Origin of the sequence: Azospirillum sp. TSH64, from assembly GCF_003116035.1 — a bacterium.
Classification (GTDB): domain Bacteria; phylum Pseudomonadota; class Alphaproteobacteria; order Azospirillales; family Azospirillaceae; genus Azospirillum.
Genome location: NZ_LGQW01000015.1, coordinates 3,191,302 through 3,247,440 on the forward strand (window position 1 = coordinate 3,191,302; position 56,139 = coordinate 3,247,440).

The following is a 56,139-nucleotide window of genomic DNA, read 5'->3' on the forward strand; positions in this document are numbered from 1 at the left end:
ACCCTTGCGGATCAGCGCCAGTTCGTCCTCACCACCTTCCGCAGCGATGAGCGGACGCTGCACCTTCAGCACGATGTCGGCATCGGCCAGCGCCGAAGCCTGGTCGGCGGCGATGGCGGCCCCCGCCGCCTCAAAGGCTGCGTCGGTGATGCTGGAACCGAGACCGGCCCCGCTCTCCACCACCACGTCCAGTCCCAACCCCTTCAGTTTCTTCACCGTTTCCGGTGAGGCGGCCACGCGAAGTTCGCCCGCACGTCGCTCCTTTGGAATGGCGACTTTCATTAGATAAAACTCCCCTGCCTCAAATACGCCGATCCCGGCATCCCCCATGGGTTATCGGCACAGACGACGCGCATACATGCCGGATCCATGTGACTTTGTGAAGCCGAACCCACCGATGGTAATACCAGCCTATTGGGTGCGCCGCAACAAAGGGAATGGCTGCGTAGGCCTATCGTACGATTGTTTCATCGGAACAGACAAATCAGCCACGGGCTGTTCAAATTCCGGCGACGCTTTCGCTTGTACGAAGGAGTTGCCGCGACGCGATGACGCAGCCGTGCCCCTGCCGTGCACCGGCGCGGCACATCGCCGGCTTGCCATTCCCCCCGCCCGCCGATATTGTCCCGCCCCGTTCACGAACACCCCCATCGTTTGAGGTTTTGCCATGTCCGACGTCGGCGGCATCGCGGCGGATCGCCTGAAGTCCTTTGTCGAGCGCATCGAGCGTCTCGAAGAGGAAAAGCGCGGTCTGCAGGAAGACATCAAGGAAGTCTACGCCGAGGCGAAGGGCACCGGTTTCGACACCAAGATCATCCGGCAGATCATTCGCTTGCGGAAGATGGACAAGGCCGACCGCCAGGAGCAGGAAGCCATCCTCGAACTCTACAAGGAAGCGCTGGGCATGGTGGAGTGACGGGTTTCCGCCACTCGCCCAAGCCACAGGATTTACCGAAGCGGCGGCCCCATCAGGCCGCCGCTTCGCGTTCAAGCGCCTCGCCGGCACGCCCCGCCAACGTCCCCATGACGTTGGCGATCAACGCCAGACCGGCCCCGCCGCCAGCACCATCCAAAGTCAGGATCGATTCGGGGTGGAACTGCACGGCAGCCAGCGGCAGCGATCGGTGCTCGATCGCCATCACCGTCCCGTCCTCCGTCTCCGCCGTCACGCGCAGGTCCGGCGGCAGGCTGTCGCGCCGCGCCACCAGCGAATGGTACCGGCCGGCCCGCATTCCCTGCGGCAGCCCGTCGAAAAGCCCGTTCCCCTGGTGGCGCAAGCCTGAAGCCTTGCCGTGCATCGGCTCCGGCAGGCGGTCCAGCGTCGCACCGAAATGCTCGGCCATTCCCTGCAGTCCCAGGCAGACGCCGAACACCGGCACGCCGAGATCGAGCGCCGCCTGCACGCTGCCGCCGACATCGAAGTCGGCCGGCCGCCCCGGTCCCGGCGACAGCACCAGCAGGTCGGGCGGGTCGTCGCGCAGGGCGGCACGCGCATGGGTGTGGCGCAGGGTCGTGACGCTGGCGCCGGTCTGGCGGAAATAGTCGGCCAGCGTGTGGACGAAGCTGTCGTCATGATCGACCAGCAGCACCCGCCTGCCTTCCCCACTCCCTTGCCCGCTCCGCCGGGCGCCGCTCTCAACCACCGACAGCCGCGGGCAGGCACCGCGCACCGCGTCGAGGAAGGCCGACGCCTTCAGCCGGCACTCGGCGTCCTCGGCATCCGGATCGCTGTCGGACAACAGGGTGGCGCCGGCGCGAACGAAGGCAACCCCGTCCTTCATGCGGATGGTGCGCAGGGTCAGCCCGGTGTCCATCCCGCCATCGAAGCCGATGCGTCCGAACGCCCCGCCGTACCAGCGGCGCGGCGAATGTTCGGTATCCTCCAGGAACTGCATGGCCCAGCGCTTGGGCGCACCGGTCACCGTCACCGCCCAGGTGTGGGTGAGGAAGGCATCCAGCGCATCGAAACCCTCGCGCAGCCGCCCTTCCACATGATCGACGGTGTGGATCAGGCGGGAATACAGCTCGATCATCCGCCGGCCGATCACGCGGACGGAGCCGGGTTCGCACACCCGCGCCTTGTCGTTGCGGTCGACGTCGGTGCACATGGTCAGCTCCGCCGCATCCTTGGCCGAGTTCAGCAGCGTCAGGATCTGCGTCGCGTCGGTCAGCGCATTGCTTCCACGTGCCACAGTGCCGGAGATCGGACAGGTCTCCACCCGCCCCTGGCCGACACGCACATACATTTCCGGGCTGGCGGCGACCAGGAACTCGCCGTCGCCGAGGTTGATCAACGCCTCGTAGGGGGCGGGGTTGGCAGTGCGCAGACGGCGGAAGATCGTGGCGGGGCTGTCGGCGCAGGGTTCGGCGAAGGTCTGACCGGGGACCACCTCGAACAGGTCGCCGCGGTTGAAGGCCTCCTTGGCCGCCCGCACCAACTGCTGGTACTCGCCGGGGGCATGGTCGCACTCCGCGGCGGCGTTGGTGTCGGGTCGGTAGCCATGGGCCCTCCCGCCACCCGCAACACCCTCGGTCGAGACGCCGTCCACCACGAATTCGTAGGCGAAGCGACGCGCCACCCCGGCGGCATGGTCGACCACCAGCAGCCGGTCGGGCAGATACAGCACGAGGTCGCGCTGGTCGTCTGGCCGCGCCAGCCGGCGGCGGATCGGCTCGAACTGGAAGGCGAGATCGTAGCCGAAGGCGCCATGAAGCCCCAGAAACGGCTCGTCCGGGCAGGCGAACAACGCCATCAGCGCCCGCAGCACGCTGAAGACGGAGGGCTGGCGGCTGCGCTCCTCCTCGGCAAAGACCCCGGCCGGACGGCGCACCAGGGCGGTGACCCGGCCGGCAGTGATCTCCAGCCCGACGAGCGCCTCATGCCCGTCCAGCGCCCCGGCCACGGCCGGCAGCAGCAGGCGCCCACGCGGATTCAACGCATCGATGCGCACGGTCCGGCCGCGGGCGGTCACCGACAGCGGCGGATCGACGAAGCCCAGCGCCTGGCGCCGGTAGCGGCCGGGCGCCTCCACCCCGCCGGACAGCAGCAGCCCGCGCCGCTCGTCGAGCGCAGTGACCAGCGCATCGACCGCCTCGGCCGGCACCACCGGCTCGGCGGTGCGGTGCAGGCCGAGGCCACCACCGGTCGTGGCCGCGAACGGATCGAGGAAGGCAGGATCGGCAAGGAACAGGTGGGACGGGATCATGACGGCGGTGCTCCGGTTCGTGCGTCTTTTCGGTGACGCCACCCGGTGCTTCCGCCTGCCTGTCCGTTCTTCCGCTGGGCGACCCGCTGTGACGGGTCAGGAAAAAAGGCCGCTCCGGATGCACCGGGCGGCCTTTTGTTTTCAATCCACGCTCACGCGCGTCGCCAGGCCAGCCCGTTGGAGACGGGCCACCACCAATGCTGCGACAGGAGGGGCGAGGACATGTTCATGACCGCAACCGCAACACAGGGCGGGCTGCCTGTCAAGTGCTCCCTTTCAAGCGTTCCCTGTCACACCCGATCCTGCGGCGGGGCGACGGCGTAGCTGCTGAGGTCCTCCTTGCGGCGCTCGTCCGACGGCAGACGGCCCTTTACCAGGAAGCTGATGTTCTCCGCCACGTTGGTGGCATGGTCGCCGATGCGCTCGATCGACTTGGCGGCGAACAGCAGGTGGGTGCAGCCGGTGATCTGCGCCGGCGTCTCCATCATGTAGGTCAGGAACTCGCGGAACAGCGCGGTGTAGGCGGCGTCCACCTCCCCGTCGCGGTCACGGACGGAGGTGGCAAGCTCCGGATTCTGTTCGGTATAGGCGCGGCGCATGTCGCCGATCATCGCCTGCACCATCCGCCCCATGCGGACCAGCGAGGCAACCGGCGGAGCCACCGGCAGGGTCGACAGCGTGACCGCGCGCTTGGCGACCGAGCCGGCGAAATCGCCCATGCGCTCAAGGTTGGAGGCGATCTTCAAAGCGGCGACGATCTCGCGCAGATCCTTCGCCATCGGCTGGCGGAGGGCCAGCAGACGGACGGTCATCGCCTCCACCTCCGCCTCCAGCCGGTCGATCTCGGCGTCGCCTTTCAGCACTTCGCCGGCGATATCGGCATCGGGGCCGGCCAGCGAATCGAGCGCCAGCCCGACCTGCCGCTCCACCAGTATGCCCATGCGGTCGATGGCGCTGCGCAGCGCCGCTAGTTCGGTATCGAAAGCAGCAAGCGTGTGTCCACCCGACATGATCCCCAACTCCTTGTTCTCACTTGGCTGCGACCGGCGTTTCCGCGCCCGGCGCCCCGCAGATGGGGCCTGACGCCGTCGACGCCAAGCCACCGCGGCACTGGAAGCGGCATTAACCTTTGGCATAGATTATTTCGGAACACTGGTCTATCGATGGACCACGCAACCATGCAGACCGGACAGGATCGATGACACCGCACGAGTTGGTTGCCGTGCTGGAAAAGCACGAGCGCTGGCTGAAGAGCAAGTCGGGCGGTTCGCGCGCCAACCTGAGCATGGCGAACATGGAAGGGTCGAACCTGTCCGGGGTCAATCTGGCCCAGGGCAAGCTGTCCGGCGCCAACCTGTCCCATTGCGACCTGTCGAACGCCAATCTCAGCACCGCCGACCTGTTCGCCGCGCACCTGACGAAGGCCGACCTGTCGGGCTGCAACCTCTATCGCGCCGACCTGCGCGGCGCCCATATGCGTGGCGCCAAGCTGAAGCGCGCGATCCTCAAGGAGGCCGACCTGCGCGGCGGCGCCCTGCTGTATGGCGGACATGGCGGCAAGAATGGCAAGGGGCTCGATTTCGTCCGCTCCGACCTGTCGGGCACGGATTTCGACGATGCGTCGCTGAACAACGCCAACCTGTCGGGCGCCGACCTGACCGACGTGTCGATGAATGGAGCCGATTGCGAGGGTGCGCTGCTGACCGGCGCCACGCTGATGCGCGCCAGCATGAAAAGCTGCAATCTCGCCCGCGCCGACCTGCGCGGCAGCAACCTGTCGGGCGTGAATTTGCAGGGAGCGGTGCTGCGCGACGCCAACCTGACCGGCGCCATGCTGGCCGGAGCCAACCTGCGCAACGCCGACCTCCAGGGGGCGAAGCTGGAGGGTGCCGATCTGGCCGGAGCCGACACCACCGGCGCCAATCTCGCGCGGTCGGCCGATAATTTCTCGGTCCAGATCCAGCAAGCGCTGCACAGCCATTACACCTGGATCAACACCAACGGGACAATGGGCGCCAGGGCCGACCTGACCGCTGCCGACCTCAGCCACATCGACCTGACGGGGGTCAACCTGTCGGGCGCCAATCTGAAGCGGGCCAATCTCAGCGGCGCCAAGATGCGCGAGGCGCTGCTGATCATGTGCGACATCTCCGAAGCGGTGCTGGACGGCGCCGATTTCAGCGGAGCGATCCTGGACGGCGCCAATCTGCGCGGCGCCAACATGACCGGGATCCGGCTGGACGGGGCAGGAGTCGGCTGGGTCGATATAAAGGGACCGGACGGCCAGCCGACCGGTCGCCTGTGGGCGGCGAACCTGACCGGTGCAAAGCTGACCGGCAGTTCCTGCGTCCGTACCAATCTGCGCGGGGCCAATCTGTCCGACTGCGATTTCAGCAACGCCAACCTGACCGGGGCGATCCTGAGCGACGCCAACATCCGCGACGCGAAATTCACCGGTGCCAACCTGACGGGTGCCAGCCTGCCGCCGCCACCGGACCCGGACGACGATTGACCCGCGAGGCGCGCCGATCGAAAGGACGGCCGCTCCGGGCAGGTGTTCCGAGATCGACTGAAACGGGACGGAGGGAGCGGAGGTCCGAAGCGGCCGAGCGCTACCTCTCGTCCCGTCCGCCGCCGTCTTCGCCGTCACGGGCGGCCGCACAGGCGGCGTTGAGGTTGGCGCCGACACGGCGCAGAACCTCCAGAGTCAGGTCCAGATCTGCCGGCGCAATGCCGTCGATGGCGATCTGGGCGATCTCCGACGCGCTGGGCATCATGGTCTGACGCAGGGCCCGGCCCTTGTCGGTCAGAAAGACGTTCATCTTGCGGCGGTCATGGCTGTTGCGCACGCGCTGAACCAGCCCCTGGCTCTCCATCACGTTGACCGCGGTGACCGTGGTCGGCTCCATCATGCCCACGCGGTGACTCAGCTCCCGCTGGGTCAATCCGTCCTCTTCCCACAGGGCACGCAGAAAGAACCATTGCCCCATGCTGACCCCCGACCGCGCGATGCGTGTCTGGAGGGCGCGGGCGAAGGCGCGATTCACGTCCCGGACGACGAACGATAAAGCACCGTCGGCCGAACCGGCCGCGTCTTCCGACTCGCCGGGGCGTTCCGACTCCCACCCCTTGACAGACGCCTCCATACCGACAATCTCTCTGCCGTCGTTCCCGTGCCCACAGCCACCCCAGCCCGCCGGCTGCATTGGACGGACAGCCGCCTGTCGAGGCGACGCCGCCGCAGTGCATCCACCGGGTCCATGCCTGTCTGGTAACACCACCTTGACACGAGTGGGCATGGCTGCGTCATCCAATCATAACGTGTTGTGTGCAAAGCGCAAATCAATTGCGCAGCCACCTGTCACCGGCATGCAATGATATGTCGGTTTTGGTCATCCAAATCACCGGCGGAGTAAGCAGAACACATTCACCGACTCTTCGCATGGCCGACTTGTGTCACGTCCATCTTTTTGGTGCCGTCGGTAGACACCATATCCGCATATGATGATCGATATGATCATTGCCAATTGGATCGTTTTTATTTGGCAATTCGTACAGCACCAGAGCGTTAAATGAATATTTCGCTAAATTGCTGATAATTTCCTTCCGACCACTTGCAACTGCCGCGACCTTTGGTCACACAAGCCCCGAACCGCCCGTTACAGGAGCCGTGAGCCCGCAATGACCGCTTCGCCAACCGCCCCTTCGTCCCGTACCGTCACCGTTGCCGCCACCCAGATGGCCTGCAGCTGGGACCGTGCCGCCAACGTCGATGGCGTCGAATCGCTGATTCGCGAGGCTGCCGCCAAGGGCGCGCAGATCATCCTGCCGCAGGAGCTGTTCGAGACCCCCTATTTCTGCAAGGACCAGAAGCAGTCGTTGTTCGAACTGGCTGCGCCGGCCGACGGTCACCCGGTGATCGAACGGATGCAAGCCCTTGCGCGGGAGCTGTCGGTGGTCATCCCCGTCAGCTTCTTCGAGAGGGCCCGCAACGCCTATTACAACTCGATGGCCATGGTCGATGCAGACGGCAGCCTGCTGGGCATCTATCGCAAGTCCCACATTCCCGACGGTCCCGGCTATCAGGAAAAGTTCTATTTCAGCCCCGGCGACAGCGGCATCCAGGTGTTCAAGACCCGCTACGCCACGGTCGGCTGCGCCATCTGCTGGGACCAATGGTTCCCGGAGACGGCGCGTGTCATGGCGCTGAAAGGGGCGGAGATCCTGCTCTACCCCACCGCCATCGGATCGGAACCGCAGGACTCCTCCATCGACAGCCAGGGCCATTGGACCAGGGTGATGCAGGGCCATGCCGGCGCCAACCTGATGCCGCTCGTGGCCTCCAACCGAGTCGGGGTTGAGCAGGGGGAAAGCTGCGCGCTGACCTTCTATGGCTCGTCCTTCATCGCTGGCCCGCAGGGGGAGATCGTGGCGCAGGCCGACCGCGAGAGCCGGACGGTCCTGACCGCCAGCTTCGACCTCGACCGCATCGCGGCGCAGCGTGCCTCCTGGGGCGTCTTCCGCGACCGCCGGCCGGAGCTGTATGGCGCCCTGCTGACGCTGGACGGCGAAACAACCCCGCGTCGCTGACCGGTCGAGAGGGGAGCTGACACTGGCGACCGGCACCGGCCGCAGCGGTGTCAGACCGTCAGCCCCCTCGCCGTTCCCGAATTGCGTCCGGCATTGCCGAGCCCCTGTGCCGCGCCATAGGCGGCGGCAGCGCGTGCGGATGCCGTATCGCCACCTTGCCGGCGCTGTTCCGATTGGGCTTGCAGCTTCGCCGCATCGGCCTGCGCGGCGACCCGCAAATCCTGAGGCGAGGGATCGGCCGGAGCGAGCGCCGCGGCCTTGACCTGCTCCATCTTGGCGACGGTGGCCGCCGGTTCCGATTCGGCGCTGACATCGATCGGCACCTCGCCCGCGGTGGCGTAGTTCTTGCCGTCCGGACCGCGGGTGAAGGTGAAGGAGGCGCCGCCGGCATGGGCACCGCCGGCCGCCTGATGCGCCGCCTCATGCTGGCGGACGCTGGTGTCGGCCTGCTTGAGTTTCTGGACCTGCTGCCGGGCTGCGTCGGACAGGGTGACGCTGTCGGCGGAGCCGCTCTCGCCATCCTGAGTGCCGGATGCCTGAGCACCGGATGCGCCCTTCCCATCCCGCCGCAGCGGTACGGTGCGCGGGGTGGAATAGGGTCCGATCGACGGGCTGGAGATGGAAAGGTCGGCAGCCACCGCCCGCATCCTCACTCAGATGCCGAACTTCCCATCAATTTAGGACGATTCGTCCGCACCGGCAACGGTATGACCATCCCCGCAGCCGTCCCGCTGCCTCAGATCTGCTCGAAGCCGGTCAGGACATTGGCGACATTGACGCCCAGATCGTCGACGGCATAGCCGCCTTCCAGCACGAACAGGGTCGGCAGGCCGATTCCGGCGATGGCGGCGCCCATGCGCAGGAAATCCTCCGACAACAGGCGGAAGCGGGAAATCGGGTCGCCGCCATAGGTGTCCGCACCCAGCGACAGCACCAGCGCGTCGGCGCCGAACTCGCGGACGCGTGCCGCCGCGACGGCCAGCGCCTGGGCGTAGCCGTTCCAGTCGGTCCCCCAGGGCAGCGTCAGGTTCAGGTTGGCACCTTCCCCGGCGCCTGCCCCGCTCTCATCGGCATGACCGCAGAAATAGGGGAACTCGTCGGCCGGATCGGCATGGATCGACACGAACAGCACGTCGCCGCGCTCCCAGAAGATCTCCTGGGTGCCGTTGCCATGGTGATAATCGACGTCCAGCACCGCCACGCGCGCAACCCCGCCGTCACGCAGGGATTGCGCCGCGATGGCCGCGTTGTTCAGGAAGCAATAGCCGCCGTAGAAGGCGTGGCCGGCATGGTGGCCGGGCGGACGGCACAGCGCAAAGGCGCTGCGGTCGCCGGCCCGCAGCCGGTCGGCGCCTGTCAGTGCGCTGTCGGCTGCGGATGTCGCGGCCCGCCACGTGCCCGCGGTGATCGGTGTCCCCGCATCGAAGGAGTAGAAGCCGAGCCGCCCGTCGATGGACCGGGGCACCCGCCGCCGCGACATTCCCGGCGCCACCCAGTTCAGCGGCAGCGCGTCGATGTCGGCACCATGCTCCGCCACCCAATCGTCCCAGGCGGTCCGGAGAAAGCCGAGGTAGCCGGCGTCATGCACCCGTTCCAGCGGGTCGATGCCGTGACGGGTGGGCTCCACGACCGGCCCCAGCCCGACCGCCTCGATCCGCGCCCGGACGATGTCGGCACGCGCGGGCTTCTCGTAACAGGGAACGAGTTGGCCGTCGTTGAGTTCGGACCGGCCGGCCTGCAGCCGGTGCTCTTCGCTGTGGATGACGATCACGCCGTTGACTTTCTTGACTGTTTCGCCGCCCCGGAAAGGTTCGGACCGGCGGAAGGCGGCCTCATCATAGCGCCGCCCCGCCATCCATGGATGCCACCCTTTTGCATGGCGCCCCGGACGCAGGCCATTGCCATTCGGCCTATTGCACGCGATAGTGTTCAGCGTCGATCACTCGCGCTGTGCGGGTGATTGCTGGGGTTGTTGGACATCCATGTTGGCTGCTGCGTGCAGGATATTCGCCCGAATTGCGCCCGGGGCGGCGTTGATTCTGTGGGCGTGCGCCGTGTCGGCCGCCGGGCCTGCGCGGAGCGATCCACTATTGCCGCGTCCTCAGCCGGCATCGACGGACTCCCCCCTGGAGGCGGCCTTCTCCACACGTGCGGGAGAACCGTTGCGCCAATTCGGCTATGACCTGTTTGCTTCTGCAACCGATGCGGCTTCGACGGCCGAGGCCGCGCCCGGCGCCATCCAGGGCGACTATGTCCTGAACACAGGCGACACAATCCTGGTCACCCTGCGCGGGCAGAAATCCTTCAGCAAACGCTTCACCGTCGACCGAAACGGCCAGCTGGTGGTGGACGACCTGCGGCCGCTGACGGCTGCCGGCCTGACGCTGGACGCCCTGCGACGCGACCTGTCCGCCACCGTCGCCGCCACCTGGCCCAGCACCGATGCCTTCGCGTCGCTGGCGGAGGTGCGGCGGATCGGCGTGCTGGTCACCGGCGCCGTCCGCCGCCCCGGCCGGCAGGAGATCAGCGCCTTCGCCACCGTGCTCGATGCGCTGTCGGCCGCCGGCGGCGTGGATCGCGGCGGCAGCCTGCGCGCGGTCAGGCTGATGCGGTCCGGCGGTGCGGTCATGGTCGACCTCTATGCCCTGCAAATCGCCGGTGCCACTGGCAATGCGGATATGCCGGTGCGTGACGGCGACCGCCTGTTCGTCCCGCCGCTCGGCGCCACCGTCGCAATTGCCGGACCGGTGAAGCGGCCGGGCATTTATGAATTGCCGCCGGGTGGCGGCCCCTTGTCGGCGTCGGAGATGCGCGACCTTGCCGGTGGTGCGCTGCGGCCCGGCCGCGGCCGGCTTGTGCGATTCGGCATCGGGCCGTCGGGCGAGGAAACGGCGGAGGAGATCGCCGACGCCGACGCCAAGCGGTTCGGTGACGGCGACCTGCTGTTGATCGTGCCGGAACGGGAAGACCGCCGCGGCGAGGTTCGGCTCGACGGACATGTCCTGCGTCCCGGCCCCCGTGCGCTCACCCGAGTTAAATCCTTGCCCGGACTGCTTTCCCGTGCGGACCTGGGCCCATCGGCCTATTTTCCCTTCGCCGCCTTGGAGAGCACTGCCCCAACGAAGGCGGCGCGCAACCTGCGGCCGGTCGACCTGTCGGCCGTTCTGAACGGACGCGACCGCCGACAGCTTTCGGACGGCGACACGCTCTATGTCCTGGGGACTGCCGACGTCGATTTCCTGACGTCGGAGGCGGTGCTGGCCCTGCTGCGCGGCGAACGCCAGCCGCCGCCGGATGCCTGTCCCGGTCTGGTGGCGCTGGCCCGCATCCTGGCGGCGGAGCCGGCCGGTCCCCTCGCCACCGGTCCGCAGGCGCGCGCCGCCGCCACGCTGACCGGTTCCCGCACCCCCTGCCCGCCCCTGTTCGCAACGGTGCCGGACCTGCTGCCGCTGGCCCTGCGCCATTCCGTTCTGCGGCTTACCGGTGCGCCGCGGCCCGGTTTCTATCCCGTGGCCGATGGGCCGGAGAGCGCCGGCGCGCGCGAGACCATCGTCGAATCGGAAGCGCCTCACTATGAGCTGCTCGGCCATGTCCGCCGGCCCGGCACCCGCCGGTTGCCGGCCGGGGCCACGCTGCGTCAGGCGCTGGCGGAGGGCAAGGCGCTGAAGCGGGACGTGTATCCGCTGCTCGGCATCGTCGAACGCTATGACCGGCGGACCTTGACCCGCACCTATCTGCCCTTCTCCCCACAGGAGGTGGCTGCCGGACGCGCCGACCGTGCCATGAGCGACGGAGACCGCATTCACCTGTTCGCCGCCGACGACATCCGCGGCTTGGTGAAGCCCGCCGAATCGAGGACGGACAGCAAGGCGGACGACGAGTCCGAACCGTCGATGCTGGCGGCCGTGCTCGATCCGGCCATCGTCGCGGTGATTGGGGAGCGGACCGTCCAGCTGCGTGGCGCCGTGCGCGATCCCGGCGGCTATCCGGTCGCCGACCTCACGCCGCTGGCGGCCTTGGTCGCGGCGGCAGGCGGGCTCTCCACCGACGCCGACCCCACGGTGGCGGAACTGACGGCCGCCAACGGCACGCGCAGCGCCATCGACCTGACCCGCGACGGCGCCCGCAGGATCGGCCCTGGAGATGCGCTGCGGATCAACCCGCGCCCGCAGGCGCTGGAGGCCCGCGCGGTCGCCATCGAAGGGGCAGTGCGCCGTCCCGGCCGCTACGACATCGGCCGCGGTGAGACGCTGTCCTCCCTGATCGCGCGGGCCGGCGGCCTGATCGACGATGCCTATCCGGCTGGGGCCGTGCTGACCCGCGAGAGCGAACGCCGCCGCGAGAGGGAGCAGTTCCAGCTGCAAGCGCGTGAACTGGAGCGCGCGCTGGCGCTGGAGGTGGAGAAGGGCGAGCCGGTGAAGGCGGAGAATGTCGCACTGGCCCGCCAGCTCGCGGCCCAGCTCCGTGCAGCCGAACCGCTCGGCCGCGTGGTGGTGGAAGCGGACCCGGCTGTCCTGCGCAGCCGCCCGGCTCTCGACCCGCTGCTGGAACCCGATGACCGGATCGTGATCCCGAAACGACCGCTGACCGTGGCGGTGTCGGGCGAGGTTCTTCACCCGACCGCGGCACAGTTCGTCAGCGGCAAGGGTGCCGAGGATTACCTGAACGAGGCGGGCGGCCCGACCCGCGATGCCGACACCGGCCGCAGCTTCCTGGTTCTGCCGGACGGACGGGCACGGCCGCTGGCGCTGTCCTCCTGGAACCATCGGGTGGACGTTATCCCGCCCGGGTCGATCCTGGTGGTGCCGCGCGACCCCCGCCCCTTCGACGGACTGGACGCCACCAAGGCCATCGGCAACATCCTGAGCCAACTGGCGATCACGGCGGCCTCGATTTCGGTGATCACGCGATGACGGCGCCCGCCCCGCTCCGACTCGCCATGCTGACCGTGGTCCGCAACGACCGCGCCGGACTGGCCGACACCTATGACAGCCTGCGCGGGCAGCTCGGTCCCGGCATCGTCTGGCTGGTCGCCGATGGCGCCTCCACCGATGGAACGGCGGAGTGGCTGGCGGACCATGCCGATGTCCCGCTTTGGTGGCGCTCAGCCCGCGACTCGGGGCTGTACGATGCGATGAACGATGCGCTCGCCGCCGCGGGCCGGCTGGGGTGCAGCCATGTGCTGTTCCTGAATGCCGGCGACCGGCTGGCGGAGCCGGACAGCGGCATCCGGCTTTTGCAAGCGATTGCCCGGCATCCCGACTGCGCCCTTCTCTATGGCGATGCGCTGGAGCGGCTGGGTGACGGACGTATCCTGCTGAAGCGTGCCCGCTCCCACCGTTGGGCATCGCTGGGCATGTTCACCCACCATCAGGCGATGATCTACTCCGTGTCGGCACTGGCAGGACTGCGCTTCGACTCCGGGTACCGGATCGCGGCCGATTATGACTTCACCTTGTCGGTGCTGAAGCGCGGACGGGCCGAACGGCTGCACTGGCCGGTCTGCCTGTTCGCGGCCGGCGGCCTGTCGCAGCGCGACGCAACCGCTGGCAGGCATGAGCAGACAGCGATTCGACAACGGCATTTCGGCCATGGGGCCGCACACGCGGCAATGATCGTCCTGGCTCAACGAGTCGCACTGGCATTGCGCCACCATCTTCCCGCTCTATACGCGAAATTACGTTTCCGATGCCCTGAAACTTAATGTCTTTCGCACTCTTCCTCCCCCTTCCACCCAAACGGACCGTTGATACGCACAAATGGTTGCATAGAATTTACTTTCTGAACTAAGCATTCCCGCGGCGCCTTCCCTCTGGCTTTCCTTTTGAGGTACGACTTATGAGCGCGACCAAGACCAAACTCGCCCCCGCCCACACCCTGTCGCGCCGCGGCGAAGGTCCCAACCCCATCGACATCCATGTCGGAGCCCGCCTGCGGCTTCGCCGGACCCTGCTTGGCCTGAGCCAGGAAAAGCTGGGCGAAGCGGTTGGGATCACCTTCCAGCAGCTCCAGAAATACGAGCGTGGGTCGAACCGCATCAGCGCCAGCCGCCTTTACAACCTCTCCCAGGTTCTCGGTGTGCCGGTCAGCTACTTCTTCGACGACATGCCGTCGCCCGACCAGATTGCCGCGGAAGTTCCGTCCGAAGCGATGAGCGAGACGGACGAGTTCGAATCGATGGCCCGCCGCGAGACGCTGGAACTGGTGCGCGCCTATTACCGGATCGAGGATCCGGGTGTGCGCAAGCGGACCTTCGACCTGCTGAAGGCGCTGGGTGGCGACCGGATCGCGCTGCTCGAAGAATAAGGGTCGCCCGCCGGACGGACAGTCCGGACAGGCTCGGAAGCGGCGCGGATGGACGGGAAACGGTCGAACGCTCCCGGTCCCATTGCCGCCGACCGCATCTTGAGCCCGACCTGCCAATAGTAGAACGCGCGCGCCAGCGCGTGGTCGAGCCCGGCTGCGCCATCGAGGACGCCAAGGCGCAGCACATAGGCATGCAGAAATGCCAAGAGCGGCCGGCCCGGCAGGCGCTGGAAAAGCCGCTTCTGCATACGCCGGCCAAGAAGGGCGCGGAGGCTATGAGGGGCACTGGAGCCGCCATCCGGTTCACCCGTTATCAGCCGCTCCATCCGGCCGTCGGCACGAATCGCCGCCTCCCAGTCGGAATACCGGTTGTGGCGGTCGAACCAGGCCGAGAGCGGCTTGGCATCCTCATGGTCCATCGGGTGGCGAAGCCGGCCGGTCGTTCCGGACACCTGCGGCTGGTAATGCCCCTCGACCTCCCACATCGCGGCGATATCCAGGTCGGGTTGATCGGGAAAGCGCGCGCGCCGACGGTCCAGCAGAGCAAGCTTGCGATTCCAGCAGCCGAAACGCAGCCGCCGGCCGCGGACGACCGGCCTGCCGTCGATCCAGTACGCGGCGCAGGCAGGGCCAGCCGCCATCAGCCGGGCGATCTCCTCAACCAGCTCCGCCGTCAGCCGCTCGTCGGCGTCGACGAACAGAACCCAGTCATGGGCGAATGGCAGAGTATCCAGGCACCACTGCTTCTTCTTGGGATAGCGGCCATTCCAGCGGAAGGCGATCAGGCGGGCGCCATGTGACCGTGCGATGTCCGGCGTGCCGTCATCACTACCGCTGTCGACCACGAAACACTCGGCGAATCGGGTGAGCGACGGCAGGCACTGCGGCAGGTTCGCAGCCTCGTTGCGCGTCATCACCACCACGGAGACCGGGATGGCGGTCATGGCGGGCGCAGGCATGGTGGAAATCCTCATGGTGCCGCCTCCACCCCCGTCGTCCGTTCCCGCAGGGCGTGGGAGACGGACAGGGCGAATCCGGCGGCGACAAGCCCGACCAGTCCGGCCAGCGGAATCACCACGGCCGGGTTCGGCCAGTCCGGCAGGGTGGCGGCGGCCGGCGGCTGGATCATGTCGGCGGCAAAGGGCAGATCGACGCCGATCATCATCGCCACCCGCTCCTGGTCCAGCAGCAGGTCGCTCAGCGCCTGCCGGTGTTCCGCCACGGTGACGGCACCGAGACGAAGCTTGATGTGGGCGATCTGGGCGGCACTGCGCCGCGCCGCCTCCGCCCGCAGATGGGCGTCGGTGGCCGCGGCAATCCGCCCGAGCAGTTCCACTGCAATCGCCCGGTCGGGATGGCGGAAGGTGATCCGCCGCATCGGACCCGACCGCAGCATGTCGACAACCAGCCGATCACGCAGGGCGCGCGCCACGCGGTCGCCGTCCGGCTCAACCCAATCCTCGCGGCCGACCACCGCCAGCAATGCCCGCTTCAGCGTCGGGAACAGTCCGGGTGGCGGACGCCAACGCCCGGCCTCCGCATCCCAGCGCTCGGCAAACAGGGCGCGCAGGATGGCGGGGTCCGCAGCCAGACGGTCGGCCACCGGTCCCGAACCGAACAGCTCAAGATAGCGGGCGAAGTCGGACAGCGATTCGTCCCCCGCCCCCGGCTCGGCAACACCGGCAGAGTCACGGCCGTTGAGCGTCGGCACCCGTGCCCCCATCGCGGCGGAGCCGACCCGGGCCGTCGGCCCGATCACCATCGCCGCGGTATAGGCCGGCGTCACCAGCCATAGAGCCGCCACCGCAAGCGCCAGACCGCCCAACCAGCCGCCGAGCAACCAGCGCCAGCCGGTCCGCAGGGTGCGAACGAAGCCGCGAAAATCACCCTCCCCTCCGGCCATCGGCAGAGCGAGCGTCATCGCATGCGGCCGAGGCTGGGTGTGACGCGGGGCGATGACGCCGTCAGGCATGGGGCAACGGCCTCCCCAACAGGGGCCGGACGGCGCGGCGTGCCTCGACCAGACGTTGGGCCAACCCGACGAAGGCCGCGGCGGCACGGTCGGCGCTCCAGGCTTCGGCCATTCTGGCAGCGCGTGCGCCCTCCGCTGTGCAGCGGTCGGGGGCGGCGGCATAGGCGCGCACGGCTTCGGCAATGGCGACCCCATCGAACGGGTCGATCACCATGCCGCATCCATCCATATGGGCCGCTGCCTCGCTTCCCTCCGGTCCCAGGAACAGGCAAGGCCGGCCGGCCGCCTGCACCCCGGCCAGCTTGCTCGGCACCAGAAGCCCCTGCGCCGCCGGGTCCATCGCCACCAGATGCAGGTCGGCGGCGGACAGGCACTCCGCCAGCCGGTCGGCGGGCTGCCAGGGAAGCCGGTGCAGGTTGCGCAAACCCGTGAGGCGTGCGGCCTCTTCCACCGCGGCGAATCCCCTGCCCTCGCCGACCAGCAGGAAAATCACGGATGGATCGCTGTGCTGCAGCCGGGCCGCCGCCTCCAGCACGCCGTCCATCGGATGGGCAAGGCCCAACGTTCCGGAATAGGCCACCAGAAAGCGTCCGTCCCCCTCCGTCAAACCCAGTGAGCGGCGGAGGCTGTTGCCGGCCTTCTCCAGGGGACGGATTGCCGGATCGGGCCAGTTCGGCAACAGGGTCACGCGATCCGCAGCCACGCCGGATGCGACGATGCGTTCGCGCATGCAGCGGCCGATCGCGATCACCCCATCCTGCCGCCGCAATGCCCGCGCCATGCCATCCCCAGCGACGCGGAGGAGCAGTTCCGGCATCCGCACGCCCAGCACCGGAAGAAGGTCCGGGTAAAGATCCTGGCACCAGTGCAGCGACGCCGCACCATGGCGCGCAGCCAGAACCGGACCGGCCAGCGCCAGCATCGGCGGATCGGTCATCGTGACGACGAGGTCGTGGCGCGGCAGGCGCAGGGCCCGAGCCGTGAGTCGGCAAAGCGAATCGAGATAGGCGCGCGTGTCGGGCCGCTCACCCTTCCTTACCCCGCGGCCGGTGCGGACAAGCGTGACCCCGTCCGGAACGGCGCGGTTCGGCACCTCATCGCTGCCCTGCTCGCCATCCGTCACCACCGTCACCCGCCAGCCGGCAGCCGCGATCCGCGCGGACAAATCCGACAGGCAACGGCCGGTCGCCCCGCGGTCAGGCGGGAACACACGGTTGACGAAAATGATGGACGGTCGATCGAGCGGCACGGCGCACCGAAGCATGAATTACACGCGAAAGTATGAAGATCCTCTAGGGATCAGACAACCCCTTCCTGCACTCGGCCGCCAAAAGCATCAGCGTCAGGATGACGCCGGTGTCGAGGTACTTGAAGCTGGTGTGGAGGCAGAGCGCCATCGCCAGCGGAGGCACCACCGCCAGGGCCAGCGGCGGATCGGCAGCCAGCAGACCGCACCAGGGCCTGACCAGCGCGCCGAGATAGGCCGCCAGCGCCACCATGCCGCACAGTCCGGTCTTCAGCAGGCTGTAGCTCGCCAGCGTGTGGGTATAGCTGACCCGCCAGCCGCCGACCGCCGGGTTGGCGATCCGCGCGCCCCAGCCGTCGCCGAACAGCAGCACCCAGGGAGAGGCGACGGCATGCTCGATCACCGCCGCCGCCTCTTCCCACCGGGCATTGATCCCGGTCAGCCGCGTCTTCTCCGCCGCCTGCTGCCACGCACCGAACAATGCATCCCCACCGACGGCGACCGCCAACCCCAGACCGATCAGCAGAGGCAGGGCCAGCCACGCCTGCCGCCGTGCCCACCACAGGGCGATCAGCGCCAGCGACAGCAGCGCCAGTCCCAGCGCGGTGCGGTGGACCGCTCCGGCCAGCGCGGCAATACAGAGAGCCCCGCCGACGGCACAGGGGATCGCGGCAAGCCACCAGCGGAACCGGCCGCCGATGCCGACCAGCGACAAGGCCGTAGCCGGCAGCACCACGGCGGCGAACAGCACCGCAGGCGCATTGAGCAGATAGGCGCCACCATCGGCCATTGCCCGCTGTCCGATGGCGCCGAACCCCCAATCCGCCTGCCGCCACCAGCGCAAGGCCAGCAGCAGGCCGGCAATGGCAAGCCCACCGATCAAGGCCCGCACGGCGGTCCGCCCCGCGGCGCGCAACGCCGGCACCAGAAGCACGGGAAGAAACAGGTACAAGAGGGGCACGACGTCGCGAAGGATATCGACCGGGTCCGACCCCAGCGCCGCCCCGCGCAGCAGCGGCACCCACAGCAGCCAGGCGAATGCCGCAACTGCCACCGGCATCCATTCCATGCCGGACGACATCCATCCAGCGCCGGGGGGCGTCCGCAGCGCATGGCCGCTCGCCACCGCCAGCGGCCATTTCCAACCGATCGACAGCAGGATCAGAAGGCCGATGGACAGTTCCGCCCCTCGCAGGGCCGGCGGCGCCGGCACGCTGAGGCCGCCATACAGAAGCAGGGCTGCCGCCATCGACAGCGCGCCCATCCGTGCGGCGGCCACCGTCATGGCCGCCCCTCGCGGAAATCGGCCGCCTGGGTCAGGCCCAGCGCTGCTCGGCACGGTCCAGACGATAGAACAATCCCTCCTGCGGGCGCAGCCGCAATGTTCCGGTCAGGGTCAGCGGTTCCCGCGTCGCCGGCAGGGCGATGGATGTGTGGACATGCATCATGGTCGCCGGTCCGGGGCTTTCGCAGGCGGGACAGCCCATCGGATTGGCGGACAGGATGAAGCGGTTGTGGCTGGCTCCGTCGGTCAGCGGCACCATGAAACCGCGCACGGTGACCGGACGGCCGTCCAACGCCGACACCTTCACCGGAAATTGCGGATCGCCGGCCAGACCGCCCATCCGCACGGCGCCCAGGTCGCGCCAAATCGCGGTTGACTCGTCCAGCGGCAGATGGAAGGGACTGGCGGGATGGCTCGGCGCCTCCGGCGTCCCGGCAGCCCAAACGGCCCAGCCGGCAATGGGGGCAAGCGCAAGCGGCAACAAAAACTGGCGCCGGCCGGGCATGGCCGTGCCAAGACGGGTGGCGGTGGTCATGGTCGCTTCTCCCCTGCTGCGTTGCTTCGTCACCGGGGCTGCGAAATCGGGGCGCCGTATGTTGTCGAAGTCTTTTGTCCGGTCGCCTGGGAACTATCCGAGGAACAGCTTTGTCCGGTGCGGGGCGACGCCTTCTGCCGGGCGGTCGCCGATTGCGCGAAAGTCTCCGGCAAGCGCAGCTCAAGGTCAACCGGCAATTCTGCCGGTCGCAGCAGGAAATGGAACGCGTAAGGATAGGTTTCCACCGCACCGGCATCCCGACTCTTTCAAAAAAACGCAATCTGTTTGACGGGGCGCGGCACCGCCCGTCATAGTCCCACCGCTGGCCCTGCCGCACTGCACACAGTGCGGCGCAAGCCGTTCCGATGACGAGACGAGCCATGGAAACCTTCCGCTTCCAGCCGGGCGAAACCCCGGTCCTGCTCAGCATTCCGCATGTCGGGACCATGATTCCGCCGGACATCGCCGCAACGATGACGCCGGAGGGGCTGGCACAGCCCGACGTCGACCGTCATCTGGACCGGTTGTACCACTTCGCACCCGCACTCGGAATCGGTTTCCTGACGGCGCTCTGCTCGCGCTATGTGGTGGACCTCAACCGCGATCCCGACGGCGTCGTGCCGCATCCGGGCCAGGATCCCACCGAAATCTGTCCCCTGACGACGTTCGACCGAGCACCGATCTATCGACCGGGACTGGAACCCGGCCGTGCGGAGATCGACCGGCGGGTCGGCGCCTATTGGCGTCCGTATCATGAGCAGATGCGCAGCGAGCTGCGCGCCTTGCGCGACCGCTATGGCGTGGCGATCCTGTTCGACGCCCATTCGGTGCGCAGCGCGGTTCCACGCTTCTTCGACGGCACCCTGCCCGACTTCAACCTCGGCACCGGCGAGGGCAGCAGCGCCGCCCAGCCGCTGGTCGTCCGGCTGATGAACGTGCTTTCGGCATCGGAGCGCTATTCAGCCGCGCTGAACGGCCGCCTGCGCGGCGGTTTCATCATCCGCAGCTATGGCCAGCCGGAAGAGAACATCCACGCCATCCAGCTCGAACTGACCCAGTCGACCTATATGGACGAGGCCTCTCCTTATCACTTCCGCCCGACACTGGCGGCAGAGGTGAAGCCGTCGCTTGAGCGTCTGCTGAGCGTCGTGGTCGAGTGGGCGTGGCAGAAGGCCAGCGGCCAGCGGCGGGCGGCGTTCCTGTAACGCCCCACCGCCTGCCAAAAGACCCGCCGTGCAAAAGGGTCCATCATGAAAGAGTGGCCCTTCCCCGTCGCCGGGGAAGGGCCGAAGGACGGCCTGATCGGGGATGGATCAGATCTGGCCGCGCTCGCTGGCCTGACGCATCAGGACATATTGGCGCATCATCTGGTTGCGGAAGCGGTAGCGCTCCAGTCCCGGCTCGACCACCGGGGCCAGGACGCCGCCATGGTCCTCGCGCGTCAGGCGCTTCAGCAGGTCGAGCGTCGAGGCGCTCGGCAATTCTCCGCTGTCACCAGCCAAGTCCTTGGGATCGAACACGCCATAGGCATCGGCCGGACACAGCGCCGCAGCCAGCAATGCATCCTCCAACTCGGCCCGGCGGTCGGCAGCCAGCGCACGGGCATAGCTTTCGACAATGCCGCGCTCGGCTTCCTGCAGGCAGCGGGCGACGGCATAGGCCAGATCCGGCCGCTCCACCAGCTTGCTTCCGCGGCTGACGGCGCTGCGCGCCGCATGCAGGCCGAGAAGCTGGGCGTAGTACGGCAGGCCGCGCACGAACTCGGCGATCCGCCGCACGACGTCGGGGGCGAACTCGATGCCGGCATTCTGCGCACCGGCCTGGATCAGGCGGCCGATCTCCTGATCGGTCATCAGCGGCAGATGAACCGGAACCAGCGAGCGCTGGATCGACGGATGCTTACCCAGCAGCTGGTCGAGATTCTCGGCGACGCCGACCACCAGCAGGGTGACCGGGATCGAGCTGTCGGTCAGGTTCTTGAACAGCTCCGCCAGCTTGTTGCGGAAATCCTCGTCCTGGACGCGGTCGTACTCGTCCAGGATCAGCAGCACATGGGTGGCGTGGATGCCCGACAGAACCTCGTTCAGCTCGGTGACGCTGAAGGTGCCGTCCGGCAGCAACTCGTTCAGGCTGGCGAAGTTGCGCCGCGCCGCGAACGGATTGTCGAGCGCGGAACGGTAGTAGGTCGACGGGATTTTCTTCAGGAAATGCCTGAAGATATCCTCGAAACTCAGCTCTCCGCTGCAGGTCAGCTTCAGCGACAGATAGCCCGCCTGCCCCGCGATCTTTTCGATCGCGTTGGCGACGGAGGTCTTTCCGCGGCCGCGGTCGCCATAGAGGATGACGTGCGCCCGCTCCTCTTCGATGGCCGAGATGATGCGGCGCAGCGTGTCGTTGCGGCCGATGAACAGACCGTTCAGTTGTTGCTTCGGCCGGGTCGGCGTGAAGGCTTCGCGCAGAAGGCCGTTCAGCTCCGGCGTCAGGCCCTTCAGCATGGCCGGCGCATTGGCGCCCATGCCGCCGCGATAGCCGCCGTTGACGGACATCGTAAAGCGCGGCAGGTCGTGCTCGCCCTCGGCATCCCGGCCGCCCGGCTGCGGGAACATGTGGCCGCGGCGGTCGCCGGTGGCCTCGTTGTCGATGATGTCGGGCAGCCGCGGCGCGGCCGGACCGCGCATCGTGTCGAATCCGGCACGGGCACCGATGCCGGTGCCGATGCCACCACCCATGTTTCCGTCCACCGGACGCAGGTGAGCCCCACCGGGCCGGGCAAATCCCGGTCCGTTGGAGAGGCCACCGGCCCCGGCATTGCCCATCCCAGGCCCCGCAACGCCGGGACCGCCCATGCCCGGTCCGCCGGTCAGCGGGTTAGATCCAAGGCCGCCACCGGCGGCCGGCATGCGCTCGTCGGCCACAGCGGCCGAACGACGCTTTCGAAAGAAATTCCGCATCCGTCCCAATCCCCACGCGTTGTCGGCGTTCGCGGAACCGCCCCCCTTTCGGCTTCTCGAATGGGCCAGGGACGGGTCCGCGTGTTCCCGATGTAAGCGCTGCGCCGGCCGGGGTGGGCTGGGATTTCGGATATAATACCGACGCGGCATTCCCCCTTTGGGGACCTCTTCCGAAGGGATGCGCCCCCGAAACCCACGGGCGCATCCCGGCCAACCTCAGCCAATCAGAATCGGCCCGACCGTGGCCCAGCCGTAGAGCACCGCCAGGAAAAATGCGAGGGTCATGCATTCGCGCAGGAAAGCCAGAACCGACATGCCAACCTCCGTTGTTCGCGTCTTGTTCCAACAGAGCTATCAGAACGGACGAAGAACGGCAACCGGCTAGTTCTGCCTATGTTCCTGTTACGGACTCCAGTGTTCCATTCCGGACACAGATCGAACGGACAGGTGGTTAGAAAGTTACGTGTCGAATGCAGGAATCTGTCAGCCCGGATCGGCATCGTCGTAGCGGATCAGATCGGTCCAGGCGCGCTCCAGCCGGCGCAGCGTGCGATAGGTGGTTTCGAAGTCGGCACCGTCGCTGTCGGTGCGCAGCAGCGTATCTGCGCGCGTCGCTTCCAGCTTCTTCAGCGCTTCGCAGGCGGCCAGCCCCTGGGAGGAGAGCTTGAGCCGGGCGGCCCGCCGGTCGCGCTGGGACGGGCTGCGGTCGACATAGCCCGCCTCCACCAGATGCTTCAGATTGTAAGACGCGTTGGAGCCCAGATAGTAGCCGCGCTCCAGCAGGTCGCGGACCGACAGCTCCTCGGTGCCTATGTGCAGCAGCATCAGCGCCTGTGTCGGGCTGAGGTCGGTCACACCGATGCGGGCCAGTTCCATCCGAAGCACGTCGAGGAAGCGCCGGGTGATGCTTTCCATGACGCGGCCAAGGTCGGTGTAGACCGCGGGGGCCGCCACACTCTGCTGCATGCTCATCGTTCCTGTGCCAGTGGCTCGCAAAAGCCGTTGTCCGGTCGCCGCGGCACTGCCGCGTTTTGCCGACCGGCGGACCGGGGAAGCGGCGCCCGAGCCGATGCTCGAGCCCCCCTTCCCGTCGCCGTTTCTTAATGGCCTGTGACGATGGGCGGATTTTATTGCGAATTGGAGAGACAAACTTGAGACGCGGCGGCGTCCCGTCTTCCGATACCGCAGGTTACATCGTGCCGGGGAAGGCTCCACCATCCAGAAGGATGTTCTGTCCGGTCATGAAACCGGAGCTTGCGGCACAAAGAAAGGCGCAGGCAGCCCCGAATTCCTCTGGATCGCCGAATCGGCCGGAGGGATTCGACTTGCGGCGCAGTTCCATCTCTTCGTCGATGCTGCGTCCGCCGGCCTTGGCACCGCCTTCCATCGTCTTGCGCAGGCGGTCGGTTTCAAAGGGACCGGGCAGCAAGTTGTTGATGGTGACGTTGTGCTTCACCGTCTGGCGCGACAGGCCGGCGACGAAGCCGGTCAGGCCGGTGCGGGCACCGTTCGACAGGCCCAGAATCGGGATCGGTGCCTTGACGGCGGCCGAGGTGATGTTGACGATCCGGCCGAACCCCCGGGACATCATGCCGTCCACCGTCGCCTTGATCAGGAAGATCGGCGTCAGCATGTTGGCGTCCAGCGCGCGGATCCAGTCCTCCCGGTCCCAGTCATGAAAGTCGCCGGGCGGCGGACCGCCGGCATTGTTGATCAGGATGTCCGGCTCCGGGCAGGCGGCGAGCGCCGCGGCCCGCCCCTCCTCCGTCGAGATGTCTCCGGCGGCGGTGGTGACCGTAACGCCGGTCGCCTTGCGGATCTCCTCGGCGGTCGCCTCCAGCGCATCGGCACTGCGGGCGGTCAGGGTGACATGCACGCCCTCGCGGGCCAGCGCGAAGGCGCAGGCGCGGCCCAGCCCCTTGCTGGCGGCGCAGACGATGGCGCGGCGGCCGGCGATACCCAAATCCATGATCGTCTCTTCCCTTGTCGGTGTCAGAGGGTCGTTTTGGAACCGGATCGTTGCGGTTCCATCCGTTGCAGTTCCGAAAGGACTTCCCGCGCCAAAGGCACGGTCACGCCACGATGGGCGGCCAGCGACGCATGGTCCAGCGCCGCCACCAGACGGCGGGCAAAATCGAGCGACCGCTCCATCCGTGCCAGCAGATAAGTGACGACTTCCATCCCCGGCCGCAACTGGCGGTCGGCGAACAGCTTGACCAACACCGCGGCGAGCAGAGCGTCGTCGGGCGCCCGGACCTCGACCGCCGGCGCGCCCTTGATGCGCGACCGCAGGTCGGGAAGCGTCGTCCGCCAACGCGACGGCGCCTTGCGCGACAGAAGCAGAAGATGGCCCTGTTGTTCACGGGCGAGGTTGTACAGGTGGAACAATGCCTCTTCCCGCTCCGGCCGGCCGGCGACCATGTCGGCATACTCGACGACCACGGCGTTGGCAGGCATCAGCAGGGACGGGACGACAGCCGTATCGAGGGCATCGCCGCGGGTCACCAGGGCATGGCTGCGGGCGCGCCAGACCTGTGACAGGTGGGTCTTGCCGCAACCCGCGGGTCCGTACAGCGTCAGTGCCGGGGCGGGCCAGGATGGCCAGCGGTCCAGCCACGCCACAGCATCGGCGTTGCTGGGTGCGACAAGGAAATCCTCGCAGCCCATCGCCGTCCGGTGCCCTAGATCGAGCGGTATCTGCGCCGGCAAGCTCATGCGGACACACCCATCAGCGTTCCGCGTCGGTGCCGCGGTAGTACGGGCTCGAGAGATACTGTCGCAAGGCGAAGCGGGTCAACACGCCGATCACCGCGGCGACCGGAACCGCCAGCAGCACGCCGACGAATCCGAACAGGCTGCCGCCGGCCAGCAGGGCGAACATCACCCACACCGCATGCAGCCCGACCTTGTCGCCCACCAGCTTCGGCGTCAGGACATTGCCTTCCACCGCCTGCCCGAACAGGAAGATGCCGATGACGATGGCGACGCGCCAGAACTCGTCGAACTGCAGCAGGGCAAGGCCGGTGCTGGCGACGAAGCCGAACAGGGTGCCGACATAAGGGATGAAGGACAAGAGCCCGGCCATCAGACCGATCACCAGTCCGAAATCCAGCCCTGCCGCCGACAGCGCCAGCGCATAGAAGACGCCGAGCACGACGCAGACAGTCGCCTGCCCGCGCACGAAGCCGGACAGGGTGACGTTCACCTCACGGGCCTGCTCGCGCACCGTCTCGGCATGTTGGCGCGGCAGCCACGAATCGACCTTCCCCACCATCAGGTCCCAGTCGCGCATCATATAGAAGGCGACGACGGGGGTGATGAACATCAGGGTGACGATGTCGAACAGCGCCAGCCCGCCCGACAGGATGCGGGTGACGACGCGGCCGACCAGCCCCGCCAATTCACCCGCGTAGTTGCCGGCGGCGGCACGAAGCCGCTCGACATCGTCGGCCGGCAGGCGGTGGATGAAGCGGTTCAGCGCCGGGATCAACCGCTCCTTCGCCAGCGTCGCATAGTTTGGCAGCACTTCCAGCAGGTGGGAGACCTGCCCCTGCACCAGCGGCAACAGGAGCAGCGCCATCAGCACCATGACCAGCACGAAACCCAGCAGCACCAGCGTGGTGCCGAGCCAACGCGGCAGCCGCGCCGCCTCCAGACGGTCGACTGCCGGGTCGAGCAGATAGGCGATGGCCAGCCCGACCACGAAGGGAAGCAGCATGTCGGCCAGCAGCCACAGCGCCAGCACGAACAGCACCAGCCCGACCAGCCAGAAGCGGAGCTGCTTCGCCGGCGTCACGGAACGCCGCCGAGCCGGTTGAACAGCAGGGCTCCACGCCGTGCGTACATCACGCCGGACAGCACCGTCGTCACCGTGCAGACGTACACCAGCACATCGACCAGCTCCCAGCCATTCAGATGGATGTCCGGCAGCCCCAGCGCCGGCGGCGCCAGCACGGCGGCGGCCAGCGCGATCTGCACCACCGTGTTCACCTTGCTGATGTAGAGCGGCTGCATCGCCAGCGTCTCCTTCAGCGTGAACAGCAGGATGACGCCGCCGATGATCATGATGTCGCGGAACACAACCATCATCGCCAGCCACAAGGGGATGGTGCCGACCCAGGCCAGGGCAATGTAGACCCCGACGATCAGCGCCTTGTCGGCCAGCGGATCGAGATAGCCGCCCAGCACCGTACGCGCGCGGAACATGCGGGCGATGGCGCCGTCCAGCGCATCGGACAGGCCGGCGGCGACGAAGAGGGCGAAGGCCCACTCCATCCTGCCGGTGAGGATCATGTACATCGCAGCCGGAACCGCCACGATGCGCAGGAAGGTGATGATGTTGGGTACGCTCACGGTGCGCTCTTCGCCGGCAGCGTTCCCAGGTTGCGCGGCGGGGCGCCCATCGTGCCCACGGCACCCGCATCCATCGGCGCCGACGGCGCCAGCGACGTCGGGGAGGCCATCGGCGCGGCGGAGGACGGAACGGCACCGGCCGACGCGGCACCCGACCCGCGCGGCAGCAGCGTCAATTGCCAGTCAGCCGACGGCACCGGAGCACCGGGATAGCCAGCGGCAACCGGGGTTGCGACGGGAGGCGCGGCATGCGCGAAGCCCAGATCCTGGCGGGCAAGCGCCTGGGCCAGCTGCTCGGGCGCACCGCGATAGGTCAGGGTGATCAGCGCCTCGCTGCGGGTCATCGACATCAGGGTGTTGCGGGTCACCGCATTGACGGCGGACAGGCGCTTGCGCGTTTCCACCCAGTCGTTCACCGCGGTCAGCGGCACGCGGACGAGGGTGTTCTGCTCGGGACCGGTGGCAGTGGTGTGCTCGCGCTTCCACGACTCATCCACCTGGGTTCCGACCGATGCGACGGCGCGGTTCAGCAGTTCATCGGCAGTTCCGCCGCCCTTGACCTGAACCGTCTGGTTCTCGCGCGTCCCGTCCACCCCGTAGCGGGTGACGTCAACCGTCAGGCCGCGAGCCGGATCGGGGCCGTTGGCCGGAAGATCGGTTCGGGCGACCACCACTCCGCCCGCCTTGTAGGCCTGGGCGATGCGGGCGAGCGCGTCGGCGTTGCCGGCGACAGCGTCCTCGCCGCTGATCGCCTGGGCATCTGACAGCTCGCCGTCCGGTACCACCAGCGGCACCAGCGATGCGGCGGGCTGCCGCGCCTCCCAGGCCGCGCGCCAGGGGGTGCGATCCTGCCACAGGATGGTGCGCCCGTCGGTCAGCGTCACCGGCAGGATGACGAAGGGCCGCGACGGCGGCTCCACATACTGGGCGGCACCGCCGCTCTGGCCGAGGGCGTCGCGCACTGCATTGGGCCGGAACCGCACGGTGATGGCGCCGACATAGCGGCTGGCCGACACCTTCTCCTCGTCGATCTCGAAGCCCTGGACCAGCTTGGCGATCTCGCCGTCGGACAGGCGCGGAGGATTGCCGCCGCCGGGAACGAGCCGGCGGTACAGCTCCACCCAGGCCTTGGCCTGCGCCTCGCGGATCGCCTGATCGCGTACGGTGGTCGGGTTGCTGCCGTTGATGTCGACCCGGACGCCGGACACCGCGAAGGGGTCTGCAGCGGACGGAGCGGCGGCAGCGGAAGCGGCGGCCGGCGGCGGGGAACCGGTCTGCGCCCCGGCCGGCCCGGTCATCGTCACGACCAGAGCGGTGGACATGGCAGCAAGACCGGCGAGGAGCGGCGCGCGGCGGCGGTGGAGCATTGCAAAGCCTTCCGATTCGAGTATGTTCGGCCCGAGCCCAAGGCCCGGTATATAGCTCAGCCCAAGCGAGGATACCATCAGCACCCAGTCCTATAACATGTCCGACGCCTACAAGCAGGCCGGTGTGGACATCGATGCGGGCAACGCGCTTGTCGAAGCGATCAAGCCGCTTGCCCGCTCCACCGCGCGTTCAGGCTCCGACGCGGGCCTGGGCGGTTTCGGCGCGCTGTTCGATCTGCGCGCCGCCGGCTACCAGGATCCGCTTTTGGTCGCGACGACCGACGGCGTCGGCACCAAGCTGAAGGTGGCGATTCTCGCCAACCGTCACGACACGGTCGGCATCGATCTCGTCGCCATGTGCGTCAACGATCTGGTGGTGCAGGGCGCCGAGCCGCTGCTGTTCCTGGATTACTATGCCACCGGCAAGCTCGACGTGGCGGCCGGCCGCGACATCGTCGCCGGCATCGCCGAAGGCTGCCGTCAGGCCGGCTGCGCGCTGGTCGGCGGCGAGACCGCCGAGATGCCCGGCATGTATTCCGAGGGCGATTACGACCTCGCCGGATTCTCCGTCGGTGCGGTGGAACGCCAGCACGCCCTGACCGGTTCCGCCGTGCAGGCGGGCGACGTGGTTCTCGGCCTCGCCTCCACCGGCGTGCATTCCAACGGCTATTCGCTGGTGCGCAAGCTGGTCGAGAAATCTGGCCTCGGCTACGACTCCGCCTGCCCGTGGGACGCGTCGAAGACGTTGGGCGAAGCGCTGCTGACGCCGACCCGCATCTATGTGAAGAGCACGCTGAAGGCGGTGCGCGCCGGCACGGTCCGTGCCATGGCCCACATCACCGGCGGCGGCCTGATCGAGAACATTCCGCGCGTCCTGCCGGACGGGCTGGGTGTCGTTCTCGACGCCTCGACCTGGACCCTGCCCCCCGTCTTCTCCTGGCTGATGAAGACCGGCGGCATCGCCCCGTACGAGATGGCGCGCACCTTCAACGTCGGCCTCGGCATGGTCGTCGTGGTTCCGGCTGACAAAGCGGCCGAGGCCATCGACATCCTGCGCGAGGGCGGCGAGACGGTCTTCACCGTCGGCACCGTCACCGCCCTGAAGGACGGCGATGCCCGCGTGACCGTCACTGGCATGGACGCGGCCTGGACCGCCTAAGGGACGCCTCAAGGATTCGTTGATGAGCAAGTTGAAGCTCGGCGTCCTGATCTCGGGGCGCGGCAGCAATCTGCAGGCGTTGATCGACGCCTGCGCTGCGCCGGAATTCCCGGCCGAGATCGCGCTGGTGCTGTCCAACAAGGCCGAAGCGTTCGGCCTTGAGCGTGCATCCGGCGCCGGGATCGCCACCGCGGTGGTCGACCACCGCCGCTATCCCGGCGACAAGCCGGCCTTCGAGGCGGCGATGGATGCCGCTCTTCGCGAGGCCGGCGTCGAGCTGGTCTGCCTTGCCGGCTTCATGCGCCTGCTATCGCCCTGGTTCGTCGGGCAATGGCACAACGCGCTCATCAACATCCACCCGTCCCTGCTGCCCTCCTTCAAGGGCTTGGACACCCATGAGCGGGCGCTGGCCGCCGGCGTCCGCTTCCATGGCTGCACCGTGCATTACGTGCGTCCGGAAATGGACGAGGGCCCGATCATCGCCCAGGCGGCGGTGCCGGTCCTGCCCGGCGACGACGGCCACAGCCTGGCCGACCGAGTCCTTTTGTCGGAACACAGGCTCTATCCGCATGCCGTCCGTCTGATCGCCGCGGGCCGTGCCCGAGTCGATGGCGATCTGGTGCGGATCGACGGTCCGGTTCCGGACCTTGCGGCCTTGGTGAACCCGCCGCTTTAGGACCCTGTCCTTTCCGATCACCACCCGTCCGGCATGGTTGACGGTTCCACTCGGAATCTGTTGCGTTTCTGTGCATCCGCGTCAAAATTTGCGGGCAAAAGAAACTGTTGGAGGGTTGATCGATATGGCGGCTGTGAGTCCCAACCCGGTCAGTGCGGAGACCGTTCGCTCACATCAGGCGACCTGGATCGCCTTCACCAAGTTCATGAAGCTCAGCATCGCCGGGGTCATCGCGGTGCTCGTGCTGCTGGCGATCTTCACGCTGTAGCGGACGGATGGGAAGGGGGCCTGTAACAAGCCCCCTTCCCCCACACATCAGCCGGCCAGCATCTCCAGCGCCTTCTGCAGCTTGTCGCGGGCCTGATCGGCGGCCTCGCGGCGGTCGCGCTGCTCCTCGATCACCTCTTCCGGAGCCTTGGCGACGAACTGCTCGTTCGACAGCTTGGCGTCGATCTTCTTGATCTCGCCGGTCAGCTTGTCGATCTCCTTGGACAGGCGCGCCTTCTCCTTGTCGAGATCGACGATGCCTTCCAGCGGCAGAACCAGCGTCGTCTCGTCCAGCACCGCCTGGACGCTGCTCTTCGGAACATCGCCCTGGAGCGGCTCGACGCTCGACAGGCGGGCCATGCGCAGGATCAGGTCGCGGTGGGTGTCCAGCCGCTTCAGGCTGACCGCGTTCGGATCCTTCAGCTTCAGCTCGATCTGCGCCGCCGGCGGGACGTTCATCTCCGACCGCATGGAGCGGACCGAGGTGATCAGGCGCACAACCCAATCCATCTCGTCGCGCGATGCCGGATCGACGCTGTCGGCGGCGAACTCCGGCCATTCAGCCGAGATCAGCCGGTTGGCACGCGCCGGCGACAGCTGCTCCCACAGCTCTTCGGTGATGAAGGGCATCAGCGGGTGCAGGATGTGCAGGATCTGGTCGAGCACCCAGGCGGTGGTCGCCCGCGTCTCCGCCTTTGCAGCCTCGTCGGTGCCGGCGAGGATCGGCTTGGTGAACTCCATGTACCAGTCGCAGAAGGTGCCCCAGGTGAACTGGTAGGCGGCACCGGCGGCCTCGTTGAACTTGTAGGCGTCGATCGATTCGGCAACCTTCTTCGCCGCATCGGCCAGCGCGCCGACGATCCAACGGTTGACCGTCTGGGTCAGACCGACCGGCTTGTAGCCGGCGACCGGATCGCAGCCGTTCATCTGGCAATAGCGGGCGGCGTTCCACAGCTTGGTGGCGAAGTTGCGGTAGCCCTCGACCCGGTTCACCGCCAGCTTGATGTCGCGGCCTTGGGCTGCCATCGCCGACAGGGTGAAGCGCAGCGCATCGGTGCCGTACTGGTCGATGATCTCCAGCGGGTCGATGACGTTGCCCTTCGACTTCGACATCTTCTGGCCCTTCTCGTCACGGACAAGGGCGTGGATGTAGACGGTGCGGAAGGGCACATCCTTCATGAAGTGCAGGCCCATCATCATCATCCGGGCGACCCAGAAGAAGATGATGTCGAAGCCGGTCACCAGCACGTCGGTCGGGTAGTAGCGGTCCAGCTCCGGCGTCTGGTCCGGCCAGCCGAGCGTCGAGAAAGGCCACAGCGCCGACGAGAACCACGTGTCGAGCACGTCGGCGTCGCGCGTCAGTTCGACATCGCTGCCGTAATGGATCTTCGCGGCAGCGCGGGCCTCCTCCTCGGTCTCCTCGACGAAGAAGGTGCCGTCCGGACCGTACCAGGCCGGAATCTGATGGCCCCACCAGATCTGGCGGCTGATGCACCAGGGCTGGATGTTGCGCATCCATTCGAAATAGGTGTTCTCCCACTGCTTGGGCACGAACACCGTCTTGCCGGTCTCCACCGCCTCGATGGCGGGCTTCGCCAGGGTCGCGGCATCGACATACCACTGATCGGTGAGCCACGGCTCGATGGCGACGCCGGAGCGGTCGCCGTGCGGGACCATGTGGGTGTGCGGCTCAATCTTCTCCAGAAGCTCAAGGGCTTCCAGCTCGGCGACGATTTTTTTGCGCGCCTCGTAGCGATCCAGCCCGCGATAGGCCTCGGGAACGTTGTCGTTCAGCCGGGCATCGCGATCCATGATGTTGATCTGCTCGAGCCCACAGCGCTTGCCGACCTCGAAGTCGTTGAAGTCGTGGGCCGGCGTGATCTTCACGGCACCCGAACCGGTCTCCGGATCGGCATACTCGTCGCCGACGATGGGGATCAGGCGGCCGACCAGCGGCAGGCGGACCATCTTGCCGATCAGGTCCTTGTAGCGCTCATCCTCCGGATGCACCGCCACGCCGGTGTCGCCCAGCATGGTTTCCGGACGGGTGGTGGCGACCACGATGAAGCGGCCCTCTTCCCCGTCGATGGGGTAGCGGAAGTGCCAGAGGTTGCCCTTGATCTCCTTCTGCTCGACCTCGAGGTCGGAGATGGCGGTGTGCAGCTTCGGGTCCCAGTTGACCAGCCGCTTGTCCTTGTAGATCAGGCCCTGGCGGTGCAGTTCGACGAACACCTTGCGGACGGCGCGGCTCAGCCCCTCGTCCATGGTGAAGCGTTCGCGCGGCCAGTCGGGCGAGGCACCCAGGCGGCGCAGCTGGCGGGTGATGGTCCCGCCCGATTCGGCCTTCCACTCCCAAACCTTGTCGATGAAGGCATCACGGCCGAAATCGTGGCGGGTCTTGCCGTCCTTCGCCAGATTGCGCTCCACCACCATCTGGGTGGCGATGCCTGCATGGTCGGTGCCGGGCTGCCACAGGGCGTCGCGGCCGCGCATGCGGTTGTAGCGGGTCAGCACGTCCTGGATGGTGAAGGTCAGCGCATGGCCCATGTGCAGGCTGCCGGTGACGTTCGGCGGCGGCATCATGATGGTGTAGGGCTTGCCGTTCCCCTGCGGCTGGGCGGCAAAGGCGCCAGACTCTTCCCACAGGCGGTAGTGCTTCTCCTCGACCTCGGCGGGCCGGTACGTCTTTTCCAACATCACCACGAACTTTCGCTAGAAACGTCTCAACCAGGGCTCAAAAAAGCGGGTCTCGGAAAGACAGGATCAGAACTTCTGTGACCGCCGGATCATGCGGTCGATCTCCTGCTGGACCAGCCGCTCGACCACCGTCGGCAGATTCTCGTCCAGCCACTCCTTCAACAGCGGCTTCAGCAGTTCGCGCACCACCTCTTCCACCGTGCGGATGCCGATGGGCATCGGGCCGATGGACAGGTCGTCGCCCAACTCGCGCGCCAGATGGGTCAGGTGGTGCGAGGCATCCTCCGCCGTCCGGCGGGAGATCAGCCCGGCATCCGGATCGACCGCGCGGCGGCGCGGACGCGGCGGGGGCGGCGGCTCGTCATCCTCGAAATCGTCGAAGGCCGGCATCGGCCGCCGGGCGGCAGGACGCGGCGGCGGCATCGGTTCGGGCTCCGGCTCTTCCCAGCGCGGCGAGGGCGGAGGGGGAGGTGACGGCTCCGGAAAGGCCGGTTCCTCCGGCCAGGGGTCGGGATCGGGCTGGCCGAAGTCGGGCCGCTCGTCCGGTTCATCCTCCACCATCTGGGTCAGTTCCAGAACGTCGTCGTCCTCCTCCACCATCGGGGGTGGCGGGGGCGGCGGCGGAGGGGGCGGCGGAGGTGGAGGCGGCGAAGGCGCCTGAGTTTCCGATTTGGCAGGCTCGCCGTCCTCGGAAATGATCCGCCTGATGGAGGCGAGGATTTCCTCCATCGAAGGTTCTTGCTGGCCCTTATCGCTCATCTTGGCAACCCGAGACGTCAACCTGCCCCAAACCTAGGGCAGGGCTGGCAAAAAAGCCATAATACAAAAACGGCCCGCTTTCGCGGGCCGCTGCATTCATTCGGTCACCGAAGTTCCGAACCACTTGCCCCGCGTCTTGTCGTAATTCGCGGTCGGGTCGTATTTCTGAACCGGCAGGTTCAGCCGGTCCGCCGTCAACTGTCCGCTGGATGCCAGTACATTGAAGGCCGCAACCATTTCGTCGTGCTGGGCACGGACAAGGAAGACGCGGGCGTTCAGCAGTTCCTGTTCCTGGTTCAGCACGTCGAGCACGGTGCGCGAGCCGACCTGCGCCTCCTGACGGACGCCTTCCAGGGCGATCTGGGCCGCCTTGATCTGCGCCGAGTAGGACTCGATGCTGGCGCGGGCCGTCTGCAGGGCCTGCCAGGCGCTGACCGCCGATTCGGTCACCTGGCGGCGGGACTCCTCGATCTGCAGGCGGGCCTGGTTGGCGGTCTGCTTGGCCTCGCGGACCAGGGCTTCCGGCTGGCCGGCCTGATAGAGCGGGATGGTCACCTGGGCGGTGACCTGCGCACTGTCGGAGCGGTTCAGGTCGATGCCGGAAGAGCGGCCCGGATCGTAGGTGCGGGTGCCGCTGGCCGAGAGATTAACCGACGGCAGCAGGCGGCCGTACTGCTGGTCCACCGCCTCGCGCTGCGCCGCCTCGGTGTAGGAGGCGGACAGGACGTTCGGGTTGTTGGCACGGGCTAGCTCGACCAGCTCGTCCAGGTTCTTCGGCAGGCGGAAGGCTGGCTTCGGCGCCTTCAGCTCGCCGGGAGCGGCGCCGACCAGACGTTCGTAGGTGGCGCGGGAGGCGCGCAGCGTGCCTTCGGCCGAAATCTTGGAGGCGATGGCGGCCGACAGGCGCGACTCGGACTGGCTGACGTCGGTGCGGGTGTATTCACCGACGCGGAAGCGGTCACGGGCGGCGTCCAGCTGGCGGCGCAGCACCTGCTCGTTGTTTGTCTGCAACTGCAGGATGGCCTGGTTCTGGACGATGTCCAGATAGGCCTGGGCGGCGGCCAGCAGAACCGACTGTTCCGAGGCGATCAGGGTGGCGCGCTGCGCCTCGACCAGCCGCTCGGCGCGGCGGACGGCCGGGGCGACGGTGGCGTCGTAGATCGGCTGGGTGGCGGTGACGCCGACGCTCTTGGCGTTGGCTTCCGAGCCGGTCGAACCGCCGTCGAACTTGCTCTCGCCCATCGAGCGGGAGATGCCGGCGGTCACGCGGGCGGTCGGACGGTAGCCGGACAGCGCCTGGGGCACGCCTTCGTCGACGGCGCGCAGGCGGGCGCGCTGGGCGCCGATCGTCGGGTTGTTGGCATAGGCCTGGGCGAGGGCCTGTTCGAGGGACTGGGCCTGGGCCGTACCACCGCCGGTCACTGCTGTGCCCATCGTAGCGGTCAGGGTCAGGGCCGTCGCCAGCAGCCAGCGGCGCGCAAAACGGCTTCGCACGGTCATGTTCAGTAGACCTTCATGTTCGGGTCGATTCGGCGCGCCCAGGCATCGACACCGCCATCCAGGTTGATGGCGCGGTCGAAGCCCCTGGAACGCAGCCACATGGTGACCTGCGCGCTGCGGCCACCGTGGTGACACACGACGACGACATCGCGGTCCTTCGGCAACTCGTCCACCCGACCGGGAAGCCCGTTCATCGGGATGTGCAGGCTGCCGTCGATGGCGCACAGCGCAAACTCCCACGGTTCGCGCACATCGAGGACGACCGGTTCGTCGCCGGCCTTGCGGCGGCGGTCCAGTTCTTCCACCTCGATCTCAAACGGTGCGGCCATGGTTGCTCACTTTCGTGCAAGGGCGACGGCGACGGTAGCGCAGAACCGCACAGAGGTAAACTGCACGGTTCAGTTCAAGACCACTCCAACCGGCGAATCCGGTCAGAACACGAAGGAGGCCTTCTTTTCAAAGCCCGGCAGGGCATGCGGCTGGGCCTCGAACAGGATGCGGCTGGACACCACGCCGGCGGTGCGCTGGAACAGCCGGACCTCGCCGACGCTGCCCTTGCCCTGGACGATGGCGACCAGACGCCCGCCTTCCGCCAGCTGGTCGGTCAGCGAAGCCGGCACCTCCGGAACGGTACCCTCGACGACGATCACGTCGTAAGGGGCGTTTTGGGCGTACCCCTCCGCCAGCGGACCGGTGACGGTCTTGGCATTGGCGATCCCCTGCCCGGCCAGAGCCGCGGCCGCGGCCGCGGTCAGCTCTTCGTCGCAATCCAGGCCGACCACCGACGAGGCGAGCCGCCCCAGCACCGCGGTGGAATAGCCGCCTGCGGCCCCGACGTCGAGCACCCGGTCGGTTTCCTGCACGGCAGCGGCCTGCAGCATACGGGCGAAGACCATCGGTTCCAGCAGGAAGCGGCCCTTGCCGATGGGGAGATCGTCGTCGACATAAGCGACGCCGCGCGCCGACGAAGGAACGAAGGCTTCGCGCGGAAGCTCAGACAGGACATCGACGAGACGTTGATCCGTCACCTTGTTGGGGCGGATCTGTCCCTCGACCATGAAATAGCGTGCGGCGGCGAAATCGGTCATGGCGGTCGCTTATTGATGTGTTGTGACGACACCGGCACCAAGCCGCACAGCGAACGGCTTTCTGCCATGGCGGTATATAGCCGCAAAGGCTTGGCGAACACAACGTCACGAGCGATAGGCGGGCGGGCTTTGCCGAAGGCCGGGAAAACGGCAGGCCGGGACGTCGACTAAGGAGCGGTCATGCCGGTCCGATCGACGATGTTCAAAAATCGTCACCATTCGCCTTGACCGCTCCGTTCCAGGCCGCTATACCACCGCTCCACACCGAGGGCGCACCGGAAACGGCGCGCCGGTGCCGGTCAGGATGGCGCGGTGGCAGAGTGGTGATGCAGCGGACTGCAAATCCGTGTACGTGGGTTCGATTCCCGCCCGTGCCTCCATACCTGACAGCAGTATAGATTACGACCGGAACAGTCGAACGCAGCCCCGCTCTCAGCGGGGCTTTTTGCGTTTGGGCCTTGTTTTCCTTTGCAGAATGGCCGTCGGCCACCCCTTTGCCCGCCGCCAAAAGAAAATTCACTTTTCTGTCGGAATTGGCTTGGCAGGTCCGAATGGTTCGGCTATACACCCGCCACGCCAACAACGGCGGCGGCCGAAAGGTCAGTCACCGATCCCGGTTAGCTCAGTTGGTAGAGCAGCGGACTGTTAATCCGCTTGTCGCTGGTTCGAGTCCAGCACCGGGAGCCAGATCGAAAAGGCCGGATGCCACACGCATCCGGCCTTTTTGTCTTTCTGCACTCTTACAGCTTGACTGTGGCCCTTAAGTAACCGAATTCGGTTTAAAGCAGTTGGGCTAGGACTGACGGTGCCCCGCCACGGCATGAACTAGTCCCAAAAGACGATCCTGCCCTGCCGGAAGCGAAATGCCGCGCGCGTCTGCACAGGGTTAGACTTGATAACAATCCGGGCCGAGCCTTGGGCCGGGCGTCTCCAGCCGATGGAGGACCGCCGTGCTTCTGCCATTCCAATCCGAACATTTCCGCACCGCCCCTCCGGTCGGCAGCACCGGCAACCGCTCGTCGGAATCCGACGAGCGTCCGGTCCGGACAATTGACTGCGTCACGGCAATGCTGCTGTTCCTGGTTGCCGTGCTGGTCGCCCTGCTGGCTTTCAGCGCCGATTGGACCGGGCCTGCCGCCGACCGCAATCCGCAGGCCTACGAGAACACCCCGGTTTTGGTGATCCCGCCAAACCCGCGCTGAACGCTCGGGAGCAAGGCACCGGTCATCGAGGCGCCCTACTCCACCAGATCGTCATAGATGCTGTCGTCGGACTCCGATGGGTCGCCCCCCACCGCGGCAACCGCCACCCGCTTCCATTCCCCGCACCAGTCGGTGGACAGGGTGATCGGGAAGTCGCCTTCCGGACTTCGCGGGGTCACCACCGGCGGATAGCGTCGGCAGGTTCCCTTCGGCCCGCGCTGGCGGAGCCCCTGCCCCTCCCAGAAGCGGCAGGTGTAGCAGGTGTCGAGTCGCTTCATCGCGGACCGCTCTCCTTAATGATGGCCGGCTTCAGGTCGGTCGGCCATGCGGACCCGCTTTGCCCTCCGTCAACCGGTGGAGGGCGGCTTGGCAGGCCGCATCGTGTCTGCGCATCTGGCGTAGTACGACTTGATGTCCGCGTCCAGAACGCTGCGGCGGCGTCCCTCCTCAGAATCCTCCGGTGCGTCGCTCAGGCGCTGGAACTCCTGGACGGCCTGTTCCAGCTCCTGTTCGCTTTCGATGGGCATGTTGTCTCCTTTCCCCGTTGATTGCGGGACCCGGACAAGACAACAGCGACCGACGGCGGTATGTTTCCATCACCATGGTCGCGCTTGTGGTGGACGACCGTGCGATGACGGCTTGATGAGCCGCGACTCGAACGCAATGTCATGCTTGTGTCACCCGAGTCGCGACGGACAGGGCCGCGCGGCGCCGGGGGTGCCCTTGGCCCTGCCTTGCGCGGGAGTGCGGCGTCATGCGGGTCGTCTCAACACCGGTTGTGCCGCGTCTGGCGGCGACCGTCCTTTTCCTGATCGGCCTGCAATTGGCCGTCCCCGGCGTTCCCCCGGCCGAAGCGGCGGAGTCTGCGCAGCTCGACCCGGAACGTGTCGTCCGTTCGGTCGTCGGCATCACCGCGACCGTGCCGGCGGACAGCCAGAGCGCCCGCACCCTGGGCACCGACCGCGAGGGCAGCGGGGTCGTCATCGACGGTTCCGGCCTGATCCTGACCATCGGCTACACGGTGATGGAGGCGTCGCAGATTCAGGTCATTGCCGCCGACGGACGCAGCTATCCCGCCAACATGGTGGCCTACGACCCCGTCAGCGGCTTCGGGCTGCTGCGGGCGGAGATGGGGTTTTCGGCCCCCTGGCTGCGGCTGGCCGGTCCGGGCGCGGTGAAGGAGGGAGATACCCTGCTGGCGCTCAGCGGCGGCGGCAATCGCGGAGCCACCGCCGTGAAGGTGGTCGGAAAGCGGGAGTTCGCCGGCTATTGGGAATATCTGCTGGACGAGGCGCTGTTCACCTTCCCGCCGATCCGCGCCTTCAACGGCGCCGCCCTGGTCAATCGCGACGGCCGGCTCGTCGGCATCGGATCGCTGCTGGTGGCGGAGGCGGTGGAGGGGCGCAGCCTGCCCGGCAACATGTTCGTGCCGGTTTCGGCGCTTGAGCCGATTCTGGCCGACCTTCTGGCTTACGGACGACGGCAGGAGCCCGCCCGTCCCTGGCTGGGCATCACCCTGCGCGAAGAGATGGGGCGGCTGCTGGTGGAAAAGGTGTCGCCACGCAGCCCGGCCGAGTCGGCCGGCCTGCGCCCCGGCGATTGGATCGTCGGCGTCGGCGGGCAGCGCTTCAATGGACTGGCGGATTTCTACCGCAAGCTCTGGGGGCTGGGGCCGGCCGGCATCGTCGTTCCGCTCGAGGTGATGCGCGGTTCCACCCTGACCCCGGTTCCGGTGACCTCGGCCGACCGCGTGCGGTTCCTCAGGCTGAACCCGACGCTGTGATGCCTGCCCCTGAGCTGCCCCACCAAGGGCCGGGTGCCTTCCCGGGTGCTTGTGGATGGCGTGCCGGCGTAGCACCTTGTGGCAAACAGCCATCCATGGACCCACGCCGATCATGAACCATCCCGACATCGAGATCCTCGACAAGAAGACCCCCTACAAGGGCTTTCTGACCATTGACGTCTACCGCCTGCGCCACAAGAAGTTCGACGGCACCTGGACCGACGTGCTGCCCCCGCGCGAGGTGTGCGACCGCGGGGCCGCGGTGGGCGTCCTGCTCTACGATCCCGATCTCGACAGCGTGGTGATGATCGAGCAGTTCCGCGTCGGCTCCGCCGCGGCCGGCGGCCCGGCCTGGATGACCGAGATCGTCGCCGGCATGGTCGGCGAAGGCGAGAGCCCGGAGGAGGTTGCGCGCCGCGAATCGATGGAGGAGGCCGGCTGCGCCATCCGGGAGATCGAGCAGATCTGCGATTATTACGTCAGCCCGGGCGCCTTCACCGAGGTCGTCACCGTCTTCTGCGGCCGGGTCGACAGCCGCAACCTCGCCGCGACCGGCGGCCTGGAGGAGGAACATGAGGACATCCGCATCATGGCCCTGCCGGCCGACGAGGCGATCCGCCTGATGGACGAGAACCGTCTGCGCAATTCCGTCGCCATCATCGCCATCGGCTGGCTCGCCCGCCACCGCGAATCCCTGCGCAAGCGCTGGCTGGGTCAGGGGTAGGGCGCGGGGCGTTCTAGGCTCCCAGGCTCCACCGCTTAATTCACGCACATATCTCGTTCAATGCAGCATTTCACACTCCTCGCCTTGAAAGCGAAGCCCTGTGCCCTGATAGTATCGGCAGCAATCCACACCTGACTTTGGGAGTACCCGCCTTGGACATCCGCAACGGCTTCATCGGCGCCATCGGCAACACGCCGCTGATTCGCCTGGAAGGGCCATCGAAGGCGACGGGCTGCGAAATCCTGGGCAAGGCGGAGTTCCTGAACCCCGGCGGGTCGGTGAAGGACCGTGCCGCTCTCGCCATCGTCCGCGACGCGGAAGAGCGCGGGCTGCTGCGACCCGGCGGCACCATCGTCGAGGGCACGGCGGGCAACACCGGCATCGGGCTGGCGCTGGTCGGCAATGCGCTCGGCTATCGCACCGTCATCGTGATGCCGGAAACGCAGAGTCAGGAAAAGAAGGACATGTTGCGCCTGATCGGCGCCGACCTGCGGCTGGTCCCGGCAGTCCCCTATTCCAACCCCGACAATTACGTCCGCTATTCCGGCCGTCTGGCCGAGGAGTTGGCGAAGACCGAGCCGAACGGCGTCGTCTGGGCCAACCAGTTCGACAACACCGCCAACCGCGAGGGTCACCGCACCACCACCGGACCGGAAATCTGGGACCAGACCGGCGGCAAGCTCGACGCCTTCACCTGTGCGGTGGGAAGCGGCGGCACGCTGGCCGGCATCGCGCTGGCCCTGAAGGAGCGGAACCCGAACATCCGCATCACGCTGGCCGACCCGATGGGCGCCGCCCTGTTCAGCTACTACACCAACGGTGAGCTGAAGTCGGAAGGCAGTTCCATCACCGAGGGCATCGGCCAGGGCCGCATCACCGCCAACCTGGAAGACGCGCCGATCGACGATGCCGTGCAGATCCCCGACGAGGAGGCGCTGCCGATCGTCTTCGACCTGATCAAGACCCAGGGTCTGGTGCTGGGCGGCTCATCGGGCATCAACATCGCCGCGGCCATGCGGGTGGCGCGCGACCTCGGCCCCGGCCACACGGTGGTGACCATCCTGTGCGACGGGGGTCAGCGTTACCAATCGAAGCTCTTCAATCCTGACTTCCTCCGTGAGAAGAATCTTCCTGTGCCAGACTGGCTGGCCTGACTCTCTTCGAGGGGGATATGGACGCGCTTTTCCGTGAGGACGCCTACGCCCGCAACTGCGTCGCCACCGTTACGACGGTGGACGAGCGTGGCATCCGGCTCGACCGCACCGTCTTCTATCCGACCGGCGGCGGCCAGCCGGGCGATACCGGCGTCCTGCGTTTCGACGGTTTCGAAGTCCGCATCAAGGACACGGTGAAGGGCGACGGCGGTCCCGACGACGTCATCCATGTGCCGGAAGACGGGCAGGAGCTGCCCGGCCCCGGCACCGCGGTGGAGGCGGAGATCGATTGGGAGCGCCGCCACCGCCACATGCGCATGCACACTGCCCTGCACCTGCTGTGCGCGGTGGTGCCGGGCTCGGTCACCGGCGGGCAGATCGGCGCGGACAAGAGCCGGCTGGACTTCAACGTCCCCGCCGAAGCGCTGGACAAGGACGCCATCACCGAGGCTGTGAACCGGCTGATCGCCGCCGACACTCCCGTCGGCACCCGCTGGATCACCGACGATGAGATGGCGGCGCAGCCGGACCTGGTCCGCACCATGTCGGTGAAGCCGCCGACCGGCAGCGGCCGGGTGCGCCTGCTGGATGTGGAGGGCGTCGATTTGCAGCCCTGCGGCGGCACCCATGTCGCCCGCACCGGCGAGATCGGCGGAATCGAGGTGACGAAGATCGAAAACAAGGGCAAGCAGAACCGGCGCGTCGTCATCGCGCTGAAGGATTGAGCCCATTTCGCCGATCCGTTGCCCGACAGCCCCCTCTTCAAGGACGCGCAGCATGAGCGACAGCATTGTTGAAGCGCTGACCGGCCCCGTCATCTCCACCGACTGGCTGGCCCGCAATCTCGGCCGGCAGGGCCTGAAGGTTCTCGACGGGTCCTGGCACATGCCGGCCCTGAAGCGCGATATCCGGGCGGAGTTCGCGGCGTCCCATATCCCGGGCGCGCGTTTGTGCGACGTCGATGAGGTGGCGGCGCCGAACACCGCCCCCCTGCCCCACATGGTCCCGGACGAGGAGAGCTTCGCCGCGAAGATCGGCGCGCTGGGCATCGGCGACGGCGACACCGTCGTCGTCTATGACAGCGCCGGCATGGCGACCGCCGCGGCGCGTGTCTGGTGGCTGTTCCGCCTGTTCGGTTTCGACCGGGTGGCGGTTCTGGACGGCGGCCTGCCGAAATGGCTGGCGGAAGGCCGCCCGGCCGAATCGGGCGAAGCCGCTGCGGTCCAGCCGGCAGTCTTCACGGCGCACAAGCGGCCGGACCTGATCCGCAGCGCCGATCAGGTGCTCGCCAACATCGATGCACAGGCCGATCAGGTCGCCGACGCCCGTGCCCAGCCGCGATTCGAAGGTGCAGTGGCCGAACCCTGGCCCAGACGGCGCAGCGGCCGCATTCCCGGCAGCTTCAACCTGCCCCACACCGACCTGATCGACGCCGACAGCAAGACCCTGCTGCCGCCGGAGATCATCGTACAGAAGGCGCGCGCAGCGGGGCTGGACCTCGACCGTCCGGTGGTCGCCTCCTGCGGCAGCGGCATCACCGCCTGCGTCATCGCGTTGGGGCTCGCCACCGCCGGCAAGCCGGACGTGGCGATCTATGACGGCTCCTGGGCCGAATGGGGTCTGCGGGAGGATCTGCCTCTGGAGACGGGGCCGCGGCAGCCGTGAGCGGGGCTATCACTGTCAGATCCTGCGCAGCGGAGGATCGCGACGCCGTCGTCGCGCTATGGACGGCCTGCGGCCTCGTGGTGCCGTGGAACGACCCGGCAACCGATTTCGCGCTGGCACTGTCGAAGAGCAGTTCGACGGTGCTGGCCGCCATCGAGAGCGGGCGGATCGTCGCCACCGCCATGGTCGGACAGGACGGGCACCGCGGCTGGATCTATTACGTCGCCGTCGATCCGGCGTTGCAGGGCCGGGGACTCGGTCGCCGGATGGTTTCGGAGGCGGAGGGTTGGCTGGCTGCGGCCGGCATGCCCAAGGTCCAACTGCTCGTCCGCGAGACCAACCAACGGGTGCTGGCCTTCTATGAGAGGTTGGGCTATGCCAGATCGCCCGTTACGATGATGCAGAAATGGCTGACCAACCCTTCTCCCTGACCCGCCCCGCCGTGCCTGCCGCCAGCCGGCCGGGCCATCTGCCGGTGATCGTCACCTATCTGGAGATGACGGCGCCGCCGGCCCATGCGCCGGTGCGCCAGCCGTCCGGCAACCTCACGCTGGTGCGCTCCAATCCGCCGAGCTGGTCCTTCTACCGCTATCTCTACGACACGGTGGGCGAGCCCTGGCTGTGGCACGAACGCCGCCGCATGCCGCGCAAGGAGCTGGAGCGCTCGATCCTCGACCCGCGGGTGGAGGTGTGGGTGCTGTATGTCGATGGCACGCCGGCCGGTTACGGCGAGCTGGACCGGCGGACACAGGAAACCGACCTTGCCTATTTCGGGCTGATCCCCGACTTCATCGGCCACAAGCTGGGCCCCTGGCTGCTCGACACCATCATCCGCAAGGCGTGGGACGGCGGCGCGACGAAGCTGGTCGTCAACACCTGCACCTTCGACCATCCAAAGGCCCTGCCGCTCTACCAGAGCATGGGTTTCGTCCCCACCCGCCATGTCGCCCGCGAGGTTCGCGACCCGCGGCTGGACGGTGTGCTGCCGCGCAGCTCGGGGGATCATATTCCGCTGGCGGGGTGAGGCCGGGGAAGCCGGCACACCTCTCCCCTTGACCACCCCGACCACCGCGCCCCATCTACCGCGGAACGCCGGAACCCCGTGACGGACCGGCGCGTTCCTTCAGACAGGCGGAAGCTCCGCCATGACGAGCGTGAGGTGGGGCCTTGATGGGTTGGATCATTCGGACGCTGGTGTTGTGCTTCATCGTCGGCTTCGTGCTGTCGTTCCTGCGCATCGATCCGGCCAGCATCTTGACGAACAGCTGGCAGACGGTGCAGGACATCGCAGCACTGGTCATCGAAGCCGGGAGTTGGGCCCTGCCCTACATCCTGATCGGTGCGGTCGTGGTGGTGCCGCTGTCGCTGATCGGGCTGGTCATGCGCTGGAACCGCTCGCGCCCGCCTTCCTGATTCCGGACAAAAAAACAGGAGGCACCGGAACCGGAGCCTCCTGTGAAACAGGGAGGGTTAGAGACAAGAAGGACCTTATGTCGAAACGCATAGGTCGTTCGTTGATCTGAATCAAAATCCCTGAATTTTTTTGTAAGCCACCCGCATCGTCCGCCGCTGTGCTCAGCCGAGAATCTCCGCCAGCGCCACCACCAGCGCCTTGTTCTCCTCCTCGCGGCCGACGGTGACGCGCAGGCAGTCCGACAGACCATATTCGGTCACTGCCTTCACCAGGATGCCGCGGTGGGCAAGATGGTCGATGACCGCCTGGGTGCCCAGCGACGGATCGGTCGGCACGCGGGCCAGCACAAAATTGCAGACGCTGGGATAGACGCGCAAGCCCACCCGTTCCAGTTCGCGCGACAACCAGGGCAGCCATTGCGCATTGTGGGCGAAGGTCGCCTCTTCATGCCCGGCGTCGCTCAGCGCGGCGGCGGCGGTCAGTTGGGCGGGCAGCGAGACGTTGAAGGTGCCGCGGATGGCGTTCACCGCCTCGATCACCGTCGCCGGACCATAACCCCAGCCGACCCGCAAGCCCGCCAAGCCATGCATCTTGGAGAAGGTGCGGATCAGCATGACGTTGTCGCAATTCTCGACGATCTCGGTCCCGTCGCTGTAGTCCGGCAGGCGGCAGTAATCGGCATAAGCCGAATCCAGAACCAGCAGCGTGTGCGACGGCAGCCCGGCGCGCAGCCGCTGCACCGCGTCGGCCGGGATGTAGGTGCCGGTCGGGTTGTTCGGGTTGGCGAGGAAGCAGATCCTGGTGCGCTCGCTGGCGCGGTCGATCAGCGCCTCGACATCCACCACCATGTCGCGCTCCGCCGCGATGACCGCGGTGGCGCCGGCGGCGCGAATCGCCTTGAGGAAGCCGCGATAGCCACGTTCGTGGCACAGCACCTCGTCACCGGGCCCGGCGAAGGCCTGTGCTACCAGATGGATCAGTTCCTCCGATCCGGCGGTGCAGACGACGTGATCGAAATCGATGGAATGGCGGCGCGCAATGGCGTGGCGCAGCGGTTCCTGGTCCCAGTCGGGATAACAGTGGATGCGGGTCGCCGCCTCGCAATAGGCGTCCAATGCCAGCGGGCTTGGGCCTAGCGGATTGTGGGTCAGCGAGAGGTCGATCCACCGGCGGCCGTCGCGTGGAGGGCGAGCGGGACGGTACGGCTTGATCTGGCCAACGCTGGGACGGGGGCTGAGCAGGTCCATAACCTCGGTCTCCGGTAGCGGATCGGTCGAACAGCACGTCAGGCGACCGATTGAACCGCAAACCGGTGCGCGACGCCACAGGACATTGCGCCGCGCACCCTAAGTCGAGGTGTTTTGTTTCCGGATGGCAGGCCGAACGGAACCGCCGGCCTGCCGACCGTCTCAGTGGTTTAGAATTTGGCTGAGGAAGAGGCGCGTGCGGTCCGATTTCGGATTGGAGAAGAACGCGTCCGGCGTGTCCTGCTCCACGATCTCGCCGCGATCCATGAAGATCACGCGGTCGGCGACCGACTTGGCGAAGCCCATCTCGTGCGTCACGCACAGCATGGTCATGCCGTCCTCGGCCAGGCCGATCATGACGTCCAGCACCTCCTTGACCATTTCGGGGTCAAGCGCGGAGGTCGGCTCGTCGAACAGCATCACCTTCGGGCTCATGCACAGCGACCGCGCGATGGCGACGCGCTGCTGCTGGCCGCCCGACAGCTGGCCGGGATACTTCTTGGCCTGCTCGGCGATGCGCACCCGCTTCAGGTAGCTCATCGCCCGCTCTTCCGCTTCGGCCTTCGGCATCTTGCGGACCCAGATCGGCGCCAGCGTGCAGTTCTCCAGCACGGTCAGGTGTGGGAACAGGTTGAAGTGCTGGAACACCATGCCGACTTCGCGGCGGACCAGCTCGATGTTCTTGAGGTTGTTGGTCAGCTCGATCCCGTCGATGACGATCGTGCCCTTCTGATGCTCCTCAAGCCGGTTCAGGCAGCGGATCATCGTCGATTTGCCCGACCCGGACGGGCCGCAGACGACGATGCGTTCGCCCTTCTGGACGCTGAGGTTGATGTTCTTCAGGACGTGGAACTCGCCGTACCACTTGTTGACGCCCGTGCAGCGGATGATTTCCTCGCCGCTGAGGGCGTGCTTCGGCTTGGCTGCCTGGGACATGGCCTGGGACATGGGTTCTCGTGTCTCCCTTGACGGCGAGGATCAGCGGCGGTGGCCGCGATTGAGATCGCGTTCGAGCTTCTGGCTGTACTTCGACATGCTGAAGCAGAAGATCCAGTAGATCACGCCGATGAACAGATAGGCCTCGCGGTAGAAACCGCGCCAGGACGGATCGGACAGCGCGGCCTTCGCCGTGCCGAGCAGATCGTACAGGCCGATGATGATGACCAGCGAGGTGTCCTTGAAGAAGCTGATGAAGGTGTTCACCAGCGGCGGGATGGCGACGGCCAGCGCCTGCGGCAGGATGATCTTGCGCATCTTCTGCCAATAGCCGAGGCCCAGCCCGTCCGCCGCCTCATACTGCCCCTTCGGGATCGCCTGCAGGCCGCCGCGGATCGCTTCCGCCATATAGGCGGCGGCGAACATGATGAAGGCGATCTGCGCACGCAGCAGCTTGTCGATGGACACGCCGTTCGGCAGGAACAGCGGCAGCATCACCGACGCCATGAACAGCAGGCTGATCAGCGGCACGCCGCGGATCAGCTCGATGTAGGTGACGCACAGCACCTTGACCGCCGGCATGTTCGACCGCCGGCCCAGCGCCAGCAGGATCGACACCGGGAAGGCCACGGCCAGACCGATCACCGACAGGATGATGGTCAGCGGCAGGCCGCCCCACAGCGTGTTCTCGACATAGGTCAGGCCAAAGACGCCGCCCCACATCAGGACCGCCACCAGCGCCAGCCCGGCGGCCCAGACCAGCCCGAGCCACGGCTTCCAGAAGCGGCGGTCACAGCTGGCCACCAGCAGGGCGATGAAGACGGCGATGGTCACCAGCGGCCGCCACTGCTGTTCCCACGGGAACATGCCGAACATGATGAAGCGCAGCTTCTCGCTGATGAAGCCCCAGCAGGCGCCGCCGGCATCCTGACGGCAGACGGTCGATGTCGCGTCGAAGCCGTGGGCGCGGAACAGCAGCCAATTCATGAAGGGCGGGATCGCCGACGCCAGCAGCCCCAGGACCAGAATGGTCAGGATGGCGTTGTACCAGCTGTTGAACAGGTTGTTGCGCAGCCACGCAATCGGGCCGACGGTGTTGGCCGGCGGACGTTCGTCCGGCAGGCCGACGCTTTGCACGTTGTCGGTCATGGCCGTTACCGCTCCACCAGCGCGATGCGCTTGTTGTACCAGTTCATGAAGATCGAGATGCTGAGGCTGATGACCAGATAGGTGCCCATGATCATCGTCACGCCTTCGATGGCCTGACCGGTCTGGTTCAGCGTCGTATTGGCGATGGACACCAGATCGGGATAGCCGATGGCCAGCGCCAGCGAGCTGTTCTTCGTCAGGTTCAGATACTGGCTGGTCAGCGGCGGCACGATCACGCGCAGCGCCTGGGGCAGAATCACCAGACGCAGCGTCGGGCTGCCCGGCAGGCCGAGGGCACGCGCCGCCTCGGTCTGGCCCCAGTTGACCGCCTTGATGCCGCTGCGCACCACCTCGGCGATGAAGGCCGCAGTGTAGAGCGTCAGGCCGGTCAGGATGGCGAAGAATTCCGGAGAGATGGAGGCGCCGCCGGTGAAGTTGAAGCCTGCCAGCTTCGGGACGTCCATCGCGAGCGGCGCGCCGCCGGCGAGCCAGGTCAGGATGGGCAGGCCGATGATCAGGCCGAGGCCGGCCCAGCCCGCCGGGAACGGCTGCCCGGTGCGCGCCTGCCGTGCCCTGGCCCAGCGCGACACGCCCCAGGCGGCGACGATGCCGACCAGCAGGGCGATGCCCATGTTGGTCCAGACCGGATCGGGCGCGGGCACCGGCACGCGCAGACCGCGCTGCGACAGGAAGACGCCCGGAATTGGGTTCAGCGCTTGGCGCACCGGCGGCAGGCCGTCGGACACCAGCGCGTACCAGAAGAACAGCTGCAGCAGCGGCGGGATGTTGCGGATGATCTCGACATAGGTCGAGGCCAGCTTGGCGATCAGCCAGTTGCTGGACAGGCGGGCGACGCCGATGATCGTGCCGATGATCGTCGCCAGGATGACGCCGATGATCGACACCTTCAGCGTGTTCAGCACGCCGACCAGAAAGGCCCGGCCATAGGTGTCCTTCGGCGAATAGTCGATCAGCGACTCGCCGATGCCGAAGGCCGCTTCACGCTCCAGGAAATGGTACCCGGTCGCGATCGAGCGCCGCGCGAGGTTGTCGAGCGTGTTTGAAATCAGGAACCAGCCGACCAGGACGACCGCGCCGACCACCAGGATCTGGTAGACGATGGCACGGAACGTCGGGTCGCTGAGGGAAAACGATACGCCACCCGGCGGCGGAGCGCCTTGGGTGGTCCGGGTCTCGGTCGCCACGGACTACTCTCCCCCAACCATCGCGCCCCACACGGTGCCCACGCGGTCCCGGACGTTCTTCCGGGCATTTCCCACACCGTAGGGGATGCGACATGTCTCCCAAATGCGGCCCCCTGCGCAGGCGCTTCGCTGGCGCCTTTCGCGACCGCTCCCAAAAGAACCGGAAGGCCGCCCCCGGCAACGGGCTGCGGGCGGCCTTCAGACGGTGACGTGCCTTACCGGAACGGCTGCGCGTACATCAGGCCGCCCTTGGTCCACAGCGCGTTCAGGCCGCGCTCCAGCTTCAGCGGGGTGCCCGGGCCGACGTTGCGGTCGAAGATCTCGGCATAGTTGCCGACTTTCTTCACGACGTTGTAGGCCCACTTCTCATCCAGGCCCAGGGCCTTGCCCATGCCCGGCGAGGTGCCGAGGAAGCGCTGGATGTCCGGGTTCTTCGAGTTGGTGAACTCGTCGACATTCTTGGAGGTGATGCCGAACTCCTCCGCCTGGATGGTGGCGAAGACGGTCCACTTCACGATGTCGAACCACTGGTCGTCGCCATGGCGCACGGCCGGGGCCAGCGGCTCCTTGGAGATGACTTCCGGCAGGATGACGTGGTCGTCGGGAACCGGGGCGACGCCGGCGCGGGTACCGGCCAGGCCGGAGACGTCGGTCGTCAGCACGTCGCAGCGGCCGGCGAAGTAGGCGGCGTTCACCTCGTCGTTCGACTCGATGACGACCGGGTTGTAGGTCATGTTGTTGGCGCGGAAATAGTCCGCGAGGTTCAGTTCGGTCGTGGTGCCGGACTGGACGCAGACGGTGGCGCCGTTCAGCTCCTTGGCGCTCTTCACGCCCAGCTTCTTCGGAACCATGAAGCCCTGGCCGTCGTAATAGGTGACGGGGGCGAAGTTCAGGCCGACCGAGGTGTCACGGGTCAGCGTGGCGGTGGTGTTGCGCGACAGCAGGTCGACTTCGCCCGACTGGATGGCGGGGAAGCGCTGCTGGGCGGACAGCGGGGTAAACTTGACCTTGTTGGCATCGCCGAAGATGGCGACGGCGACGGCACGGCAGTAATCGACGTCCAGGCCGGTCCAGTTGCCGGCGCTGTCGGGGTTGCCGAAGCCCGGAAGGCCGGCGTTCACGCCGCACTGCACGAAACCGCGCTGCTTGACGGTGTCCAGCGTGGCAGCACCGGCAACGGCGCTGGCGGAAACGACCACGGCCGCTGCGGCGGCGGCCAGGAACCCTGACTTCATATTATGAACTCCACCCTGTTCTTGCGTTCTTCGCTTTGAGCGGTCTGATGACGCGCTTGGTCACGCCGGCTCCATAATCCAACCGGAACGACCCTGCCGGACCGATCCGCCTGACAATCCGGCGGACCGATCCCCATTGGAGCCGTCCTGTGAGGATCGCGACGCAGCCATGCGCGTGGGACAAGAGTGTATCAACTTGATCCGGCTTGTCGAATCCTCTGTGCATTGGTGGTGTTACCAGAACATCCCGTCCGATGACGGCCGTTGCGCGCAATCCGCGATGGCGGCTGGGCGTCCGGGGTGACACAATGTTCGGCCGCGCCCTCCCCGCCCGCCCCGGGGTTCTCCCGGCAACGGCGGACTCGGACGGGACGGATTGCCGCTCCAGCCAAACGGACAGTCGATGAAGGACGTCACCAAGGACACGATTCTCGTGCATGCCGGCCGCGACCCGCGGAACAACCACGGCATCGTCAACCCGCCGGTCTATCATTGCTCGACCGTGCTGTTCCCGACCTTGGACGCGCTGGAGGAAAGCGACCGCAACACGCTGGAAGGCGTGCATTACGGTCGCATGGGCACGCCCACCACCTTCGCCTTCGAGGAGGCCGCGGCCGAGCTGGAAGGCGGCTACAGGTCGGTGAATACCGGCTCCGGCCTCGCCGCCATCGCCATCGCGCTGTCCGCCTTCACCAAGGCCGGCGACCATGTGCTGATCACCGACAGCGCCTATGGCCCGACCCGCCGCTTCGCCAAGGAGACACTGATCCCCTATGGCGTGGATGTGGAATTCTACGATCCCTGCATCGGCGCCGGCATTTCCGCCCTGCTGCGGCCCAACACCAGCGTGGTCTTCCTCGAATCGCCGGGCTCCCTGACCTTCGAGGTGCAGGACGTTCCGGCCATTGCCGCCGCCGCCAAGACGGTCGGCGCCACGGTGATGATCGACAACACCTGGGCGACCCCGCTGTTCTTCCGCCCTTTCGACCATGGCGTCGATCTGTCGATCCATGCCGCGACGAAGTACATGGTCGGCCATGCCGATGCGATGCTGGGTGTCGTCACCTGCCGCGACGAGGAAAGCTGGACCGCGGTGAAGAAGACCGCCACCCGCTTCGGCGTCTGCGGCGGGCCGGACGACCTCTATCTCGGCCTGCGCGGCCTGCGCACCCTGTCGGTGCGCATGCGCCAGCATCAGGAGAGCGCGCTGGCGCTCGCCGACTGGCTGGCGGCCCGGCCGGAGGTGACGCGGGTGCTGCATCCCGCCCGTCCCGAATTTCCCGGTCACGAGCTGTGGAAGCGCGACTTCACCGGCTCCAGTGGACTGTTCTCGGTGATCGTCAATCAGGTGCCGCGCAAGGCGCTGGCGGCGATGCTGGACGGGATGGAGCTGTTCGGCATGGGCTACAGCTGGGGCGGCTTCGAGAGCCTGATCCTGCCGACGCGGCCGGCGGCGGTGCGTTCCGCCACCCGTTGGACCGATCCGGGCCAGGTTCTGCGCCTGCACGCCGGGCTTGAGAGCCCCGACGACCTGATCCGCGATCTTGAGGCCGGCTTCCGGCGGATGGCCGCCGCCCTTTGAGCGCGGCGGACAGTTGAGGAGTGATTTGCCATGACGGATACACCGTCGACCGGGTCCGGCCCCTTTGAAGAGGTGCTGGCCGCCATCCGCTTCACCGACGATGGGTTGGTGCCAGCCATCGCCCAGGCCGAGGGCAGCGGCGAGATCCTGATGATGGCCTGGATGAACCGCGATGCGGTGGTCGAGACCCTGTCAACCGGCCGCGTCTGCTACTGGTCGCGGTCGCGCGGCGGGCTGTGGCGCAAGGGAGAGACCTCCGGACAGGTGCAGCGGCTGAAGGATTTCCGGGTGGATTGCGACGGCGACACCCTGCTGCTGATCGTCGAGCAGGACGGCGTCGCCTGCCACACCGGCCGGCGCAGCTGCTTCTATCGTGCTTGGCGAGACGGAAAGCTGGAGACGATCCAGGCGGTAGAAACCGATCCTTCCATCCTCTATGGCGGTCATTCGCACAGCCACGGCTGAGAGACCCGCTTTGAAGGGAGGGCCTGGAAGGAAGCCGATTCGCCACGGCGGGTGCGATTGTTGATCCACATCAAGGCGACACCCCTGCCGAAGGGTATACACACCTTCTTGTCTCTAACCCTCCCTGTATATGACTGCACCGGGCGCTCCTTTGGACGCCCGGTTATTTTTTGCCATGAGGGCTGCATCCGAAACTTCGGACGGCGACTGGCGCGTTTGCGCCAAGGATCCTCTTTCGGACGATCCGTTCCGACAGCCCGTTCGGTCGGTGGCCTATCGCCTCTCCTCCCTCTGCATCGCCTTCGTCAGCCGAACCTGTGCCGTTCCGCAGCTCAAAACCTGTCCATATGGGAGAGAAAGTCTTTATTCAGTCACAGAAAGATCCTGCTTTCGGCCACAAAAACAACGAATGAAGAAACAGTTCATTTCTTTAATTCGATCAAGTTTCAATTATCTGTGTCATCTCATCCAACCCCCTTTGTATTGCCCCTTTATCGCTTTTCGACCGCCCGGGGCCCATGGTTAACATCTGGTTAATCGTTAACAGCACGTTAACGGCACTGATGGAGAGACGCCATGCGCCAGTTCTGGGGGACTTCGAACAACGACACCATGACCGGCACCGCCTTTGATGACCGTCTCGACGGTCTGGATGGCGACGACCGTATCAACGGCGCCGGCGGAAACGACCAGCTGTATGGCGAACGGGGAAATGACTCGCTGATCGGCGGCCTGGGCAACGACCAGCTGCATGGCGGAGACGGCAACGACTGGCTCGGCGATCCCTATGGCGGCAACGAGGCCGGCAACGATTCGATGTGGGGCGATGCCGGCAACGACCAGCTGTTCGGCGGCGACGGCAACGACTGGCTGGACGGCGGCACCGGCGACGACATCCTGAAGGGGATGCGCGGCGACGACACCATGATCGGCGGCGCCGGCAACGACACGCTGTATGATAGCTATCGCGACGGCGGGGCCGACCTGTTCCGACCGGGCACCGGCGACGACACGATGGTCAGCTACACCGACGGCCAGGTCGACCGCTTCCTGATGGAGCAGGCGACCGGCGGCTTCGGCCACGACACCATCAGTTACTTCGAGCGGGGGATCGACCAGATCGAATTCCATGGCTACACCGCGGGCCAGATGTCGCTGACCTCGAGCGGCTTCCAATCGACCTTCACCTTCGCTGACGGCTCGTCTCTGACCGTCGATCAGGTCGGGCTGACCGCCGGCCACGATTTCATCTTCACCTGACCTGTCCGGCTCCCCCTGTCCGGAAGGAGGTCTCCCGTGGGCGATGGGGTCACCCCGTCGGCGCGGGGGACCTCCGGCCACGCTCGTGTTGTTGTGGGAGCGGACACTTCCGCGCCGTCAGCAAAAAGGCCAAGAACGATGGACCACCGCCGCCTTTCCCTGCGCACGCTCTTCCCCGCCCTGCCGGCCCTGGCTCTCCTGCCGGTTCTGGCGTTGGGTGCCTGCGCCAGTTCCGACATGGGCGGCGTCCCGTCGGCAGAGGTCGCGACCCAGCCTCCGGTGGAACTGGTCGGGCTGACCGTGCAGACGCCGGATGGCCGCCGCATCCTCGGCAACGTCACAGACCTCGTGATCGGGCCGACAAACCGGGTAGAGCAGGCGATCATCACCGTCGGCGCCCCCCGTTTCCCGAACGAGCACAAGGTGACGGTCGCCAGCGACAATCTGCGCTATGCCCGCAACCGTCAGGCGGTGATCCTCACCGGCATGACGGCGGAACAGTTCGCAGCGCTGCCTCCCACCGCGGGAAGCGACCGCATGGTGTCGCTCGGCAACGCCGGGGTGGTTCTGCCCGCCGGCACCGCCCCGACCAACTGGGCCGGGGCGACGACCCCGACGCGCTGACCCTTTCCCAATCGGAAACGCACAATAAGAAAGGGGGCCGGACGAACCGGCCCCCCTTTTGCTGCCCAGATTTCACTGTCTGGCTTTTGCGACGCTTCCCACTACTTGCCCTGAAGCTGCTTCATGATGTCGTCCGCCGGGCTCTGCTCCGATTGGCCAGGAGCGCCGAAGGGCGGAGCCACATCCTGATTGTCGAAGGCCGGAATCTCGATCTTCACGTCGTTCAGGTTGATCACCGGTCCCTTGTCGCGGCCGGCATCGACCAACTGCGGGAAGCCGATGACGAGACCGACCATGATGATCTGGATGATCACGAAGGGCACCGCACCCCAGTAGATCTGGCCGGTGGTGATCTTCCCGATCTTCCTGCCGGTGACCTTGTCGATGTAGTCCATCTTCGGCGCCACCGACCGCAGGAAGAACAGCGCGAAGCCGAAGGGCGGATGCATGAAGCTGGTCTGCATGTTGACGCCCAGCAGGACACCGAACCAGATCAGGTCGATGCCAAGCTTGTCCGCCACCGGTCCCAGCAGGGGGACGATGATGAAGGCCAGCTCGAAGAAATCGAGGAAGAAGGCCAGGACGAAGACCAGGATGTTGCAGACGATCAGGAAGCCCAGCTCGCCGCCCGGCAGGCCGATCAGCAGATGCTCCACCCAGAGGTCGCCGTTGACGGCACGGAACACCAGGCCGAACACGGTCGAGCCGATCAGGATGAACACCACGAAGGACGACAGCTTGGCAGTCGCGTCCATCGCCTGACGCATCAGGTCCCAGCCGAGTTGCCGCTTGGCCAGCGCCAGCAGGATGGCGCCGGCGGCCCCCATGGCGCCGCCCTCCGTCGGGGTGGCGATGCCGATGAAGATGGTGCCCAGCACCAGGAAGATCAGAACCAGCGGCGGAACCAGCGAGGTGATAACCCGCAGCAGCAGCTTGCCGCCGCGCAGCGTACGGGCTTCCGGCGGCAGGGCCGGAACCATCTCCGGCTTGATGATGCTGGTCAGCAGGATGTAGCCGGCATAGAGCGCGGTCAGCACCAGGCCGGGGATCAGGGCGCCGGCATACATGTCGCCGACCGACCGGCCAAGCTGGTCGGCCAGCACGATCAGCACCAGCGACGGCGGAATGATCTGGGCCAGCGTGCCCGACGCCGCAATGACGCCCGACGCGATCCGGCGGTCATAGCCGTAGCGCAGCATGATCGGCAGCGAGATCAGACCCATGGAGATGACCGAGGCCGCGACCACGCCGGTGGTCGCCGCCAGCAGCGCGCCGACGAAGATCACCGCATAGGCCAGTCCGCCGCGGATCGGACCGAACAGTTGCCCGATGGTGTCGAGCAGATCCTCGGCCATCCCGGATCGCTCCAGAATCAGGCCCATGAAGGTGAAGAAGGGAATCGCCAGCAGCGTGTCGTTGCGCATGATGCCGAACACGCGTTCCGGCAGCGCCTGCATCAGCGCCGGGGTCAGCAGACCCAGCTCAATGCCGATCAGGCCGAACACCAGACCGTTGGCCGCCAGGGCGAAGGCGACCGGAAATCCCATCAACAGGAAAATCACCAGGGCGCCGAACATGACCGGCGCCAAATTGGCGGATATGAACTCTACCATCTGGGGGGCGCTCCCGGTCCTTAGGAATGGCTGTGCATCTTCTCGCCGGGCTCGTCACGATGGCCGGTGAGGAAGGCGATGCGCTTGATCAGTTCCGACACACCCTGTGCGGTGAGCAGGAAGAAGCCGACCGGGATCAAAAGCTTCGCGGGCCAGCGGATCAGGCCGCCGGCATCGCTCGACATTTCGTTGGTGTGGAAGCTGTCCCAGAACATCGGAAGCGACAGCTTCAGGATCAGGATCGTCATCGGGAACATGAAGACCAGGATGCCGAAGATGTCGACCCAGGCCTGGACGCGGCGGGAGAAACGCCCCAGCACGATGTCGATGCGAATGTGTTCGTTGCGCAGGAAGGTGTAGCCGGCGCACAGCAGGAACACCGCCGCGAACAGGTACCATTGCAGCTCCAGCCAGGCATTGGAGCTGATGTTGAAGGCATAGCGGATGACCGCGTTGACCGAGCTGACCACCACGGCGACCAGCACAAGCCAGTAGGCGAGCTTTCCGATGCCTTCGTTCACGGCATCGATCAGCCCGCTTAGTCTGAGCAGACCTCTCAAAGGAGAAACCTCCCTGTTGCGGGGGCGCGGCCTTCGCCGTCCCCTTTTGCTTTTGTTGCAGCCGCATAGGCACGGCAGGTCGCAACCCTCTCTCGTTCGGAGGGTATATCAAAAGATAGGATTTGAAGGGACTATTCCTTTCCCGCCCTCCAGCGGCAAGGGCTACGTTGGAGCTACGTATAATCCCGTAGATCTCTGTCTTCCAAGTTGGGGCCGGACCGTGTCCAAGGCACGGAAACCGCAGGCGTTTTGCAAAATGCAATCCGCATATTGCCAAATCGCGATAATCCAAGACGCATCCCGTGATCAAGGGAAGCAGATAGAATATTGGATTCAAACAATATTTGATCCACAGGCATTGCAA

54 protein-coding genes, 2 tRNA genes and 1 pseudogene are annotated in these 56,139 nt (G+C 66.8%); 25 read left to right on the forward strand and 32 right to left on the reverse strand.

Features of this window, described 5'->3' with window-relative positions; genetic code table 11:
* Positions 1-282: pseudogene (locus tag TSH64_RS15975) on the reverse strand (NAD(P)(+) transhydrogenase (Re/Si-specific) subunit alpha); the annotation flags it as partial.
* A 385-nt stretch (positions 283-667) separates the two neighbouring features.
* Between TSH64_RS15975 and TSH64_RS15980 the strand changes: the two are divergent.
* Positions 668-916, forward strand: a complete 249-nt coding sequence (locus TSH64_RS15980; RefSeq protein WP_012973951.1) for a DUF2312 domain-containing protein — start codon at positions 668-670, stop codon at positions 914-916.
* Positions 917-968: 52 nt separating this feature from the next.
* Here TSH64_RS15980 and TSH64_RS15985 read toward each other — a convergent pair whose 3' ends face one another.
* Positions 969-3,206: an anthranilate synthase gene (locus TSH64_RS15985; RefSeq protein ID WP_109446333.1), complete on the reverse strand. Its 2,238-nt coding sequence runs from the start codon at positions 3,204-3,206 to the stop codon at positions 969-971.
* A gap of 290 nt (positions 3,207-3,496) precedes the next feature.
* Positions 3,497-4,216, reverse strand: a complete 720-nt coding sequence (gene phoU / locus TSH64_RS15990) for a phosphate signaling complex protein PhoU (RefSeq protein WP_109452707.1) — start codon at positions 4,214-4,216, stop codon at positions 3,497-3,499.
* Between the two features lie 188 nt (positions 4,217-4,404).
* Between phoU and TSH64_RS15995 the strand changes: the two genes are divergently transcribed.
* The gene (locus TSH64_RS15995) at positions 4,405-5,718 is read left to right on the forward strand and encodes a pentapeptide repeat-containing protein (RefSeq protein WP_109446335.1); all 1,314 of its coding nucleotides are present in this window, start codon (positions 4,405-4,407) and stop codon (positions 5,716-5,718) included.
* 100 nt (positions 5,719-5,818) lie between these two features.
* On the opposite strand, the gene TSH64_RS16000 is transcribed toward TSH64_RS15995, so the two are convergent.
* Positions 5,819-6,352, reverse strand: coding sequence for a MarR family winged helix-turn-helix transcriptional regulator (locus TSH64_RS16000; RefSeq protein WP_109446337.1), 534 nt, complete (start codon positions 6,350-6,352; stop codon positions 5,819-5,821).
* Between the two features lie 535 nt (positions 6,353-6,887).
* Here TSH64_RS16000 and aguB point away from each other — a divergent pair.
* Positions 6,888-7,796 (forward strand): N-carbamoylputrescine amidase, encoded by a 909-nt coding sequence (gene aguB, locus TSH64_RS16005; RefSeq protein WP_109446339.1) that lies wholly within the window; start codon positions 6,888-6,890, stop codon positions 7,794-7,796.
* A 50-nt stretch (positions 7,797-7,846) separates the two neighbouring features.
* Here aguB and TSH64_RS16010 read toward each other — a convergent pair whose 3' ends face one another.
* Together TSH64_RS16010 and TSH64_RS16015 are read right to left on the reverse strand one after the other, a co-directional pair.
* Positions 7,847-8,443: a putative metalloprotease CJM1_0395 family protein gene (locus tag TSH64_RS16010; protein WP_109446341.1), complete on the reverse strand. Its 597-nt coding sequence runs from the start codon at positions 8,441-8,443 to the stop codon at positions 7,847-7,849.
* An 89-nt stretch (positions 8,444-8,532) separates the two neighbouring features.
* Positions 8,533-9,567 carry a histone deacetylase family protein gene (locus TSH64_RS16015; protein WP_109452709.1) on the reverse strand — a complete coding sequence of 345 codons (1,035 nt, stop codon included), beginning with the start codon at positions 9,565-9,567 and terminating at the stop codon, positions 8,533-8,535.
* Positions 9,568-9,958: 391 nt separating this feature from the next.
* On the opposite strand from TSH64_RS16015, the gene TSH64_RS16020 reads away from it, so the two are divergent.
* The 3 genes from TSH64_RS16020 to TSH64_RS16030 all read left to right on the forward strand — a co-directional run bounded on the left by TSH64_RS16020 (position 9,959) and on the right by TSH64_RS16030 (position 14,102).
* Positions 9,959-12,709 carry an SLBB domain-containing protein gene (locus TSH64_RS16020; RefSeq protein ID WP_247872970.1) on the forward strand — a complete coding sequence of 917 codons (2,751 nt, stop codon included), beginning with the start codon at positions 9,959-9,961 and terminating at the stop codon, positions 12,707-12,709.
* Positions 12,706-13,500 carry a glycosyltransferase gene (locus tag TSH64_RS16025; RefSeq protein WP_109446345.1) on the forward strand — a complete coding sequence of 265 codons (795 nt, stop codon included), beginning with the start codon at positions 12,706-12,708 and terminating at the stop codon, positions 13,498-13,500. The genes TSH64_RS16020 and TSH64_RS16025 overlap by 4 nt, the downstream gene beginning before the upstream one ends.
* A gap of 134 nt (positions 13,501-13,634) precedes the next feature.
* The gene (locus TSH64_RS16030; RefSeq protein ID WP_098739736.1) at positions 13,635-14,102 is read left to right on the forward strand and encodes a helix-turn-helix transcriptional regulator; all 468 of its coding nucleotides are present in this window, start codon (positions 13,635-13,637) and stop codon (positions 14,100-14,102) included.
* Here TSH64_RS16030 and TSH64_RS16035 read toward each other — a convergent pair.
* From TSH64_RS16035 to TSH64_RS16055, 5 genes are read right to left on the reverse strand one after another with little or no spacing between them, the layout of a single operon-like run.
* The gene (locus TSH64_RS16035; protein WP_247872971.1) at positions 14,012-15,076 is read right to left on the reverse strand and encodes a glycosyltransferase family 2 protein; all 1,065 of its coding nucleotides are present in this window, start codon (positions 15,074-15,076) and stop codon (positions 14,012-14,014) included. The two genes, TSH64_RS16030 and TSH64_RS16035, sit on opposite strands and share 91 nt — an antisense overlap.
* Positions 15,073-16,074 (reverse strand): hypothetical protein, encoded by a 1,002-nt coding sequence (locus tag TSH64_RS16040; protein WP_109446347.1) that lies wholly within the window; start codon positions 16,072-16,074, stop codon positions 15,073-15,075. Before TSH64_RS16040 ends, TSH64_RS16035 begins: the two co-directional genes overlap by 4 nt.
* Positions 16,067-17,338: a glycosyltransferase family 4 protein gene (locus TSH64_RS16045; RefSeq protein WP_109446349.1), complete on the reverse strand. Its 1,272-nt coding sequence runs from the start codon at positions 17,336-17,338 to the stop codon at positions 16,067-16,069. The genes TSH64_RS16040 and TSH64_RS16045 overlap by 8 nt, the downstream gene beginning before the upstream one ends.
* Before the next feature lie 28 nt (positions 17,339-17,366).
* Positions 17,367-18,605 carry a hypothetical protein gene (locus TSH64_RS16050; RefSeq protein ID WP_109446351.1) on the reverse strand — a complete coding sequence of 413 codons (1,239 nt, stop codon included), beginning with the start codon at positions 18,603-18,605 and terminating at the stop codon, positions 17,367-17,369.
* 31 nt (positions 18,606-18,636) lie between these two features.
* Positions 18,637-19,140, reverse strand: coding sequence for a hypothetical protein (locus TSH64_RS16055; protein ID WP_109446353.1), 504 nt, complete (start codon positions 19,138-19,140; stop codon positions 18,637-18,639).
* A gap of 380 nt (positions 19,141-19,520) precedes the next feature.
* Between TSH64_RS16055 and hutG the strand changes: the two genes are divergently transcribed.
* On the forward strand, positions 19,521-20,345 hold the full coding sequence (gene hutG, locus TSH64_RS16060; RefSeq protein WP_109446355.1) for an N-formylglutamate deformylase: 825 nt from the start codon (positions 19,521-19,523) through the stop codon (positions 20,343-20,345).
* 108 nt (positions 20,346-20,453) lie between these two features.
* Here the strand turns inward: hutG and TSH64_RS16065 are convergent, their stop codons facing one another.
* The 7 genes from TSH64_RS16065 to TSH64_RS16095 all read right to left on the reverse strand — a co-directional run bounded on the left by TSH64_RS16065 (position 20,454) and on the right by TSH64_RS16095 (position 27,766).
* On the reverse strand, positions 20,454-21,869 hold the full coding sequence (locus tag TSH64_RS16065) for an ATP-binding protein (RefSeq protein ID WP_247872972.1): 1,416 nt from the start codon (positions 21,867-21,869) through the stop codon (positions 20,454-20,456).
* Positions 21,870-22,574: 705 nt separating this feature from the next.
* Positions 22,575-23,063 carry a MarR family transcriptional regulator gene (locus TSH64_RS16070; RefSeq protein ID WP_109446357.1) on the reverse strand — a complete coding sequence of 163 codons (489 nt, stop codon included), beginning with the start codon at positions 23,061-23,063 and terminating at the stop codon, positions 22,575-22,577.
* 217 nt (positions 23,064-23,280) lie between these two features.
* The gene (locus TSH64_RS16075) at positions 23,281-24,060 is read right to left on the reverse strand and encodes an SDR family oxidoreductase (RefSeq protein ID WP_109446359.1); all 780 of its coding nucleotides are present in this window, start codon (positions 24,058-24,060) and stop codon (positions 23,281-23,283) included.
* 23 nt (positions 24,061-24,083) lie between these two features.
* Positions 24,084-24,806: a DnaA/Hda family protein gene (locus TSH64_RS16080; protein WP_109446361.1), complete on the reverse strand. Its 723-nt coding sequence runs from the start codon at positions 24,804-24,806 to the stop codon at positions 24,084-24,086.
* Between the two features lie 13 nt (positions 24,807-24,819).
* Positions 24,820-25,887 (reverse strand): AI-2E family transporter, encoded by a 1,068-nt coding sequence (locus TSH64_RS16085; protein WP_109446363.1) that lies wholly within the window; start codon positions 25,885-25,887, stop codon positions 24,820-24,822.
* A complete protein-coding gene (locus TSH64_RS16090; RefSeq protein WP_109446365.1) occupies positions 25,884-26,444 on the reverse strand; it encodes a CDP-alcohol phosphatidyltransferase family protein in 561 nt (186 codons plus the stop codon). Before TSH64_RS16090 ends, TSH64_RS16085 begins: the two co-directional genes overlap by 4 nt.
* The gene (locus tag TSH64_RS16095; RefSeq protein ID WP_247872973.1) at positions 26,441-27,766 is read right to left on the reverse strand and encodes a DUF2066 domain-containing protein; all 1,326 of its coding nucleotides are present in this window, start codon (positions 27,764-27,766) and stop codon (positions 26,441-26,443) included. Before TSH64_RS16095 ends, TSH64_RS16090 begins: the two co-directional genes overlap by 4 nt.
* Before the next feature lie 142 nt (positions 27,767-27,908).
* On the opposite strand from TSH64_RS16095, the gene purM reads away from it, so the two are divergent.
* The 3 genes from purM (at position 27,909) to TSH64_RS16110 (ending at position 29,914) form a co-directional block, all read left to right on the forward strand.
* Complete coding sequence (gene purM / locus TSH64_RS16100) at positions 27,909-28,970, forward strand: phosphoribosylformylglycinamidine cyclo-ligase (RefSeq protein WP_109446369.1); 1,062 nt, start codon at positions 27,909-27,911, stop codon at positions 28,968-28,970.
* A gap of 22 nt (positions 28,971-28,992) precedes the next feature.
* A complete protein-coding gene (gene purN, locus TSH64_RS16105) occupies positions 28,993-29,646 on the forward strand; it encodes a phosphoribosylglycinamide formyltransferase (RefSeq protein ID WP_109446371.1) in 654 nt (217 codons plus the stop codon).
* A gap of 124 nt (positions 29,647-29,770) precedes the next feature.
* Positions 29,771-29,914 (forward strand): aa3-type cytochrome c oxidase subunit IV, encoded by a 144-nt coding sequence (locus TSH64_RS16110; protein ID WP_109051686.1) that lies wholly within the window; start codon positions 29,771-29,773, stop codon positions 29,912-29,914.
* Positions 29,915-29,961: 47 nt separating this feature from the next.
* On the opposite strand, the gene TSH64_RS16115 is transcribed toward TSH64_RS16110, so the two are convergent.
* The 5 genes from TSH64_RS16115 to TSH64_RS16135 form a co-directional block, all read right to left on the reverse strand.
* Positions 29,962-32,610, reverse strand: a complete 2,649-nt coding sequence (locus tag TSH64_RS16115) for a valine--tRNA ligase (RefSeq protein WP_199237569.1) — start codon at positions 32,608-32,610, stop codon at positions 29,962-29,964.
* A 66-nt stretch (positions 32,611-32,676) separates the two neighbouring features.
* Entirely contained in the window at positions 32,677-33,210 is a 534-nt protein-coding gene (locus TSH64_RS16120) for a DUF2497 domain-containing protein (protein WP_282188107.1), read from the reverse strand.
* A 255-nt stretch (positions 33,211-33,465) separates the two neighbouring features.
* Positions 33,466-34,869 carry a TolC family outer membrane protein gene (locus TSH64_RS16125; protein ID WP_109446377.1) on the reverse strand — a complete coding sequence of 468 codons (1,404 nt, stop codon included), beginning with the start codon at positions 34,867-34,869 and terminating at the stop codon, positions 33,466-33,468.
* Positions 34,870-34,871: 2 nt separating this feature from the next.
* Positions 34,872-35,198 carry a rhodanese-like domain-containing protein gene (locus tag TSH64_RS16130; RefSeq protein ID WP_109446379.1) on the reverse strand — a complete coding sequence of 109 codons (327 nt, stop codon included), beginning with the start codon at positions 35,196-35,198 and terminating at the stop codon, positions 34,872-34,874.
* 102 nt (positions 35,199-35,300) lie between these two features.
* Positions 35,301-35,957, reverse strand: a complete 657-nt coding sequence (locus TSH64_RS16135) for a protein-L-isoaspartate O-methyltransferase (RefSeq protein ID WP_109446381.1) — start codon at positions 35,955-35,957, stop codon at positions 35,301-35,303.
* Positions 35,958-36,263: 306 nt separating this feature from the next.
* Here TSH64_RS16135 and TSH64_RS16140 point away from each other — a divergent pair.
* From TSH64_RS16140 to TSH64_RS16150, 3 genes are all read left to right on the forward strand, one after another.
* Positions 36,264-36,337: transfer RNA gene (locus TSH64_RS16140), tRNA-Cys, on the forward strand.
* A 231-nt stretch (positions 36,338-36,568) separates the two neighbouring features.
* Positions 36,569-36,644, forward strand: a tRNA-Asn gene (locus TSH64_RS16145).
* Between the two features lie 263 nt (positions 36,645-36,907).
* Positions 36,908-37,159: a hypothetical protein gene (locus TSH64_RS16150; RefSeq protein ID WP_109446383.1), complete on the forward strand. Its 252-nt coding sequence runs from the start codon at positions 36,908-36,910 to the stop codon at positions 37,157-37,159.
* 35 nt (positions 37,160-37,194) lie between these two features.
* On the opposite strand, the gene TSH64_RS16155 is transcribed toward TSH64_RS16150, so the two are convergent.
* Both TSH64_RS16155 and TSH64_RS16160 read right to left on the reverse strand, forming a co-directional pair.
* Positions 37,195-37,437, reverse strand: a complete 243-nt coding sequence (locus TSH64_RS16155) for a hypothetical protein (RefSeq protein ID WP_109446385.1) — start codon at positions 37,435-37,437, stop codon at positions 37,195-37,197.
* Between the two features lie 69 nt (positions 37,438-37,506).
* A complete protein-coding gene (locus TSH64_RS16160) occupies positions 37,507-37,686 on the reverse strand; it encodes a hypothetical protein (RefSeq protein ID WP_109446387.1) in 180 nt (59 codons plus the stop codon).
* Between the two features lie 227 nt (positions 37,687-37,913).
* Here TSH64_RS16160 and TSH64_RS16165 point away from each other — a divergent pair, with 227 nt between their 5' ends.
* From TSH64_RS16165 to TSH64_RS16200, 8 genes are all read left to right on the forward strand, one after another.
* Entirely contained in the window at positions 37,914-38,942 is a 1,029-nt protein-coding gene (locus tag TSH64_RS16165; RefSeq protein WP_109446389.1) for a S1C family serine protease, read from the forward strand.
* Between the two features lie 112 nt (positions 38,943-39,054).
* On the forward strand, positions 39,055-39,666 hold the full coding sequence (locus tag TSH64_RS16170; protein ID WP_109446391.1) for an NUDIX domain-containing protein: 612 nt from the start codon (positions 39,055-39,057) through the stop codon (positions 39,664-39,666).
* A gap of 152 nt (positions 39,667-39,818) precedes the next feature.
* Entirely contained in the window at positions 39,819-40,820 is a 1,002-nt protein-coding gene (locus tag TSH64_RS16175; protein WP_109446393.1) for a cysteine synthase A, read from the forward strand.
* A 17-nt stretch (positions 40,821-40,837) separates the two neighbouring features.
* Positions 40,838-41,545, forward strand: coding sequence for an alanyl-tRNA editing protein (locus tag TSH64_RS16180; RefSeq protein ID WP_109446395.1), 708 nt, complete (start codon positions 40,838-40,840; stop codon positions 41,543-41,545).
* Between the two features lie 52 nt (positions 41,546-41,597).
* Positions 41,598-42,485 (forward strand): rhodanese-like domain-containing protein, encoded by an 888-nt coding sequence (locus tag TSH64_RS16185; RefSeq protein WP_109446397.1) that lies wholly within the window; start codon positions 41,598-41,600, stop codon positions 42,483-42,485.
* A complete protein-coding gene (locus tag TSH64_RS16190; RefSeq protein WP_109446399.1) occupies positions 42,482-42,916 on the forward strand; it encodes a GNAT family acetyltransferase in 435 nt (144 codons plus the stop codon). Before TSH64_RS16185 ends, TSH64_RS16190 begins: the two co-directional genes overlap by 4 nt.
* On the forward strand, positions 42,892-43,509 hold the full coding sequence (locus tag TSH64_RS16195; RefSeq protein WP_109446401.1) for a GNAT family N-acetyltransferase: 618 nt from the start codon (positions 42,892-42,894) through the stop codon (positions 43,507-43,509). The genes TSH64_RS16190 and TSH64_RS16195 overlap by 25 nt, the downstream gene beginning before the upstream one ends.
* A gap of 146 nt (positions 43,510-43,655) precedes the next feature.
* Positions 43,656-43,898 carry a hypothetical protein gene (locus tag TSH64_RS16200; RefSeq protein WP_246307237.1) on the forward strand — a complete coding sequence of 81 codons (243 nt, stop codon included), beginning with the start codon at positions 43,656-43,658 and terminating at the stop codon, positions 43,896-43,898.
* Between the two features lie 162 nt (positions 43,899-44,060).
* On the opposite strand, the gene TSH64_RS16205 is transcribed toward TSH64_RS16200, so the two are convergent.
* The 5 genes from TSH64_RS16205 to TSH64_RS16225 form a co-directional block, all read right to left on the reverse strand.
* Entirely contained in the window at positions 44,061-45,146 is a 1,086-nt protein-coding gene (locus tag TSH64_RS16205; RefSeq protein ID WP_109446403.1) for a histidinol-phosphate transaminase, read from the reverse strand.
* A gap of 162 nt (positions 45,147-45,308) precedes the next feature.
* A complete protein-coding gene (locus TSH64_RS16210) occupies positions 45,309-46,094 on the reverse strand; it encodes an amino acid ABC transporter ATP-binding protein (protein ID WP_098739765.1) in 786 nt (261 codons plus the stop codon).
* A 30-nt stretch (positions 46,095-46,124) separates the two neighbouring features.
* Positions 46,125-47,231 (reverse strand): amino acid ABC transporter permease, encoded by a 1,107-nt coding sequence (locus tag TSH64_RS16215; RefSeq protein ID WP_109446405.1) that lies wholly within the window; start codon positions 47,229-47,231, stop codon positions 46,125-46,127.
* 5 nt (positions 47,232-47,236) lie between these two features.
* The gene (locus tag TSH64_RS16220) at positions 47,237-48,436 is read right to left on the reverse strand and encodes an amino acid ABC transporter permease (protein ID WP_109446407.1); all 1,200 of its coding nucleotides are present in this window, start codon (positions 48,434-48,436) and stop codon (positions 47,237-47,239) included.
* Positions 48,437-48,651: 215 nt separating this feature from the next.
* Positions 48,652-49,671 carry an amino acid ABC transporter substrate-binding protein gene (locus tag TSH64_RS16225; protein WP_109047534.1) on the reverse strand — a complete coding sequence of 340 codons (1,020 nt, stop codon included), beginning with the start codon at positions 49,669-49,671 and terminating at the stop codon, positions 48,652-48,654.
* A 403-nt stretch (positions 49,672-50,074) separates the two neighbouring features.
* On the opposite strand from TSH64_RS16225, the gene metC reads away from it, so the two are divergent.
* The 4 genes from metC (at position 50,075) to TSH64_RS16245 (ending at position 53,602) form a co-directional block, all read left to right on the forward strand.
* Positions 50,075-51,253, forward strand: a complete 1,179-nt coding sequence (gene metC / locus TSH64_RS16230) for a cystathionine beta-lyase (RefSeq protein ID WP_109446409.1) — start codon at positions 50,075-50,077, stop codon at positions 51,251-51,253.
* 30 nt (positions 51,254-51,283) lie between these two features.
* Positions 51,284-51,718, forward strand: coding sequence for a phosphoribosyl-AMP cyclohydrolase (gene hisI / locus TSH64_RS16235; protein ID WP_109446411.1), 435 nt, complete (start codon positions 51,284-51,286; stop codon positions 51,716-51,718).
* A 576-nt stretch (positions 51,719-52,294) separates the two neighbouring features.
* The gene (locus TSH64_RS16240; RefSeq protein ID WP_109446412.1) at positions 52,295-52,978 is read left to right on the forward strand and encodes a hypothetical protein; all 684 of its coding nucleotides are present in this window, start codon (positions 52,295-52,297) and stop codon (positions 52,976-52,978) included.
* Between the two features lie 138 nt (positions 52,979-53,116).
* Positions 53,117-53,602 carry a PRC-barrel domain-containing protein gene (locus TSH64_RS16245; protein ID WP_109446414.1) on the forward strand — a complete coding sequence of 162 codons (486 nt, stop codon included), beginning with the start codon at positions 53,117-53,119 and terminating at the stop codon, positions 53,600-53,602.
* 101 nt (positions 53,603-53,703) lie between these two features.
* Here the strand turns inward: TSH64_RS16245 and TSH64_RS16250 are convergent, their stop codons facing one another.
* Positions 53,704-55,215, reverse strand: a complete 1,512-nt coding sequence (locus tag TSH64_RS16250; protein ID WP_109446416.1) for a TRAP transporter large permease subunit — start codon at positions 55,213-55,215, stop codon at positions 53,704-53,706.
* A 20-nt stretch (positions 55,216-55,235) separates the two neighbouring features.
* The gene (locus TSH64_RS16255; RefSeq protein ID WP_109446418.1) at positions 55,236-55,775 is read right to left on the reverse strand and encodes a TRAP transporter small permease subunit; all 540 of its coding nucleotides are present in this window, start codon (positions 55,773-55,775) and stop codon (positions 55,236-55,238) included.
* Positions 55,776-56,139: the final 364 nt, after the last annotated feature.

Coding starts and splice junctions, on each gene's coding strand:
- TSH64_RS15980 (WP_012973951.1), top strand. CDS start 668: ATGTCCGACGTCGGCGGCATCGCGGCGGATCGCCTGAAGTCCTTTGTC.
- TSH64_RS15985 (WP_109446333.1), bottom strand. CDS start 3,206: ATGATCCCGTCCCACCTGTTCCTTGCCGATCCTGCCTTCCTCGATCCG.
- phoU (WP_109452707.1), bottom strand. CDS start 4,216: ATGTCGGGTGGACACACGCTTGCTGCTTTCGATACCGAACTAGCGGCG.
- TSH64_RS15995 (WP_109446335.1), top strand. CDS start 4,405: ATGACACCGCACGAGTTGGTTGCCGTGCTGGAAAAGCACGAGCGCTGG.
- TSH64_RS16000 (WP_109446337.1), bottom strand. CDS start 6,352: ATGGAGGCGTCTGTCAAGGGGTGGGAGTCGGAACGCCCCGGCGAGTCG.
- aguB (WP_109446339.1), top strand. CDS start 6,888: ATGACCGCTTCGCCAACCGCCCCTTCGTCCCGTACCGTCACCGTTGCC.
- TSH64_RS16010 (WP_109446341.1), bottom strand. CDS start 8,443: ATGCGGGCGGTGGCTGCCGACCTTTCCATCTCCAGCCCGTCGATCGGA.
- TSH64_RS16025 (WP_109446345.1), top strand. CDS start 12,706: ATGACGGCGCCCGCCCCGCTCCGACTCGCCATGCTGACCGTGGTCCGC.
- TSH64_RS16030 (WP_098739736.1), top strand. CDS start 13,635: ATGAGCGCGACCAAGACCAAACTCGCCCCCGCCCACACCCTGTCGCGC.
- TSH64_RS16035 (WP_247872971.1), bottom strand. CDS start 15,076: ATGAGGATTTCCACCATGCCTGCGCCCGCCATGACCGCCATCCCGGTC.
- TSH64_RS16040 (WP_109446347.1), bottom strand. CDS start 16,074: ATGCCTGACGGCGTCATCGCCCCGCGTCACACCCAGCCTCGGCCGCAT.
- TSH64_RS16045 (WP_109446349.1), bottom strand. CDS start 17,338: ATGCTTCGGTGCGCCGTGCCGCTCGATCGACCGTCCATCATTTTCGTC.
- TSH64_RS16050 (WP_109446351.1), bottom strand. CDS start 18,605: ATGACGGTGGCCGCCGCACGGATGGGCGCGCTGTCGATGGCGGCAGCC.
- TSH64_RS16055 (WP_109446353.1), bottom strand. CDS start 19,140: ATGACCACCGCCACCCGTCTTGGCACGGCCATGCCCGGCCGGCGCCAG.
- hutG (WP_109446355.1), top strand. CDS start 19,521: ATGGAAACCTTCCGCTTCCAGCCGGGCGAAACCCCGGTCCTGCTCAGC.
- TSH64_RS16065 (WP_247872972.1), bottom strand. CDS start 21,869: ATGGGTGGTGGCATCGGCACCGGCATCGGTGCCCGTGCCGGATTCGAC.
- TSH64_RS16070 (WP_109446357.1), bottom strand. CDS start 23,063: ATGAGCATGCAGCAGAGTGTGGCGGCCCCCGCGGTCTACACCGACCTT.
- TSH64_RS16075 (WP_109446359.1), bottom strand. CDS start 24,060: ATGGATTTGGGTATCGCCGGCCGCCGCGCCATCGTCTGCGCCGCCAGC.
- TSH64_RS16080 (WP_109446361.1), bottom strand. CDS start 24,806: ATGAGCTTGCCGGCGCAGATACCGCTCGATCTAGGGCACCGGACGGCG.
- TSH64_RS16095 (WP_247872973.1), bottom strand. CDS start 27,766: ATGTCCACCGCTCTGGTCGTGACGATGACCGGGCCGGCCGGGGCGCAG.
- purM (WP_109446369.1), top strand. CDS start 27,909: ATGTCCGACGCCTACAAGCAGGCCGGTGTGGACATCGATGCGGGCAAC.
- purN (WP_109446371.1), top strand. CDS start 28,993: ATGAGCAAGTTGAAGCTCGGCGTCCTGATCTCGGGGCGCGGCAGCAAT.
- TSH64_RS16110 (WP_109051686.1), top strand. CDS start 29,771: ATGGCGGCTGTGAGTCCCAACCCGGTCAGTGCGGAGACCGTTCGCTCA.
- TSH64_RS16115 (WP_199237569.1), bottom strand. CDS start 32,610: ATGTTGGAAAAGACGTACCGGCCCGCCGAGGTCGAGGAGAAGCACTAC.
- TSH64_RS16120 (WP_282188107.1), bottom strand. CDS start 33,210: ATGGTGGAGGAGGACGACGACGTTCTGGAACTGACCCAGATGGTGGAG.
- TSH64_RS16125 (WP_109446377.1), bottom strand. CDS start 34,869: ATGACCGTGCGAAGCCGTTTTGCGCGCCGCTGGCTGCTGGCGACGGCC.
- TSH64_RS16130 (WP_109446379.1), bottom strand. CDS start 35,198: ATGGCCGCACCGTTTGAGATCGAGGTGGAAGAACTGGACCGCCGCCGC.
- TSH64_RS16135 (WP_109446381.1), bottom strand. CDS start 35,957: ATGACCGATTTCGCCGCCGCACGCTATTTCATGGTCGAGGGACAGATC.
- TSH64_RS16155 (WP_109446385.1), bottom strand. CDS start 37,437: ATGAAGCGACTCGACACCTGCTACACCTGCCGCTTCTGGGAGGGGCAG.
- TSH64_RS16160 (WP_109446387.1), bottom strand. CDS start 37,686: ATGCCCATCGAAAGCGAACAGGAGCTGGAACAGGCCGTCCAGGAGTTC.
- TSH64_RS16165 (WP_109446389.1), top strand. CDS start 37,914: ATGCGGGTCGTCTCAACACCGGTTGTGCCGCGTCTGGCGGCGACCGTC.
- TSH64_RS16170 (WP_109446391.1), top strand. CDS start 39,055: ATGAACCATCCCGACATCGAGATCCTCGACAAGAAGACCCCCTACAAG.
- TSH64_RS16180 (WP_109446395.1), top strand. CDS start 40,838: ATGGACGCGCTTTTCCGTGAGGACGCCTACGCCCGCAACTGCGTCGCC.
- TSH64_RS16185 (WP_109446397.1), top strand. CDS start 41,598: ATGAGCGACAGCATTGTTGAAGCGCTGACCGGCCCCGTCATCTCCACC.
- TSH64_RS16195 (WP_109446401.1), top strand. CDS start 42,892: ATGGCTGACCAACCCTTCTCCCTGACCCGCCCCGCCGTGCCTGCCGCC.
- TSH64_RS16200 (WP_246307237.1), top strand. CDS start 43,656: ATGGGTTGGATCATTCGGACGCTGGTGTTGTGCTTCATCGTCGGCTTC.
- TSH64_RS16205 (WP_109446403.1), bottom strand. CDS start 45,146: ATGGACCTGCTCAGCCCCCGTCCCAGCGTTGGCCAGATCAAGCCGTAC.
- TSH64_RS16210 (WP_098739765.1), bottom strand. CDS start 46,094: ATGTCCCAGGCCATGTCCCAGGCAGCCAAGCCGAAGCACGCCCTCAGC.
- TSH64_RS16215 (WP_109446405.1), bottom strand. CDS start 47,231: ATGACCGACAACGTGCAAAGCGTCGGCCTGCCGGACGAACGTCCGCCG.
- TSH64_RS16225 (WP_109047534.1), bottom strand. CDS start 49,671: ATGAAGTCAGGGTTCCTGGCCGCCGCCGCAGCGGCCGTGGTCGTTTCC.
- metC (WP_109446409.1), top strand. CDS start 50,075: ATGAAGGACGTCACCAAGGACACGATTCTCGTGCATGCCGGCCGCGAC.
- hisI (WP_109446411.1), top strand. CDS start 51,284: ATGACGGATACACCGTCGACCGGGTCCGGCCCCTTTGAAGAGGTGCTG.
- TSH64_RS16240 (WP_109446412.1), top strand. CDS start 52,295: ATGCGCCAGTTCTGGGGGACTTCGAACAACGACACCATGACCGGCACC.
- TSH64_RS16245 (WP_109446414.1), top strand. CDS start 53,117: ATGGACCACCGCCGCCTTTCCCTGCGCACGCTCTTCCCCGCCCTGCCG.
- TSH64_RS16250 (WP_109446416.1), bottom strand. CDS start 55,215: ATGGTAGAGTTCATATCCGCCAATTTGGCGCCGGTCATGTTCGGCGCC.